The organism is Sphaerisporangium rhizosphaerae (assembly GCF_042665155.1).
In the GTDB taxonomy this organism is placed as follows: Bacteria; Actinomycetota; Actinomycetes; order Streptosporangiales; family Streptosporangiaceae; genus Sphaerisporangium; species Sphaerisporangium rhizosphaerae.
The window spans coordinates 282,560-340,230 of sequence record NZ_JBHTCG010000006.1 but is presented as its reverse complement, the minus strand read 5'-3'; the positions used below and the strand labels follow the sequence as shown (position 1 = coordinate 340,230).

General features: G+C 74.7%; 44 protein-coding genes and 1 riboswitch (1 of these 45 cut by a window edge). Of the genes, 20 read left to right on the top strand and 24 right to left on the bottom strand.

Features of this window, described 5'->3' with window-relative positions:
• Nucleotides 1–135 precede the first annotated feature (135 nt).
• On the top strand, nucleotides 136–1,203 hold the full coding sequence (locus ACFQSB_RS12235) for a polyprenyl synthetase family protein (protein ID WP_380826354.1): 1,068 nt from the start codon (nucleotides 136–138) through the stop codon (nucleotides 1,201–1,203).
• An 18-nt stretch (nucleotides 1,204–1,221) separates the two neighbouring features.
• Here ACFQSB_RS12235 and thiE read toward each other — a convergent pair whose 3' ends face one another.
• The 3 genes from thiE to ACFQSB_RS12220 form a co-directional block, all read right to left on the bottom strand.
• Nucleotides 1,222–1,860: a thiamine phosphate synthase gene (thiE, locus tag ACFQSB_RS12230; protein WP_354843269.1), complete on the bottom strand. Its 639-nt coding sequence runs from the start codon at nucleotides 1,858–1,860 to the stop codon at nucleotides 1,222–1,224.
• The gene (locus ACFQSB_RS12225; protein ID WP_354843272.1) at nucleotides 1,838–2,170 is read right to left on the bottom strand and encodes an Rv2175c family DNA-binding protein; all 333 of its coding nucleotides are present in this window, start codon (nucleotides 2,168–2,170) and stop codon (nucleotides 1,838–1,840) included. The genes thiE and ACFQSB_RS12225 overlap by 23 nt, the downstream gene beginning before the upstream one ends.
• Nucleotides 2,171–2,261: 91 nt before the next feature.
• Nucleotides 2,262–3,431, bottom strand: coding sequence for an NAD(P)/FAD-dependent oxidoreductase (locus ACFQSB_RS12220; RefSeq protein ID WP_380826352.1), 1,170 nt, complete (start codon nucleotides 3,429–3,431; stop codon nucleotides 2,262–2,264).
• A gap of 178 nt (nucleotides 3,432–3,609) precedes the next feature.
• A riboswitch (TPP riboswitch) is annotated at nucleotides 3,610–3,722 on the top strand.
• Between ACFQSB_RS12220 and thiO the strand changes: the two genes are divergently transcribed.
• The 6 genes from thiO (at nucleotide 3,716) to ACFQSB_RS12190 (ending at nucleotide 12,931) form a co-directional block, all read left to right on the top strand.
• Nucleotides 3,716–4,879: a glycine oxidase ThiO gene (gene thiO / locus ACFQSB_RS12215; RefSeq protein ID WP_380826351.1), complete on the top strand. Its 1,164-nt coding sequence runs from the start codon at nucleotides 3,716–3,718 to the stop codon at nucleotides 4,877–4,879. It overlaps the preceding riboswitch by 7 nt.
• Nucleotides 4,880–4,943: 64 nt before the next feature.
• On the top strand, nucleotides 4,944–5,144 hold the full coding sequence (thiS, locus tag ACFQSB_RS12210) for a sulfur carrier protein ThiS (protein ID WP_354843281.1): 201 nt from the start codon (nucleotides 4,944–4,946) through the stop codon (nucleotides 5,142–5,144).
• Nucleotides 5,145–5,313: 169 nt separating this feature from the next.
• Complete coding sequence (locus ACFQSB_RS12205) at nucleotides 5,314–6,033, top strand: thiazole synthase (RefSeq protein ID WP_380826379.1); 720 nt, start codon at nucleotides 5,314–5,316, stop codon at nucleotides 6,031–6,033.
• 93 nt (nucleotides 6,034–6,126) lie between these two features.
• Nucleotides 6,127–8,058, top strand: a complete 1,932-nt coding sequence (gene pknB, locus ACFQSB_RS12200) for a Stk1 family PASTA domain-containing Ser/Thr kinase (protein ID WP_380826350.1) — start codon at nucleotides 6,127–6,129, stop codon at nucleotides 8,056–8,058.
• 115 nt (nucleotides 8,059–8,173) lie between these two features.
• A complete protein-coding gene (locus ACFQSB_RS12195; RefSeq protein ID WP_380826348.1) occupies nucleotides 8,174–8,590 on the top strand; it encodes a hypothetical protein in 417 nt (138 codons plus the stop codon).
• Nucleotides 8,591–8,626: 36 nt separating this feature from the next.
• Nucleotides 8,627–12,931, top strand: a complete 4,305-nt coding sequence (locus ACFQSB_RS12190) for a WD40 repeat domain-containing protein (RefSeq protein ID WP_380826346.1) — start codon at nucleotides 8,627–8,629, stop codon at nucleotides 12,929–12,931.
• A 162-nt stretch (nucleotides 12,932–13,093) separates the two neighbouring features.
• On the opposite strand, the gene alc is transcribed toward ACFQSB_RS12190, so the two are convergent.
• The 9 genes from alc to uraD all read right to left on the bottom strand — a co-directional run bounded on the left by alc (nucleotide 13,094) and on the right by uraD (nucleotide 21,595).
• Nucleotides 13,094–14,161, bottom strand: coding sequence for an allantoicase (gene alc / locus ACFQSB_RS12185; protein WP_380826344.1), 1,068 nt, complete (start codon nucleotides 14,159–14,161; stop codon nucleotides 13,094–13,096).
• On the bottom strand, nucleotides 14,158–15,486 hold the full coding sequence (gene allB / locus ACFQSB_RS12180; protein WP_380826342.1) for an allantoinase AllB: 1,329 nt from the start codon (nucleotides 15,484–15,486) through the stop codon (nucleotides 14,158–14,160). Before allB ends, alc begins: the two co-directional genes overlap by 4 nt.
• Complete coding sequence (locus ACFQSB_RS12175; protein ID WP_380826340.1) at nucleotides 15,473–16,618, bottom strand: glycerate kinase; 1,146 nt, start codon at nucleotides 16,616–16,618, stop codon at nucleotides 15,473–15,475. Before ACFQSB_RS12175 ends, allB begins: the two co-directional genes overlap by 14 nt.
• A 208-nt stretch (nucleotides 16,619–16,826) precedes the next feature.
• Nucleotides 16,827–18,326, bottom strand: a complete 1,500-nt coding sequence (locus ACFQSB_RS12170) for an 8-oxoguanine deaminase (protein ID WP_380826338.1) — start codon at nucleotides 18,324–18,326, stop codon at nucleotides 16,827–16,829.
• A complete protein-coding gene (locus ACFQSB_RS12165; RefSeq protein WP_354843297.1) occupies nucleotides 18,323–18,796 on the bottom strand; it encodes a (2Fe-2S)-binding protein in 474 nt (157 codons plus the stop codon). Before ACFQSB_RS12165 ends, ACFQSB_RS12170 begins: the two co-directional genes overlap by 4 nt.
• A complete protein-coding gene (locus ACFQSB_RS12160) occupies nucleotides 18,787–19,662 on the bottom strand; it encodes an FAD binding domain-containing protein (RefSeq protein ID WP_380826336.1) in 876 nt (291 codons plus the stop codon). Before ACFQSB_RS12160 ends, ACFQSB_RS12165 begins: the two co-directional genes overlap by 10 nt.
• Before the next feature lie 12 nt (nucleotides 19,663–19,674).
• Nucleotides 19,675–20,547, bottom strand: coding sequence for a factor-independent urate hydroxylase (pucL, locus tag ACFQSB_RS12155; protein ID WP_380826335.1), 873 nt, complete (start codon nucleotides 20,545–20,547; stop codon nucleotides 19,675–19,677).
• 2 nt (nucleotides 20,548–20,549) lie between these two features.
• Complete coding sequence (uraH, locus tag ACFQSB_RS12150; RefSeq protein ID WP_354843304.1) at nucleotides 20,550–20,873, bottom strand: hydroxyisourate hydrolase; 324 nt, start codon at nucleotides 20,871–20,873, stop codon at nucleotides 20,550–20,552.
• Nucleotides 20,870–21,595 (bottom strand): 2-oxo-4-hydroxy-4-carboxy-5-ureidoimidazoline decarboxylase, encoded by a 726-nt coding sequence (uraD, locus tag ACFQSB_RS12145; RefSeq protein WP_380826333.1) that lies wholly within the window; start codon nucleotides 21,593–21,595, stop codon nucleotides 20,870–20,872. The genes uraH and uraD overlap by 4 nt, the downstream gene beginning before the upstream one ends.
• A gap of 172 nt (nucleotides 21,596–21,767) precedes the next feature.
• On the opposite strand from uraD, the gene ACFQSB_RS12140 reads away from it, so the two are divergent.
• Nucleotides 21,768–22,631 (top strand): deoxyribonuclease IV, encoded by an 864-nt coding sequence (locus tag ACFQSB_RS12140; protein WP_354843310.1) that lies wholly within the window; start codon nucleotides 21,768–21,770, stop codon nucleotides 22,629–22,631.
• A gap of 914 nt (nucleotides 22,632–23,545) precedes the next feature.
• Here the strand turns inward: ACFQSB_RS12140 and ACFQSB_RS12135 are convergent.
• From ACFQSB_RS12135 to ACFQSB_RS12125, 3 genes are all read right to left on the bottom strand, one after another.
• A complete protein-coding gene (locus ACFQSB_RS12135) occupies nucleotides 23,546–24,385 on the bottom strand; it encodes a LytR/AlgR family response regulator transcription factor (RefSeq protein WP_380826331.1) in 840 nt (279 codons plus the stop codon).
• A 73-nt stretch (nucleotides 24,386–24,458) separates the two neighbouring features.
• On the bottom strand, nucleotides 24,459–25,673 hold the full coding sequence (locus tag ACFQSB_RS12130; protein ID WP_380826330.1) for a histidine kinase: 1,215 nt from the start codon (nucleotides 25,671–25,673) through the stop codon (nucleotides 24,459–24,461).
• A 64-nt stretch (nucleotides 25,674–25,737) separates the two neighbouring features.
• Complete coding sequence (locus tag ACFQSB_RS12125; RefSeq protein WP_380826328.1) at nucleotides 25,738–26,586, bottom strand: LysR family transcriptional regulator; 849 nt, start codon at nucleotides 26,584–26,586, stop codon at nucleotides 25,738–25,740.
• Between the two features lie 137 nt (nucleotides 26,587–26,723).
• Between ACFQSB_RS12125 and ACFQSB_RS12120 the strand changes: the two genes are divergently transcribed.
• Nucleotides 26,724–27,449 (top strand): SDR family NAD(P)-dependent oxidoreductase, encoded by a 726-nt coding sequence (locus ACFQSB_RS12120; protein WP_380826327.1) that lies wholly within the window; start codon nucleotides 26,724–26,726, stop codon nucleotides 27,447–27,449.
• A 270-nt stretch (nucleotides 27,450–27,719) separates the two neighbouring features.
• Here ACFQSB_RS12120 and ACFQSB_RS12115 read toward each other — a convergent pair whose 3' ends face one another.
• Entirely contained in the window at nucleotides 27,720–28,328 is a 609-nt protein-coding gene (locus ACFQSB_RS12115) for a sulfite oxidase-like oxidoreductase (protein WP_354843318.1), read from the bottom strand.
• Nucleotides 28,329–28,780: 452 nt separating this feature from the next.
• On the opposite strand from ACFQSB_RS12115, the gene aroF reads away from it, so the two are divergent.
• Nucleotides 28,781–29,818: a 3-deoxy-7-phosphoheptulonate synthase gene (aroF, locus tag ACFQSB_RS12110; RefSeq protein ID WP_354843321.1), complete on the top strand. Its 1,038-nt coding sequence runs from the start codon at nucleotides 28,781–28,783 to the stop codon at nucleotides 29,816–29,818.
• A 19-nt stretch (nucleotides 29,819–29,837) separates the two neighbouring features.
• Here aroF and thiI read toward each other — a convergent pair whose 3' ends face one another.
• Complete coding sequence (gene thiI, locus ACFQSB_RS12105; protein WP_380826325.1) at nucleotides 29,838–31,169, bottom strand: tRNA uracil 4-sulfurtransferase ThiI; 1,332 nt, start codon at nucleotides 31,167–31,169, stop codon at nucleotides 29,838–29,840.
• Nucleotides 31,170–31,473: 304 nt separating this feature from the next.
• Between thiI and ACFQSB_RS12100 the strand changes: the two genes are divergently transcribed.
• The gene (locus ACFQSB_RS12100; protein ID WP_380826324.1) at nucleotides 31,474–32,352 is read left to right on the top strand and encodes an MHYT domain-containing protein; all 879 of its coding nucleotides are present in this window, start codon (nucleotides 31,474–31,476) and stop codon (nucleotides 32,350–32,352) included.
• Between the two features lie 134 nt (nucleotides 32,353–32,486).
• On the opposite strand, the gene ACFQSB_RS12095 is transcribed toward ACFQSB_RS12100, so the two are convergent.
• Both ACFQSB_RS12095 and ACFQSB_RS12090 read right to left on the bottom strand, forming a co-directional pair.
• Entirely contained in the window at nucleotides 32,487–33,512 is a 1,026-nt protein-coding gene (locus ACFQSB_RS12095; protein WP_354843330.1) for a 6-phosphofructokinase, read from the bottom strand.
• Nucleotides 33,513–33,678: 166 nt separating this feature from the next.
• Nucleotides 33,679–34,698, bottom strand: a complete 1,020-nt coding sequence (locus tag ACFQSB_RS12090) for a lactonase family protein (protein ID WP_380826322.1) — start codon at nucleotides 34,696–34,698, stop codon at nucleotides 33,679–33,681.
• A gap of 162 nt (nucleotides 34,699–34,860) precedes the next feature.
• On the opposite strand from ACFQSB_RS12090, the gene ACFQSB_RS12085 reads away from it, so the two are divergent.
• Both ACFQSB_RS12085 and ACFQSB_RS12080 read left to right on the top strand, forming a co-directional pair.
• Entirely contained in the window at nucleotides 34,861–35,772 is a 912-nt protein-coding gene (locus ACFQSB_RS12085) for a bifunctional helix-turn-helix transcriptional regulator/GNAT family N-acetyltransferase (protein ID WP_380826320.1), read from the top strand.
• Nucleotides 35,773–36,028: 256 nt separating this feature from the next.
• On the top strand, nucleotides 36,029–39,523 hold the full coding sequence (locus ACFQSB_RS12080; RefSeq protein WP_380826319.1) for a P-loop NTPase fold protein: 3,495 nt from the start codon (nucleotides 36,029–36,031) through the stop codon (nucleotides 39,521–39,523).
• 113 nt (nucleotides 39,524–39,636) lie between these two features.
• Here ACFQSB_RS12080 and ACFQSB_RS12075 read toward each other — a convergent pair whose 3' ends face one another.
• Nucleotides 39,637–40,104 (bottom strand): Dps family protein, encoded by a 468-nt coding sequence (locus tag ACFQSB_RS12075; RefSeq protein ID WP_380826318.1) that lies wholly within the window; start codon nucleotides 40,102–40,104, stop codon nucleotides 39,637–39,639.
• Between the two features lie 120 nt (nucleotides 40,105–40,224).
• On the opposite strand from ACFQSB_RS12075, the gene ACFQSB_RS12070 reads away from it, so the two are divergent.
• Both ACFQSB_RS12070 and ACFQSB_RS12065 read left to right on the top strand, forming a co-directional pair.
• On the top strand, nucleotides 40,225–41,247 hold the full coding sequence (locus ACFQSB_RS12070) for a MerR family transcriptional regulator (RefSeq protein WP_380826317.1): 1,023 nt from the start codon (nucleotides 40,225–40,227) through the stop codon (nucleotides 41,245–41,247).
• Entirely contained in the window at nucleotides 41,244–43,748 is a 2,505-nt protein-coding gene (locus ACFQSB_RS12065) for a VIT domain-containing protein (protein WP_380826315.1), read from the top strand. The genes ACFQSB_RS12070 and ACFQSB_RS12065 overlap by 4 nt, the downstream gene beginning before the upstream one ends.
• A 126-nt stretch (nucleotides 43,749–43,874) precedes the next feature.
• Here ACFQSB_RS12065 and ACFQSB_RS12060 read toward each other — a convergent pair whose 3' ends face one another.
• Both ACFQSB_RS12060 and ACFQSB_RS12055 read right to left on the bottom strand, forming a co-directional pair.
• The gene (locus ACFQSB_RS12060; protein ID WP_380826314.1) at nucleotides 43,875–44,708 is read right to left on the bottom strand and encodes an SWIM zinc finger family protein; all 834 of its coding nucleotides are present in this window, start codon (nucleotides 44,706–44,708) and stop codon (nucleotides 43,875–43,877) included.
• Nucleotides 44,709–44,752: 44 nt separating this feature from the next.
• Nucleotides 44,753–48,127, bottom strand: a complete 3,375-nt coding sequence (locus tag ACFQSB_RS12055) for a DEAD/DEAH box helicase (protein WP_380826313.1) — start codon at nucleotides 48,125–48,127, stop codon at nucleotides 44,753–44,755.
• 171 nt (nucleotides 48,128–48,298) lie between these two features.
• Between ACFQSB_RS12055 and mmuM the strand changes: the two genes are divergently transcribed.
• The 3 genes from mmuM to ACFQSB_RS12040 all read left to right on the top strand — a co-directional run bounded on the left by mmuM (nucleotide 48,299) and on the right by ACFQSB_RS12040 (nucleotide 51,493).
• Entirely contained in the window at nucleotides 48,299–49,183 is an 885-nt protein-coding gene (gene mmuM / locus ACFQSB_RS12050) for a homocysteine S-methyltransferase (RefSeq protein ID WP_380826311.1), read from the top strand.
• A gap of 190 nt (nucleotides 49,184–49,373) precedes the next feature.
• Nucleotides 49,374–50,117, top strand: a complete 744-nt coding sequence (locus tag ACFQSB_RS12045) for a hypothetical protein (protein ID WP_380826310.1) — start codon at nucleotides 49,374–49,376, stop codon at nucleotides 50,115–50,117.
• 62 nt (nucleotides 50,118–50,179) lie between these two features.
• Nucleotides 50,180–51,493, top strand: coding sequence for an FMN-binding glutamate synthase family protein (locus ACFQSB_RS12040; protein ID WP_380826309.1), 1,314 nt, complete (start codon nucleotides 50,180–50,182; stop codon nucleotides 51,491–51,493).
• Between the two features lie 34 nt (nucleotides 51,494–51,527).
• On the opposite strand, the gene ACFQSB_RS12035 is transcribed toward ACFQSB_RS12040, so the two are convergent.
• Both ACFQSB_RS12035 and ACFQSB_RS12030 read right to left on the bottom strand, forming a co-directional pair.
• Nucleotides 51,528–52,277, bottom strand: a complete 750-nt coding sequence (locus tag ACFQSB_RS12035) for a cellulose binding domain-containing protein (protein WP_380826308.1) — start codon at nucleotides 52,275–52,277, stop codon at nucleotides 51,528–51,530.
• A 235-nt stretch (nucleotides 52,278–52,512) separates the two neighbouring features.
• Nucleotides 52,513–54,009, bottom strand: coding sequence for an MFS transporter (locus ACFQSB_RS12030; RefSeq protein ID WP_380826307.1), 1,497 nt, complete (start codon nucleotides 54,007–54,009; stop codon nucleotides 52,513–52,515).
• A 383-nt stretch (nucleotides 54,010–54,392) separates the two neighbouring features.
• Here ACFQSB_RS12030 and ACFQSB_RS12025 point away from each other — a divergent pair, with 383 nt between their 5' ends.
• Nucleotides 54,393–55,391: a Gfo/Idh/MocA family protein gene (locus ACFQSB_RS12025; protein ID WP_380826306.1), complete on the top strand. Its 999-nt coding sequence runs from the start codon at nucleotides 54,393–54,395 to the stop codon at nucleotides 55,389–55,391.
• A 31-nt stretch (nucleotides 55,392–55,422) separates the two neighbouring features.
• Nucleotides 55,423–57,671, top strand: partial view of a carbamoyltransferase HypF gene (gene hypF / locus ACFQSB_RS12020; protein WP_380826304.1) — the 5' portion only. 136 nt of this gene lie beyond the right edge of the window; 2,249 of the gene's 2,385 nt are visible here — the first part of the coding sequence; the start codon lies at nucleotides 55,423–55,425; its stop codon lies beyond the right edge, outside the window.

The window sequence follows — 57,671 nt, the reverse complement described above, 5'->3', positions numbered from 1 at the left end:
GGTTCCCTTCCGGTGCCGCGGACCGGTGTCGGCAGCTCAGCGGAGTACCCCGGGCGTGCCACCGCCGGTCCATGGCGTGGGTCACACAAGGGGAGGCGAAGCGGCGGCCCGTTGTACGGCCGTTAATCTCAAAGCATGACCACTTCCTTCGCCCTGTCGGACGCGTTCCGTTCCGAGGTGGACCAGCGCCTGAGGGCGTTCGTCGACCGGCAGCGCCCCCTGGTCAGCGGCCCGGAGCTGAGCCCGCTTCTCGTGGCCGCCGAGGACTTCCTCGCCGGCGGCAAGCGGCTGCGCCCGGCCTTCTGCTACTGGGGCTGGCGCGGCGCAGGCGGAGGCGAGGACGCCGCCATCTTCACCGCCGCCGCCTCGCTGGAGCTCCTGCAGGCCAGCGCGCTCATCCACGACGACGTGATGGACGCCAGCGACATGCGCCGGGGCCGTCCGTCGGCGCACCGGCGGTTCCAGTCGCTGCACGAGGACTCGGAGTGGCAGGGGTCGGCGGAGCAGTTCGGCGAGGGCGCCGCGGTCCTGCTGGGAAGCCTGTTGCTGGTGTGGTCGGGCGAGATGTGGCGGACGAGCGGGCTGCCGGCCGAGGCGCTGGCCGCCGCCGAGCCGGTGCACGACCTGATGCGCACCGAGCTGATGTGCGGGCAGTACCTGGACCTGCTGGAGCAGGCGCACGGCCGCAGCACCTTCGACAGCGCGCTGCGGGTCGCGCTGCACAAGAGCGGCAAGTACTCGGTCGAGCAGCCGCTGCGCCTCGGGCTGCTGATGGCCGCGCGGGCGCCCGAGCCGTGGATCGACCGGCTGTGCGTCGACTACGGGCAGAAGGTCGGCATCGCCTTCCAGCTCCGCGACGACGTGCTCGGCGTGTTCGGCGACCCCGCCGAGACCGGCAAGCCCGCCGGCGACGACCTTCGGGAGGGCAAGCGCACGATGCTGATCGCGCGCACGCTGTCGGAGGCGACGCCCGAGCAGGCCGCCGACGTGCGCCTGCTGCTCGGCGACCCCAAGCTGGAGCAGGACGGCGTCGAGCGGCTGCGCGCGATCATCGAGGACACCGGCGCCCTGGCGGCGAGCGAAGAGATGATCAAGCGCTATCTGGACGACGCGCTGACGTCCCTGGGGCGCGCGCCGATCACCGGCGAGGCGCGCGAGGCCCTGCACGAGCTCGCCGTGGCCGCGACGGCCCGCCGCAGCTGACGACGGCCCCGCCAGGGGTCAGCCGGGCGTGAGGCGGCGGGCGAACTCGGCGGCGGCGGCTCCGGGGTCCTCCGCCTCGGTGATGGCGCGCACCACCACGACCCGGGTGACCCCGTACGACATGACCTCGTCCAGCGTGCCGAGGTCGATGCCGCCGATGCCGAACCACGGCCGATCGGCCGCCAGGGCCGCGGCGTGCTTCAGCAGCCCGGGGCCCGGAGCGAAACGTCCCGGTTTGGTGGGCGTCGGCCAGATCGGCCCGCAGCAGAAGTAGTCGACACCCTCCTCGACCGCCGCGGCGGAGGCCTCGGCGTCGCTGTGGGTCGAGCGGCCGATCAGGACGTCCGGGCCGAGGATGTCGCGCGCGACCGCCACGGGCAGGTCGTCCTGGCCGAGGTGCAGCACGTCGGGGCGCGCGGCGTAGGCGATGTCGGCCCGGTCGTTGACGGCCAGCAACGCCCCGTGCCTGTCGCAGGCCGCGCGGAACACCTCCAGCAGCGCGAGCTCCTCGCGGGCCTCCAGACCCTTCTCGCGCAGTTGGACGATGTCCACGCCCGAGGCGAGGACGGCGTCCAGGAACTGGTCGAGATCGCCTTGGCGGCGGCGCCCGTCGGTGCAGAGGTAGAGCCTGGCGTCAGAAAGCGAGCGCCTGGGCACGCCTTTTCACCTCGGTGTGCCGACCGGCGACGATCGCGTCGATGGGGGCTCCCGGCAGGGAGTCGTCGGCGGTGAACAGCCACCGCAGGGCCTCGACGTCGTCGTAGCCGGAGTCGGACAGCACGGTGAGGGTGCCCGGCAGGCCCTTCACCACGTCGTCGCCCGCGATGAACTTCGCGGGGACCTCGGGCTCTGGGCCGCCGCGGCGGACGCCGATGAGCTTCTTGTCCTTCAGAAGCTGCTTGGCGCGCCCGGTGCTGAGCCCGAGCCGCCTGCCCACTTCCGTGAGGGGGAGCCACTCCCCCACCATTTGATCAGTCTCGCGGTCGATCTGTGCAACAGAAAGCGTCACGGAACCACAACTACCACGTCGCGCCTCTTCTCAAACACCCCGCAGGGGGTCACAAGCAGTCGCGCAAGGGTATCGAGGGGTCGATCGCCCGATCAACGTCGACTCTTTGCCCGCCCTCGACGATGCGGCGGCCCTGGACCAGGTCACGGGGACGGTCGACGGTGAGGATGGCGGCCAGCCGGTCGTCCGCGGTGAACCAGCACGCCGCCCACTTGCGGTCGGTCTCGGGGTCGCCGCGCAGCACCAGCCGGCCCCCGTCATGGTGGCCGGCGTACTGCACCATGCGGCCGAACTGCTCGGACCAGAAATAGGGCACCGGGTCGTACACGGCGGACTGGCCGAGCAGGGTGGCCACCGCGGTCTCGGGGGCGTTCAGGGCGGTGTCCCAGTGCTCGACGCGCATGCGCCGCCCGAAGCGCCGCGACCACCAGTTGGCGCAGTCTCCGGCCGCGACGACGCCCTCCATGGAGGTGCGCAGGTGCTCGTCGACCAGGACGCCGTTGTCGATCTCGACGTCCGAGCCGGCCAGCCAGGCGACGTTCGGGCGCACGCCGACGCCGGTTACCACGACGTCGGCCGGGATCCACGAGCCGTCCATCATGGTCAGCCCGCCGGGGTCGATCGAGCCGACCATCGTGCCGAGTCGCAGGTCGATGCCCGCCTCGGCGTACCAGGAGGCGGTGCGGGCGCCGACCTCGGGCCCGAGGGCCACGGCCAGCGGCGACTCGGCGGCCTCGACGACGGTCACCTCGCAGCCGGCGCGGCGGGCCGCGGTGGCGACCTCGGCGCCGATCCACCCGGCGCCGACGATCGCGACGCGGCACTCGGGCACGAGCGCGGCGCGCAGGGCCAGGGAGTCGTCGATGGTGCGCAGCACGTGCTGGGCGCCCTCGCCGCGCAGCCGGACGGGGGTGGCGCCGGTGGCGATGACCAGGCCGTCGTACTCCAGTTCGCCCTCGGTGGTCTCCAGGGCGCCCTCGCGAAGCCCCTTGGCGGAGACGTTGGTGCGCAGATCGACGTCCAGCGCGCCGAGATCGGAGTCGACGACCGTCGAGTCCAGCTCGCCCAGCAGCACGGCCTTGGACAGCGGAGGCCGGTCGTACGGCCGATGGGCCTCCTCGCCGATCAGAGTGACGCGCCCTCGGTATCCGCGCGCCCGTAGCGCCTCGACACTGCGCACGCCGGCCAGTCCGGCCCCCACCACCACGACATGATTCACAACCTGACCCTAAGCGGCCAGGACGGTAACCCGCCAACGGCGATTTGGTAACAAATTGGCTCACTGTCCCCTACGGGCAGTGATGAGACCACTCAAGCGGGTGGCGATGCCGTACCAGGGCGGAAACAGACCGCCTCTCCCGCCGTCCCCGGCCGCGCCGGGACGGGAATAGGCTGGGTCCACCACGCGCGGGAGTCCGGCGAAACCGGGCTGAGAGGAGGGCTGAGGGCCCTCGACCGCCACGAACCTGATCCGGGTCATGCCGGCGAAGGGAGCGGACTCAGATGCAGGTGTCGAACGCGCCCCCAGCCGACGCCGCGCGGCACGCCGACATGGTCGTCGTGGGCGGCGGCATCATCGGGCTCTCGATCGCCTGGCGCGCCGCCCGGCACGGGCGTTCGGTCATCGTCGTCGATCCCGCGCCCGGCTCGGGCGCCTCGCACGCGGCGGCGGGGATGCTCGCCCCGGTCAGCGAGGTCGCCTACACCGAGGAGCCCCTGCTGCGGCTCGGCCTGGCCTCGCTGTCCCGCTGGCCGGCGTTCGCCGCCGAGCTGTCGGCGGAGTCGGGGGTGGACGTCGACCACCGCGGCGAGGGCACGCTCGACGTGGCCTTCGGCGCGGACGACCTGGCTGCGTTGTCCGAGGTGGCCGACTTCCTGGAGAAGTTGTCGCTGCCCGTCCAGCGGCTCACCGGGCGGGAGTGCCGCCGTGCCGAGCCGATGCTCGCCCCCTCCGTCCGGGGCGGCATCCTGGTAGCCGGGGACGCCTGGGTGGATCCCCGCCGCGTCACGGCGGCCCTGCTCGCCGCGCTGGCGCGCCGCGGCGTGCCGGTGTTCGCCGACCGCGTGACGGGGCTGCTCTCCGCGGACGGGCCTGTGCGGGGGGTGCGGTGCGCGAGCGGCGCGGCGATCGGCGCCGGGCTGGTCGTCCTGGCGGCGGGGGCGTGGTCGGGCTCCCTTCCTGGCCTGCCCCCCGAGGTGCTCCCTCCGGTGCGCCCGGTCAAGGGGCAGATCATGCGGCTGCGCGGCGCTCCGGGGTTCCTCGGCCGGTGCGTGCGCGGCGTCGTGCACGGTTCGCGTGCCTACCTCGTGCCGCGCGGCGACGGCGAGATCGTGCTCGGCGCCACGCAGGAGGAGATGGGGTTCGACACCCGGGTGACCGCCGGGGCGCTGTGGGAGCTGCTGCGCGACGCCCGCGAGCTGGTGCCCGGGATCACCGAGCTGGAGGTGGTCGACCTGGCGGCGGGGCTGCGCCCGGGAACGCCGGACAACCTGCCGGTGATCGGCCCGAGCGGCGTGGACGGGCTGGTGCTGGCCACCGGCCACCACCGGGGCGGCGTCCTGCTGTGCCCGCTCACCGCCGAGCTGGTGGCCGGCGACCCCGACCCGGGGCTCGTCCCTCTCGCGGCGCTCTGCTCCCCTCTGCGCTTCACCGAGGCCCACCGATGAACGAAGGAGGAACGGGGCGCGCGCCCTGGCGGCGGCCAGGGCCCTCCCGCGCCCCGGAACGGCGATGAATGTGATGATCAACGGTGTGTCCTGCGACCTGCCCGCCGGGGCGACCGTCGCCCGGGCGGTCCAGGAGCTGACCTCGTCGGGCGCGGGCGTCGCGGTGGCGGTGAACGACGAGGTGGTGCGGCGCGGCGCGTGGCAGTCCACCACGCTCAGCGAGCACGACCGCGTCGAGGTGCTGACGGCGGTGCAAGGTGGCTGACCACGGCGCCGGCCCCGCGGCGGGACACGACATCGGCCGCAGCGGCGCCACCAGCGCGCCCGGGGACGACCTCGACCCCATCGGGGCGCACCCGGCGCCGGGGCACGACCTCGACGAGGCGGGCGACGCGCTGGTCATCGCCGGGGAGAAGTTCACCTCCCGGCTGATCATGGGGACGGGGGGCGCGCCCTCGCTGGACGTCCTGGACCAGGCGCTGGCCGCCTCCGCCACCGAGATCACCACGGTCGCCATGCGGCGCCTGGACCCGGCGGCCCGGGGGTCGGTACTGGACGTGCTGCGCGGCCGGGGCGTCAAGGTGCTGCCCAACACGGCGGGCTGCTTCACCGCGGGCGAGGCCGTGCTGACCGCGCGCCTGGCGCGCGAGGCGCTCGGCACCGACTGGGTGAAGCTGGAGGTCATCAACGACGAGCGCACGCTGCTCCCCGATCCCATCGAGACCTTCGACGCCGCCGAGCGGCTGGTCGCCGACGGGTTCGTCGTCCTGCCCTACATCGGGGACGACCCGGCGCTCGCGCGGCGGCTGGAGCAGGCGGGGTGCGCGGCGGTGATGCCCCTGGGCTCCCCGATCGGCTCGGGTCTCGGCATCCGCAACCCGCACAACATCGAGCTGATCGTCGAGGCGGCGGCCGTCCCGGTGATCCTGGACGCCGGCATCGGCACGGCGAGCGACGCGGCCCTGGCGATGGAGCTAGGATGCGACGCGGTCCTGCTCGCCAGCGCCGTCACCCGCGCCCAGCGGCCCGGCCTGATGGCGTCGGCGATGCGCGAGGCCGTTCTGGCAGGTCGCATGGCGCGCCTCGCCGGCCGGATCCCCCGGCGGCGGTACGCTGAGGCCTCCTCGCCGGCGATCGAGCCGCGTGCCAGGTGACAACGATGACCCCTTGGGGACGGGAGAACATGTCGGCATCGGCTTGGGATGTGCTTGCCCTCCCCCCGGCAAACCGCCCGTAAACTCACTCCCGTGGACACGACGGTTGCGGACCCCCTTCTAGGGCGGCTGCTGGACGGGCGGTACCGGGTCGAATCCCGCATCGCCCGGGGCGGCATGGCCGCTGTCTACCTGGCCCTGGACGTCCGGCTCGACCGCACGGTCGCCCTGAAGGTCATGCACCCCTCGCTCGCCGAGGACCCCGACTTCGTCCGCCGCTTCATCGGCGAGGCCAAGTCCGTCGCCAGCCTGTCGCACCCGAACGTCGTGCACGTCTTCGACCAGGGCACCGACGCGGGCAACGTCTACCTGTCGATGGAGTACGTCCCCGGGCGCACCCTGCGCGACGTGCTCCGCCGGCGGGGGCGCCTTCCCGCCCGCGAGGCCCTGGAGATCCTCATCCCGGTGCTGGCCGCCCTCGGCGCGGCCCACCAGGCCGGCATGGTGCACCGGGACGTCAAGCCCGAGAACGTCCTGCTGACCGACGACGGCCGGGTCAAGGTCGTCGACTTCGGGCTGGCCCGCGCGATCGAGGCGGGCAACCAGACCAAGACCGGCGTGATGATCGGCACCATCGCGTACATGTCGCCCGAGCAGGTGACCGCCGGGGTGGCCGACGCGCGCAGCGACGTGTACGCCGCGGGGGTGCTGCTGTTCGAACTGCTGACCGGGCAGCAGCCCTATCAGGGCGAGAGCCCCATGTCGGTGGCCTACCGCCACGTCCACGACCGGGTCCCCGCGCCCTCGGCGGTCGTCCCGGGCACGCCGCAGGCGCTGGACGCGCTGGTGCTCTCGGCGACCGACCGCGACCCCGCGCGCCGTCCGGCCGACGCCACGGCCATGCTGGTCGCCGCCGTCGAGGCCCACCGCACGCTGCCGCGCGACCCGGGGCCGCACGTCCCGCCCGCCGGCGCGACGTCCCCCTCGATGCTCCGCGAGACCGGCGTGATGCCGCGCGAGGCCGTCCCGCCGGCCCATCCCACTCTCGTCCACTCCCAGACCGAGATGCTGGCCGCCCCGCCGGTGGCGCCGGGCCCGCCCGGCGGACGCCGCGGCGTCCGGCCGGTCTGGCTCATCGTGGCGCTGGCCGTCGTCATGATCGGCGCGGTCGCCGGCACCGGCTGGTGGTTCTCCGAGGGCCGCTACACCAAGGTCCCCGACCTGCTCGGCCTCAACGTCACCCTCGCCAAGGAGAAGGCCGAGAGGCAGGGCTTCGCGGTCAAGATCGGCCCGGCCGAGCACGACGACAAGCTCGCCGAGGACAAGGTGCTGCGCACCGATCCCGAGCCGGGCAAGGACGTCCTCAACGACGCGGTCATCACGCTCATCCCCTCCTCCGGTCCGGTCAAGATCGCCGTGCCGAACGTGCTGAACCTCTCCCAGGGCGACGCGCAGGCGAAGATCTCCGAGGCGGGGCTGACCCCCGGCCCGGTCAGCCGGGTGCCCAGTGACACCGTCCAGCGCGGCCTGGTGATGCGCACCAGCCCGCAGGTCGGCACGAAGGTCCGCGAGGGCAGCCGCGTGCAGCTCGTCCTGAGCGCCGGGCTGCTGATGCCGGACGTCAGCGACATGCAGTGCGACCAGGCCGACGCGTTCCTGCGGCAGAAGGGCTTCGTCCCGACGGTCGTGCAGCAGACCGACAACGCCCAGCCCAACACCATCATCGCGCAGGTCCCGACCGCGCGGTCGGAGGTCACCGCCGGGCAGAACGTGCAGCTCACCTGCTCCAAGGGGCCCGACACCGGCTTCCACTGGCCGTGGGAGAGGCCCGACAACCCCCAGCCCGGCCAGGCGCTCGTCGCCATCCCCGACGTCCGGTTCAAGAAGGTCGCCGACGCCACGAACGAGCTGCGCGCGGCCGGGTTCAAGGTCCGGGTGCGCCGCATCGCCGGCACCGGCGCCGTCGTGGCCGAGAACCCCCTCGGCCAGGCCCCGGCGGGCACCCGCATCACCATCTGGCACTGACCGGCCGCCCCGCGCCGTTCTCCCGCTCAGGTGACGACCGTGATGATTTCCGCAACACGGTCGGACATGGCGCTTTACCGTGATGGTGGGAGAACGATGCGTAAGGGGATGAGTCGTGGATCCGATCGTGCTGGCCGCGGGGACGGCCCTGGTGACCGCGATGGCCACCGACGCCTGGGAGCAGGCACGAAAGGCGGCGGTCGCCCTGTGGCGGCGGACGCGTCCCGACGAGGCCGACTCCGTCGCCGGTGAGCTCGCCGAGGTACGCGCCCAGGTGATCGCGGCCCGCCGCGAGGGTGACGCCGAGACCGAGCGGGCGCTGGCCGGTTCCTGGCAGATACGGCTCCAGCGGTTGCTGCGCGCCGACCCCGACCTCGCGGCCGAGCTGCGCCGGGTCCTGGCCGAGGAGCTCTCCCCCGCCGCGACCGGAGACGGGGCGTCGCGGGCCGCCACGGTCACGATGGACGCCACCGCCAACGATCACGGCCGGGTCTATCAGGCCGCCCGCGACCAGCACATCACGGAGTCCTGACCGCCCAACGCGCGGCCCACCCCACCGGACGGTGCCATGACCTCCGACGACCCGCCCGCCTCGGACACGACTCCCGACGCCCCGCACACCTCCGGCACAACCCCGGACGACCCGCCCGCCTCCGGTACGCCTCCCGACGGCTCGCCGGCCCCCGGGGCGGCCTCGGGCCGGCCGGACTCCGGGACGGGCTCCGGCCGTGGAGGCTCGGGTGTCCATCTGGAGGCGCACGCCTCGGGACAGGCCCAGGTGCACCAGGCCGGGCGCGACCAGCATTTCCACTACGGCGACGGCGCGCGCGAGCGGGTGCGCACCACGCCCGGCGCCGTCACCGGCGAATGCCCCTATCCAGGACTGGCCGCCTTCGACCGGGCACAGGCGAGGTGGTTCTTCGGACGGGACGAGCTGGTCGCCGAACTGGTCGCGCGCCTCGACCGGCGTCTGGACTCGGGCGGCGTCCAGATGGTCCTGGCGCCGTCCGGCGCGGGGAAGTCGTCGCTGCTGCGGGCGGGGCTGCTGCCCAGGCTGGCGCAGGGCGCCCTGCCCGGGTCGCACCGATGGCCGCTGCTGGTGTTCACTCCCACCGCGGACCCGATGCGGGCCCTCGCCGCGTGCGTGGCCGCCCTGGCCGGCGAGCCGGACGGCCTCGCGGCCGGCGGCCATGGTGTCGAGACCGCCGACGGTCCGGGCGGCCGCACTCGCGCTGACACGGCGGACACGGCGGACACGGCGGACGCAGCAGACGCAGCAGACGCAGCAGACGCAGCAGACGCAGGGGACGCGGTGGACACGGTGGACACGGTGGACACGGTGGACGAACTGGTGGCCGACCCGGACCGGTGCGTCGCCGCGCTGCGCGAACGTCCCCTCCGGCAGGGGGCCGAGGCGCGGGTCGTGGTGGTCGTCGACCAGTTCGAGGAGCTGTTCACCCTGTGCGCCGACGAGGCGCGGCGGCGCGTCTTCGTCGACCTGCTCGTGCGCCTGGCGGCCCCGCACGACCCGGCGGCGGACCGGCACGAGACCGTGACGGGCGCGCATGGCCCCGGAACGGCCGCAGGCAAGGCCGCGGCGGCTTCGAGGGACGTGGAGCGGACGGCGCCCCCGTCGCCGGCGCTGGTCGTGGTGGGGCTGCGGGCGGACTTCTACGCGGCCTGCGCCGCCCACCCGGCGTTGCGGCCGGCGCTGGAGGACCGGCCGCTGGTGGTCGGCGCCATGTCCGGGTCGCAGGTGCGCGAGGCGATCGTCCACCCCGCCCGCGACGTTGGGCTCGACATCGAGCCCGGCCTGGTGGAGGTGCTGCTACGCGACCTCGGCGTCGCCACGAACCAGGGCCGGGAGGAGGCGGTCCCCCACGACGCGGGCCGGCTGCCGCTGCTCGCGCACGCGCTGCGGGCCTGTTGGCAGCAGCGGCATGGCTCCACCATGACCGTGGCGGGATACCGGGCCACCGGCGGCATCGAACACGCCGTCGCCACCACCGCCGACGACGCCCTGACCGCCTTGGACCCCGCCGAGCGCGCGATGGCCCGGTCGGTGTTCCTGCGCCTGGTCAAGATCGGGGACGGGACGGAGGACACCCGGCGACGGGTGTCCCGAGCCGACCTGCTGGACGCCTGCGGGGATCCGGCGAGGGCGGCCGCGGTCGTGGACCGGTTCACCCGGTCCCGGCTGCTCACGCAGTCGCGGGACACCGTGGAGATCACCCATGAGGCGCTGCTGCGGAGCTGGCCCCAGCTGCGCCGCTGGATCGACGACGACCGCACCGGCCGGCTCACCCACCAGGACCTGGAGGACGCCGCGGCGGCCTGGCAGCGCGCCGGCCGCGACCCGGCCCTGCTGTACCGGGGAAGCCGCCTGGAGGTCGCGCGCGACTGGGCCGTCGCCGCCTCGCCGGAGGAGATCGGCCGGACGGCCCTCGCCTTCCTCGTCGCCGGCCTGCGGCTGCGGCGCCGTACCGCACGCCTGCGCACCGCCCGGAACGCGGTGATGGCGACGGTGACCGCACTCGCCGTCGTCGCCGCGCTGGTCGCCGTCCAGCAGAGCAGGGATCTCGGCGAGCAGAGGCGCCTGGCCCTCGCCGGTGAGCTGGACGCCCGCGCCGAGGCGATGCGCGACAAGGACATCCGCAGGGCGCTGCAGCTCAACCTGGCGGCCGAGGCGATCGCTTCGACGCCGGACACCCGCGCCGGGCTCGCCGCGACGCTGACCGGTTCCGTACCGTCCGCGACCCTCCCGGACCACAACGTCACCGGGGCGGCGTTCACCCCGGACGGCCGCACCCTCGTCACCTCCACCAGCGGATACAGGGACGGCTCGGTGCGACTGTGGGACGCCGCCGACCGGCACGCCCCCGTCCCCTCCGCCGCCTGGCGGGGCGAGCCGATCAGCGACATGGCACTCAGCTCCGACGGGAGCGCGCTCGCCGCCATCTCGGCGACCGACTTGGGCACGACGGTGCGACTGTGGCGGGTGGCCGCACCCCGGTCGCTGACCCTTGTCGCGAGCGACCGCCTCGACCGGCAGGTGATGCGGGCGCTCGCGTTCAGCCCTGACGGGCGCACCCTCGTGACCGGCGGGGGCGGCACCGAAGGCGGGACGCTCCGGCTGTGGGACGTCTCCGACCGCTCCCTCGCCCGCCCGGTGAGCACGCCCGTCGAGCATGACGTGACCGCGGTCACCTTCAGCCCGGACGGAGGAACCCTGGCGGCCTCCACCGGCGCCGGACGCGACGGCGTGCTCCGGCTGTGGCGGGTCCATGGGCGCGCCCTGGTCCCCGCCGCGCGCGCCGACGTCGAGGAGAATCCCGGTCACCTGGCGTTCAGCCCGGACGGGCGCACCCTCGCCATCGCCGCCGCCTCCGACGCCCGCGGCACGGTCCCACTCTGGGACCTGTCCGACCGGCACGCGCCCACCCGGCGCGGCTCGGTGGGACGCAGGGGCCAGGGCACCGCGGTGGCGTTCGGCCCCGACGGGCGGACGCTCGCGGTGGCCTCCGCCACGCTCACGACCACCGACAAGGGCGGAGCCTTGTCGGTGTGGGACCTGCGAGACCTCGGCGGGCCGACCTGGACGGCACACCTGCCCGAGTACCAGTGGGTGACCGGCCTGGCCTTCAGTCTCGACGGCCGCACGCTCACCTCCTCGGCGACCTCACAGTTCGAGGACGTGGGCGCGGTGCAGCTGTGGGACGTGCGGGGGCGGCACCTCCCCACCCCCACGGCGACCTTCTCCCGCGGCGACGTGACGGGCCTCGCGTCCACCGCAGACGATCACCTTCTCGCCACCACCACTCTCATGCCGGACGCCGGCGGCACCCTCGCCGACCCTGGTGGCATCGTCCGGCTGTGGGAACGCCGTGGAGGCCGTCCCCCTGCCCTCAGCCGCACCCTGCGGGACGACCAGACCGTGACCGGCCTGGCGTTCTCGCCCGACGGGCGGATGATGGCCATGTCCACCGCGCGGGACGCGAGCGGGACGGTCCAGCTATGGGACGTCGCCGATCCCCGATCCCCCACCCGCCCCGACGTCACCTTCCTGGACGAAGGCGGCACCGCGGTCGCGTTCAGCCCGGACGGGCGCACCCTCGCGACGACGACCGGGCACAAGATGGGCGGGACGATCCGGCTGTGGGACGTCTCCGGCGGGCGGCTGACCCCGTCCGGGAGCGCCCGTGTCGAGCAGCGTGCAACGGCGGTGGCGTTCGGTCCCGACGGGCGCACGCTCGCGGTCACCACGCGCGGTGAGGGTCTGCTCACCGGCGGCCCGGAGAGCGGGACCGTGCAGCTTTGGGACGTCTCCGACCGGCGCGCGCCCGTCCGCGCCGCCGACGTGCCCGTCGTGTACTACCCGAAAGCGGTGATGTTCCGCCCCGGCGGGGGCGTCCTGGCCATCACCGGCAGCCTCAACTCGGGCGGGACGGTGGAGCTGTGGGACGTGCACAACCTGGACGACCCCGGCCCTGTCTTCACCGCGCCCGTCGAGTACTACGGCACCGCCGTGGCGTTCGCCCCGGATGGGCGCACCCTCGCGACGACCGGTGCCATCACCAACGCGATGGTCCAGCTCTGGGACGTCTCCGACCCCACCGCGGCCACCTCCCTCGCGGTGGTGACCACCGAGCGGGCAGCGACCGGGGTGTCGTTCACCTCGGACGGCCACACCCTTGTCACGACGCAAACCGACTCCGGCGGCGAGGGAGGGGCGCGACTGTGGGACGTCGCGTGGGCCACATCCCTGAGCGGCCGGCTGCACGAGCGCGCGTGCGCCGCCGCTGGCGGCGGGCTCACCCCCGCGCTGTGGCGGCACTACGCTCCCGGCATGGAGTACCAGGCCACCTGCCCCTGACCGCACGTGCCGATCGGCGCGGCACTCCCAGCGCCGGGACGGACGGGCCGGATGTCCCACCCACCAGACCGCGTCCGATGGCGGGGCCGAGGACCGGCCCCATCAGGTGGCGTGGGCCGAGGACCGGACGCGTCAGGTGGCGTGGGCCGAGGACCGGACGCGTCAGGTGGCGGGGGTGCCGTAGAGGCGCAGGCGGCCGAGGCCGCCGTCGGGGTGGATGTCGAGGCGGACGTGCGTCGCCGGCCGCTCGCCGGCCAGGCGGAAGCGGTGGCGGGTGTCCGGCTGGAGCCGGGTGCGGGGCAGCAGCTCGAACCATCCGGCGTCCGGCCCGGGCTCCGCGCCGCCGGGCACGTGGGCGGCGGTGAGCGACGCCGAGCCGGGGGCGTTGTAGACCAGGTTCGCGGTGTCCAGCTCGGCGACCCGGACGACGCCGGGGACGGCCAGCCGCACGACGAGCCAGTCGTTGCCGCCGTCGCGACGGCGGGCGGTCTCCCACCCTTCGGCCTGGTGGCGGGGCGACCCGGGGGCGATGACGTTCAGCGGGGAGGAGTAGAACGCGTCGGAGCAGGCGGTGACGAGCGCGCCGTTCTCCAGGGCGGCCAGGTCCAGGGGCATCGCGTCGTGCATGGCGAGGTCGGCGGCCACCTCGCCGTGGACGCGGAGCCGGGCGACGCCGCCGTCGGGGAAGATGTTCAGCCGCACGTGGGTGAACCGGTTCCCGGCGGTCACGGGGAAGGTGTGCTCGCTGTCGCCGGTCAGCGGGCTCCGCGGCACGATCTCGGTCCAGGACGCCTCGCGCAGCTCGTCCGCCGAGGGATACCCGGCGGCCTCGCACGCCTCGACGGAGGCGAAAGGCGGGTAGTTGCCGGTGAACCAGGCGGTGTCGACGACCACGGCCCGCACGACGCCGGGCATGCCGAGGCGGACGACGGCCCAGTCGTGCCCCGGCTCGCGCCGGCGGCGGGTCTCCCAGCCGTCGTACACCTGACCGCGAGGGCCGAACGTTCCGGCCTGGAAGGCGGGCCGGCCGGGCCTGACCAGCGCCTGGCGCTCGGCGAAGGACTCGTCGCTGGCCGCCACCACCGATCCGCCGTAGGAGCGCAGGGCGAGGTCGGGCAGCCGGCGCGGGTCCGGGGCGGTCGCCGGGACGGTCGCGGGGACCCGTTCTGGGGCGGGGGGACGGCCCGCCGCGGCGGCGGGCGCCGAAGCCGGGTGGTGCGGAGTGGTCACAGCAGGGCTCCGAAGGGAGGTTCGGCGTCGGTGACGGGACGGCCGCGCAGCCAGGTGGCCTGGACGACGCCGGTCAGCGTGCGGCCGTGGTAGGGCGTGAGGGGATTTCGGTGGCGCAGCGCGCCCGCCTGGACGGTGAACTCGGCGGTGTCGTCGAAGGCGACCAGGTCGGCGTCCGCCCCCACGGCCAGCCGGCCCTTGGCGGGCAGCCCCGCGAGCGCGGCCGGTCCGCGCGACATCCACCCGGTCACCCGGTCCAGGCCGTGCCCGCGCGCCCGGGCCTCGGTCCACACGGCGGGCAGTCCGACCTGGAGGGAGGAGACCCCGCCCCAGGCGGCGGCGAAGTCGGGGACCTTCAGGTCGGCGGTGGAGGGCGAGTGGTCGGACACCACGCAGCTCAGCACGCCCGCGGCCAGCCCCTCCCACAGCCGGTCGCGGTTGCCGGCGTCCCTGATCGGCGGGCAGCACTTGAACTCCGGGCCGCGCACCTGCTCGGCGGTGATGGTGAGGTAGTGGGGGCAGGTCTCGGCGCTGACCGCCACCCCTTCGCGCCGCGCGGCCTCCAGCGGTTCCAGGCAGGAGGCCGAGGACACGTGCAGGATGTGCGCCCGCGCGCCGGTCTCGCGGGCGGCGGCGATGACCCGCTCGACGGCCCGCCGCTCGGCCTCTCCCGGACGCGAGTCCAGGAACTGGGCGTACGTCGGCCCGGCCGGGTCGGTGAGCAGCGCCGGATCCTCGGCGTGCACCACGACGAGCCCGCCGAACGCGGCCACCGCGCGCATGGCCGCGCGCAGCCCGTCCGCGTCGAGCGGCGGGAACTCCTCCACGCCCGAGGGCGACAGGAAGCACTTGAAGCCGCGCACGCCGGCCTCGTGCAGGGGACGCAACTCGCCCGCGTTGCCGGGGATCGCGCCGCCCCAGAAGGCCACGTCGACGGCGCACTGGCCGGCCGCCGCCGCCCGCTTGGCCGCCAGGGCGGGGACGTCGACGGTCGGCGGCAGGGAGTTGAGCGGCATGTCGACGATCGTGGTGACGCCGCCGGCCGCCGCCGCCCTGGTGGCCGTGGCGAAGCCCTCCCAGTGGGTGCGTCCCGGCTCGTTGACGTGCACGTGGCTGTCCACCAGCCCCGGCAGCAGGCACACCTCGCCCAGGTCCACCGTCTCGGCGGCCGCCGCCTCGGCCTCGTACGGGAGCAGGGCGGCGATCACTCCGTCCCGGACGGCCACGGCCAGCGGGCGCTCGCCGTCGGGGAGCACCGCCCGCCGCGACCGCACGATCAGGTCGAACCTGTGCGGGCCGGGGCCCCGCGGGTCAGTCGGTGGCATGGGCGGGGGCCTGGGAGAGCCGGTCCACGGCGAGCCCGGCGGCGAGCCGTTCCAGCAGCGGGCCGGCCTCGGTCATGCAGCGGCGCACGTCGGCCTCGATGTCGGTGAGGGCGTACGCCGCCTGGATGCCGGCGGCGCGCAGTTCGTCGTCGGTGAGCGTCCGGCGGCCGCACACGGCGACGACCGGCACCCCGGCGCGTCCCGCCGCCTCGGCGACCCCGGCGGGCGCCTTGCCGCGCAGCGTCTGGCCGTCCAGCGACCCCTCGCCGGTGATGACCAGGCGCGCGCCGTCGAGCCGGCCGGCGAAGCCGAGCAGGTCGAGCAGCAGGCGGATGCCGGGCCGGATCTCCGCGCCGAGGAAGGCCATGGCGGCGAACCCCACCCCGCCGGCCGCTCCGGCGCCCGGGTCGTCGCGCACCCGCACGCCCAGCTCGCGCTCGGCCACGTCGGCCCAGTGGGCCAGGCCCTCCTCCAGCCGGGGCAGCTCGCCGGGGCCCGCGCCCTTCTGCGGCCCGTACACGGCGGCGGCGCCGTCCGGGCCGAGCAGCGGGTTGTCCACGTCGCTGGCCACCACGAACGCGGTGCCGGGCGGACAGGCGAAGCCGTCCAGGTCGAGGGCGCGCAGGTCGGCCAGCGCGCCGCCTCCCGGGGGCAGCTCCCGGCCGCGCGCGTCGAGCAGGCGCACCCCGAGGGCGCGCATCATGCCGGAGCCGCCGTCGGTGCAGGCACTCCCGCCGAGGCCGAGCACGATCTGGCGAGGGTTGTGGCGCAGCGCGGCGGCCACCAGGTCACCGGTGCCGTAGCTGGTCGCGGTGAGCGGGGCGAGCCGCCCGCCGGTGAGCCGGTGCAGCCCGGACGCCTCGGCCAGCTCGACCACCGCGACGTCGTCCTTCACGCCGTAGGCGGCGGTCACCGGCTCGCCGGTCGGCCCGGACGCGACGGTCTCCACGCGCCGGAACCCGCAGGCGACGGCGGCCTCGACCGTGCCGTCCCCGCCGTCGGCGACCGGCATGGTCACCACCTCGACCTCCGGGCGCGCGGCGCGCAGCCCCGCGGCCACGCGCGCGGCGACCTCGACGGCGCCGAGCGACCCTTTGAACTTGTCCGGCGCGACCAGCACGTGTCCCGGCATCACCCGACGACCTCCCGCTCCCTTTAGTCCCGGCCTCACCCGGCGCGCTCGCGCCCGGGCGGAGCCTCCGCCGCGCGGAGACGCCCGGCGCACGCCCGGCCTCACCACAGAATCTTCCACGCCCCCCGCCGTCGCCTCGCCGCCGGGCCCCCGCGACGCGCCGGGGGCATGCGACAGGTCGATCACCGGCGAACGCGGGCGGAGGCGGTCACCGGTGCACCTCCCCTGCCACGGTGACGCCGCGGTCGGCGGCCAGGCGCAGGAGGCGGCGGTGGGCGTCGGCGCCGGCACGGCCGGCGGCGTCGTGCGGAACGGTGCGCAGCTCGCCGTCCGCGACCACGGTGCGCCCGCCGACCAGCACGCGCGCCACCGGCGGCGGCGGCCCGAACACCAGCGCGCACACCGGGTCGTCGATGGCGGCGGCGAACCCGCCGACCCGCCACAGCACGATGTCGGCCAGCTTGCCGACTTCCAGGGTGCCGATCTCGTCCTCGCGGCCCAGGCAGCGGGCGCCGCCGAGCGTGCCGAGTTCCAGGGCCTGCCGGGCGGTGAGCGCGGCCGGACCGTAGCGGGCGCGCTGGAACAGCAGGGCCTGCCGCACCTCCCCGGCGAGCGTGGTCAGCTCGCTGGAGGCGGCGCCGTCCACGCCGAGCCCGACGACCGCCCCGGCGCGCAGCATCTCCGACACCCGGGCGATGCCCGCGCCGAGGCGCCCGTTGGAGCTCGGGCAGTGGGCGGTGCCGGTGCCGGTGGCGGCGAAGCGCTCGATGTCGCGGTCGTGCAGGTGGACGGCGTGGGCCACCCAGACGTCGGGACCGAGCCAGCCGAGCTTGTCCATGTAGTCGACGGGCGTGCAGCCCATCTGGGCCAGGCAGTGCTCCTCCTCGTCGAGGGTCTCGCACAGGTGGGTGTGCAGCCGCACGCCCTTGTCGCGGGCGAGCGCCGCGGCCTCGGTCATCAGCTCCGCGCTCACCGAGAACGGCGAGCAGGGGGCGACGGCGACGCGCAGCATCGACCCCGGCGACGGGTCGTGGTAGGCGTCGACGGCCTCCGCCGTGGCGGCGAGGATCTCCGGGAGGGTCTCCACCACCTCGTCCGGGGGGAGGCCGCCCTGGGAGACGCCGCGGTCCATCGACCCGCGGCAGGGGTGGAAGCGCAGGCCGAGGTCCCGGGCGGCCTCGATCTCGGCGGCGAGCAGGTCGCCGCGGCCCTTGGGGAAGATGTAGTGGTGGTCGGTCGTGGTCGTGCAGCCGGACAGGGCGAGCCAGCCGAGCCCGGCGGTGGCCGCGCCCCTGACCACCTCGGCGTCCATGGCGGCCCACAGCCGGTAGAGCGCGGTCAGCCACTCGAACAGCGTGGCGTCCTGGGCCACGCCCTGGGAGGCCCACTGGTACAGGTGGTGGTGGGTGTTGACCAGCCCGGGGGTGGCCAGGCATCCGGAGCCGTCGACGCGGGCGGCGCCCGGGACGTCGGGGCCCGGGCCGGCGCCGATGGCGGCGATGCGGCCGTCCCGGACGAGGATGTGCCCGTGCGCGATCTCGGGTCCGGCGACGGGGGCGATCGCGACGTTCTCGATCAGCGTGTCCCCTCCGCCTCCGGGCCTGCCGCCGGTCGCGGCCGTCTCGTGGCGGCCGGTCGCGTCCGCTCCGCGTCCGCCGGCCATCGGGCCGCCGGTCATCGGGCCGCCGGTCATCGGGCCGCCGGTCATCGGGCCGCCGCCTTGCGGGCGGCGGCCAGGCGTACCGCGTCGAGGATCTTCTCGTATCCGGTGCACCGGCACAGGTTGCCGGCCAGCGCCTCACGGATCTCGGCGTCGGTGGGCTCGCCGACGCGCTCGATGAGGTCGTGCGCCTGGACCAGCAGGCCCGGCGTGCAGAAGCCGCACTGCACGGCGCCGCACTCGACGAAGGCCTCCTGCACCGGGTCCAGGCGCTCCCCGCCGGCCAGCCCTTCGACGGTGCGCACCTCGCGCCCCTCGGCCTGCCCGGCGGCCACCAGGCACGCGCACACGGGCAGCCCGTCCAGGTACACCGTGCACGAGCCGCACTCGCCCTGCTCGCAGGCGTTCTTGGCGCCCGGCAGGCCGACCCGCTCCCGCAGCACGTACAGCAGGCTCTCGCCCTCCCACACGCCGTCCACGGCCTCGGGCCTGCCGTTGACGGTGAGGTTCACGCGCATGCCGCCACCTTCCCTCGGTAGTCGTTCCAGGCCCAGGTGAGGGTGCGGCGGGCCATCACCGCGATCGCGTGGCGCCGGTAGGCCGCGGTGCCGCGCACGTCGTCGATGGGCGAGGCCGCCTCGGCCGCCAGCTCGCCGAACCGCGCGAGCAGCGCGCCGTCCAGGGGCGCGGCCCCGGTCCAGTCGAGCTCCCGGCCGGCGAACTCCTCGGCCGCGCGGGCCCGCCGGGGCGTCGGGGCGGCCGAGCCGACGCCGGTGCCGACGCGGCGCTCGTCCGGGTGCAGGGCCAGCGCGAACGAGCACACCGCGATCACCATGGCGTTGCGCGGGCCGACCTTGGAGAAGTACTGCGGCCCGGTGGCCGGGCGGGCGCGGAAGGCGCGGATCAGCTCGTCGGGTTCCAGCGCGCTCCGCTTGACGCCGAGGTAGAACTCCTCGGCCGGGATCAGGCGGGTGCCGCGGGCGGCGGACTCCACCTCGATGACGGCGTCCCCGGCGAGCAGCGGCGGGTGGCTGTCCCCGGCGGGGGACGCGGCGCCCAGATTGCCGCCGACCGAGCCGCGGTTGCGGATCTGCGGCGAGCCGACCGTGCGTGACGCCTGGGCCAGCCCGGGGAGCCGGTCGCCCAGCTCGGCGATGATCCGGGCGTAGGACACCCCGGCGCCGACTCTCAGGAGGCCGTCGGCGGTGACCTCCCACTCGCCGAGCTCGCCGACCGTGGTGAGGTCGAGCAGCGCCACCGGGCGCCGCATGTCGAAGTTGATCTCCACCATCACGTCGGTGCCGCCCTGGATGGGCACGGCGTCCGGGACGGCCGCCTTCGCGGCCAGGGCCTCGGCCCAGGTGGCGGGTCGCAGGAAGTCCAACGGTCGGCTCTCCTAGTCCCAGGCCGCGCCGGCGGGCGTGGCGTCGTCGTGCAGCACGGTTCCCTCGATGAGCCCGTAGGGCCGGTCGGCGGCGAAGTAGACCTCGTTGTCGTTGTCCAGGCCGAACGGCGCGAGATCGACCAGGAAGTGGTGCTTGTTGGGCAGTTCCAGCCGCACCTCGCAGATCTCCGGGCGCTCGCGCAGCACGCGCTCGCCCATGGCGAACAGGGTCTGCTGCAGGGAGAGGCTGTAGGTGCCGGCGAAGGCGTCCAGCAGGCAGCGCCGCGCCTGCCGGTAGGACTCGGCGTAGTCGCGGGACTCCTCCCCGGCCGGGAGCAGGTGCCGCCAGCGGGCGGTCACGGCGGTGGCCAGGACCCGGTCGGTGGCCGGGGGCAGCGTCGTGTACTCGTCCTTCGCGAACCCGTGGAACTCCGAGCCGGTGGAGTTGAGCAGCACCAGGTCACGCAGGCCGGACACCACCGTGGTGGCGCCGTCCCGGTCGTGGTGGACGACGCACGTGCGCACCTCGCCGCCCGAACGCGCGAACGAGTGCGGCCCGCGCCGCTCCCAGCCGTACTCCTCCACCGCCACCCGGGCGTGGTGGATCGTGGGCTGCGAGCCGACGAAGTGGCGGGCCAGCAGCAGGGCGAACTCCTCGATCTCCCCGATGCCGTGCTTCTTGGCGAAGGCGTACACGGTGTTCTTCTGGGAGTCGGTCGGCAGCACGGCGGCGTTGTCGCCGCGCCGGTGCACCTCCTCCATCGCCCCCGACAGCGAGACGCCGACGTTGCAGTCCTTGAGGTGGTGCACCTCGCCGTCGCGGGTGACGCGCACGACGCGCGTCTCCGCCTTGCCGTAGCGGTTGGGTCCGAGCACGACGGCCATCGCTAGCTCCCCCGATAGGTCGAGTAGGCGAACGGGCTCAGCAGCAGCGGCACGTGGTAGTGCGCGTCGGGGTCGCCGATGGCGAAGGTCACCACGACCTCGGGGTAGAAGGCCGCGACGCCGCTCACGGCGAAGTAGGACCCGGTGTCGAAGACCAGGCGGTGCACGCCCCGGCCGGGCTCGCCCTCGGGCAGCCAGTCGGCCAGGCGCCCGTCGCCGTCGGTCACGCCGGTGCCGACGACCCGGTCGCCCTGGAACAGCGTGACCCGCACGCCCTCCGCGGGCCGGCCCCTGCTGGAGTCGAGCACATGCGTGGACAGGCTCACCTCCCCTCCTCCCCATCGTGCCCGTCGCGGCCGGCGGCTGCGCCGCGGCCCTCCCCGGAAGCCCACCGGCCGCCGTCACGGCCACCGCTGTCGCCGGTGCCGCCGGGATCGGGGCCGCCGTGGTCGGGGTCGGCGGGAGCGGGACCGCTGGGATCGGGGTCGGCGGGGTCACTCGAACTACCGGGATCGTCACCGTCGCCGGGGCCGGTCGCGAGCTTGACGGCCCGCAGCACGGCGATCTCGGCCAGCTCCTCGCGCACGACGGCCCGCTCGGTCTCCTCGTCATTGCGCACCCTGGCCATGAGCCGGTCGGCCATCTCCTCCGCCGTGAGCCCGGTCGCGCAGACCAGGTACACGTGCCCGAACCGCTGCTCGTAGAGAACGTTGCCCGCGGCGAGCTGGGCGAGCACCCTGCGGTCGGCGCCGGCCGTGCCGGACTGCTCGGCCCGCGACCAGGACGCCTCCCTCCCACCGCCCCCGGCGCGGTCGCCGATGCGGGGATGGGCCGACAACGCCTCCAGCACCTGCGGCCAGCTCAGCCCGCGGACGGCCTCCCGCGCGGCGGCGGCCAGCGCGGCGGCGTCGGCGTAGGGCAGGCCGGCGGCGACGCGGCGCGCGAACGCGGGCGCGGCGCAGCAGCTCAGCAGTTCCCGTTCGGCCTCCGGCGGGCTGAGCGCGTTGAGGGCCGCCAGGCCGTCAGAGCCGGGTGTCACGTTCGGCATGGCAGCCAGTGAACAGCCGCGGGCGGGCGCGGTCCAGCGGCGGGATCTCCCAACTGGGGCAACGCATCGCCATGGTTTTTCGTGTCATGCTCCAACGCCGCCCGCGCGGGCCGTCACGGCCGCCCGGCGCCTCCCCCGAGCATCCGGGCCGCTCCCATAAGCTGGAGGCATCATGACGGCAACCTCTCTCATCGGCGGCCACGCGCTGGTCGCGGGCGGTCTGGCCACGGGCGGCCTGCGCTACGCGGCCGAGATCGAAGCCGAGATCATCCAGGTGTTCGTGACCAACCCGCGCGGCTGGGCCCTCAACGCCGGCAAGCCCGCCGAGGACGCCGCGCTGCGCGAGTCGGGCGTCCCGGTGTTCCTCCACACGCCCTATCTGGTCAACATGGGGTCCCCGAGCGCCGACACGCTGGAGAAGTCCACCGCCAGCATCCGTCACGCGCTGGGGCGCGCGGTCGAGATCGGCGCGCTCGGCGTGGTCGTGCACACCGGGTCGGCGGTCAGCCAGTCGCGCGACGCCGCGATGCGCCAGCTCCACGAGCACCTGCTGCCGCTGCTGGACGAGATCCCCGAGCACGGGCCCGATCTGCTGCTGGAGCCGATGGCCGGCCAGGGGCAGATGCTCTGCGCCACCGTGCAGGACCTCGCCCCCTACCTGGACGCCCTGGAACACCACCCACGGGCCAACGTGTGCCTGGACACCTGCCACGCCTTCTCCGCCGGGCACGACCTCGCCGCGCCCGGCGGCGTCGCCGAGATGCTCGACGCGCTGCACGCCGTGGCGCCGGGCCGGCTGAAGCTGGTGCACGCCAACGACTCCAAGGACGCCTGCGGCTCCAAGCGCGACCGCCACGAGAACATCGGCGCCGGTCACATCGGCGCGGGCGCCTTCGCCGAACTGCTGCGCCACCCGGTCGCCGCCGGGGTCCCGTTCTGCATCGAGACGCCGGGCAAGGCCGACAAACACCGCGAGGACATCCAGCTCTTGAAGAAGCTCCGCGAGCCGGCGACGGCAGCGGCGGCCTCACACTGAACACAGGCCGGCCGACGGCGACCCCGCACTGAACACAGGCCAGCCGACGACGACCCCGCACTGAACAGGCGAACCGACGACGGCTCCGCGCTGGACACAGGCGAACCAACGGCGATTTTCCGCAGAGCAAGAGGCGAGCCCGCGACGATCTCCCGACGAGCAGCGAGTGATCCTGCGACGATCTCCCCCCTGAGCAGCGGGCGAGCCTGGGGCGATCTCGCGCTGAGCAACGGGTGGCCTGCCCGGCGTCCGGGGCACGGCGCCGGGCAGGGTGTTCGCCAACGAGATCCGGCCGCCCCCCTTTGGGCCAGATCACGTGCGTAGGCCTCGCGGCCGATCGGCGAACACCCCGCCCCGCCCGGGCCGACGGGCCCTACCCCCCGGTGAGGGCCCGGCGACCCCGGCGTCCGCCGGCCGGGCGCGCGGGCGCGCAGGCACGGCGTTCGCCGGTGGGTTCGCGTGACCAGGGTCCGTCCGGCCCTTCGGGGCAGGTGTCCCCCCTGGTCACGCACTGTGGCTCTTCGACGGGCACGACATTACGTCGTGTCATCCGGGTCGCGCGGGCCCTTCGGGCGCCGCTCGCTGAGCGGTCAGTAGCCATCGATGTACGGAGCGTGTCCGCGCGACGAGCGGCGTCCCTGGTCCGACGAGCGGCGGGACGGGGGCTCGCGCCCGGGCCCGCTCGCCGCCCGCAGCCGCCGGACGCGCGGTCGGCGGCGCTCACGCCACACCCAGCGCGCACCCAGCGGACCCCCGGGCCCTCCATGAGGGCCGCCCGCGCAGCCCGCTCCCCGTACGGGACGCCGTTCTACGGCGCGCCGTGTGGCGTCGTCCCAAGGGTCACATGTGGCATCGCCTAGCGCCTTCCGGGCACCACCTTGTGGTGCCTCCCAGAGGCCGCCGTGTGGCCCGTTCTACAGGGCGGCGTCCTTCGGGGCGCCGTCCTGTGGGGCGGTGGCGGGCTGCGGGCGGGGCAGGCCGCCGGCAGGCGACGGGAGGTCGGCCGGGCGCGGCAGCGGGGCGCGGAACTGCCGCACGAGTTGCTCGCGGACGCGGCGACTGTGGCGGCGGCTCACCGGGAGCGTCGTCTCGCCGACGCGCAGCACGATGCGGCCCTCGTCGAAGCGCATCTCGGTGACGTGCCGCGCCGACACCAGCGTGCTGCGGTGCACGCGGATGAACCCCGAGGACGCCCAGCGGCGCTCCAGGGCCGCCAGGGACATGCGCACCAGATGGGTGCCCTCGGCGGTGTGCAGGCGCACGTAGTCGCCGCTGGCCTCGGCGTAGGCGACGGCGTGCTGCGGCACGAAGCTCGTGCGCCCGCTCAGCTCGACCGGGATGACGTCGCCCTCCGCGGCCTCGGCGGCGCAGGGCCCGTAGGCGGCCTGCTCCAGGCGGCGCACCGCCTCGGCGACCCGGTCGGGCCGCAGCGGCTTGAGCAGGTAGTCCACCGCCTCCAGCTCGAACGCCTGTACCGCGCGGTCGTCGTGCGCGGTGACGAAGACCAGCTTGGGCGGGCTGGGGAAGGCGCCGACCAGGCGGGCGAGGTCGAGGCCGTCGAGGCCGGGCATGCGGATGTCGAGGAAGACGCCGTCGAGCCGCTCGCCGGCACCGATCATCGCGACCATGTCCTGCAGCGCGGCGACCCCGTCCGAGGCCGTCAGCACTTGCTCGACGCGATTGTCCTGCCGGAGGAGATAGGCCAGCTCCGACAGCGCGTGCACCTCGTCGTCGACCGCCAAGACACGGAGCATGGAGACCAAACTGCCGTCAGGACCGCCTCGCGGGCAAGCCCTCTATCGACATTGAGTGGCGACCCGAATGCTTTCAGTTATAGTTTGGCCGGATTTTCGGCACCCGCATGCGCACCGTGGTGCCCTCGTCGGGCGCGGTGTCGATCACCAGCCCGTACTCCTGGCCGTAGATCTGGCGCAGCCGCACGTCCACGTTGGCCAGCCCGATGCCGCCCCCGCCGTCCCCGCTCGGCGGCTCGCCCGCCAGCAGGCGCCGCACCCGGCCCGGCTCCATGCCCGCGCCGTCGTCCTCGACGGTGATGTGGACCTCCTCGCCCGCGTCGCGCACCACGATGCTCACCTCGCCCGACCCGCCGCCGCGGCGGATGCCGTGGGTGATGGCGTTCTCCACCAGGGGTTGCAGGCACAGGAAGGGCACCGGCACCGGCATGACCTCCGGGACGACGTCCACGACGAAGCGCAGCTTGTCGCCGAAGCGGGCCCGCTCCAGCAGCAGGTAGCGGTCGACGCAGGTCAGCTCGTCGGAGAGCGTGGTGAAGTCTCCGGCGCGGCGCAGGGCGTGCCGGGCGAAGTCGGCGAAGTCCAGCAGCAGCTCGCGCGCCCGGTCGGGCTCGGTGCGGGTGAAGGAGGCGATGGTGGCCAGGGAGTTGCACACGAAGTGCGGGGAGATCTGCGCGCGCAGGGCTCGGGTCTCGGCCTGCATCGCCCGCCGCCGGGTGGCGTCCAGTTCGGCCAGTTCGAGCTGCCCGGAGGCCCACCGGCCGACCTCGGTCACCGCCCGCACCAGGGGTGCGCCGACGTGCGGGTCGTAGGCGGCCAGCGCGCCGATGACCCGCCCGTCCACGGTCAGCGGCACCACGACGGCGCTGCGGATGGCGCAGTCGTCGGCCTCGCAGAACAGCTCGTCCCCTGCGACCAAGTGGGGCCGCCCACCGGCGAGGATGCCGTGGACGTGCCCGATGAGGTCGCGCACGTGCGCCTCGCCGGGCGCCTCCCACGCGCCGTCCCAGGCGAGCACCTGGTCGGTGGAGGTGACGGCGAGGGCGGCCGTGCCGGTCAGGGCGCGCAGGTGGCGCACGGCCCTGCGCGCAGAGTCGCGCGACAGCCCGGCCCGCAGGTAGGGCGCGGCCATCGCGGCGAGGTGCAGCGCGGCGAAGGTGGCGTCGCCGGCCGGGCCGCCCTCCCCCGCCCGGCCGCCCGCGCCCGCCTCGCCGCGGCGGCGCCGGCCCAGGCGGTACCCGGCCAGGCCGCTGAGGACGCACAGCAGCGCCCACCCGGTGTGCAGCATGCGGGCAACCGTAATCGGTCACCCGATGTGATCGTGTGGGAACCGGACGGCGCGCCCGCGGGGCTCACAGGCGGGTGGCGGCCCGGACCAGCCCGGCCAGAGCGCGGGACCGGCTGTGCGGCGGCCAGGCGATCACCGTCGTGACCGCCGGCGCGTCCAGCACCGGCACGGCGGTGAGCCCCTGGTGCAGCTGGGCCCGGCACGACTCCGGCAGGATCGCCGAGGCCCGGCCGAGCGCCATCAACTGGTGCAGCTGCGCGGTGTCGCGGACCTTCGGACCGGGGCCGTCGGGGTAGGCGCCATCGGGGCCGGGCCAGCGCGGCATCGGCAGGCCGGGCAGCGCGGCCACCTCGGCCATCCGCACGTGGACCCGGCCGGCGAGGGGGTGCGTCGCCGGCAGGACCACGACCTGCCCCTCCGTGCACAGCTCCTCGGCGTCGAATCCGGCCGTCGAGTCGAACGGCCGGTGCAGCAGCGCCACGTCGGCCCGCCCGTCGCGCAGCAGCCGCTCCTGCTCGGCGACGGCGCACAGGAGCACCTCGACGGTGACCGCGCCGGGCTCGGCGGCGTAGGCGTCGAGCAGCTTGGACAGCAGTTCGCTGGACGCCCCGGCCTTGGCGACCAGGACCAGGCCGGGGTCGCTGGTGTCGGCGGCGCCGGCGCGGCGGGTGCGGCGGGCGGCGGCGTCGACCGCTTCGAGGGCCGCCCGGCCCTCGGCCAGCAGCACCGCCCCGGCCTCGGTCAGCGTGACGGCGCGGCTGGTGCGTTCGAGCAGCGCCACCCCGAGCCGCCGCTCGAGCTGCCGGATCGCTCGCGACAGCGGCGGCTGGGCGATGCCGAGCCGCTGCGCGGCCCGCCCGAAGTGCAGCTCCTCGGCGACGGTGATGAAGTACCGCAGCTCCCGCGTCTCCATGCCGCCACAGTACCGGCGGGGACGGTCCGCGCCCCGCCGCCGCGGGCCACCCGCGTCCCGCATCGATACCCCCGAGGTATCGCCGCCCACCCAAACGGTGTTGGAGGCCCCGCCGGGGCGCCGACAGGATGGAACGCATGAGCGAAACGACGATCGCGCTGGTCACCGGCGCGAACAAGGGGATCGGATACGAGATCGCGGCGGGCCTGGGCGCCCTCGGCTGGAGCGTCGGCGTCGGCGCCCGGGACCAGGGGCGGCGGGAGGCCGCCGTGGAGAAGCTGCGTGCGGCCGGCGTCGAGGCGTTCGGCGTGCCGCTCGACGTGACCGATGACGACGCCGTGGCCGCCGCCGCCTGGCTGATCGAGGAGCGCGCCGGCCGCCTCGACGTGCTCGTCAACAACGCCGGCGTGACCGGCGGCGGGCCACAGGAGCCCACGACGGCCGACCTCGCGGCCGTGCGGAGGGCCGTGGAGACCAACGTGATCGGCGTCATCCGTCTCACCAACGCGATGCTGCCGCTGCTGCGCCGCTCGGCGTCGCCGCGGATCGTCAACATGTCGAGCACCGTCGGCTCCCTCACCCGGCAGAGCGGTTACGGGGACGATACGGGCCCGCTGTCGGTCGCGTACGCGCCGTCCAAGACCTTCCTCAACGCCGTCACCGTCCAGTACGCCAAGGAGCTGCGCGACACCGGCATCCTGGTCAACGCCGCCTGCCCCGGCTACTGCGCGACCGACCTCAACGGCTTCCGCGGCGTCCGCACCCCCGAGCAGGGCGCGGCGATCGCCATCAAGCTCGCGACCCTGCCCGGCGACGGCCCGACCGGCGGGTTCTTCGACGACGCCGGGGTGGTGCCCTGGTGACCGGCGGACGGCGAGCCGCCCCCATCTCCCGCGCGCCCGAGATACCGCGGGTCACCTGGAAGGCGCGCATGCCGACGGACCGTTCGCCGGCCCTGCCGGTCCTGTCGCCGGCTCGGCGGGCGAGCTTCTGACACGGCACACCGGCGCGGCGGCCACCCACCATCGCCGGGCGCGGCCCTCCGCCCGGTCGTGCGCTCGATGTGATCGGCGCCGGGCCAACGGAGCGTGGTGCGCCGGGGCCGGCGCCGCCATACGGCGCCCGGCCGGGCGCTAGGCGGGGCCGTCGCCGGGTTCCTCCTGGTAGGCGTAGCGCTGTTCGCGCCAGGGGTCGCCCAGGTTGTGGTAGCCGCGTTCCTCCCAGAACCCGCGGCGGTCGGCGACCAGGTACTCCACGGCGCGCACCCACTTGACGCTCTTCCACGCGTACAGGTGGGGCACGACGACGCGCACCGGGAAGCCCCGCTCGGCCGACAGCGGCTTCTCGTCCAGTTCGAGGGCGAACAGGGTGGAGTCGCGCGCGAAGTCCGACAGGCGCAGGTTGGCGCTGTAGCCGTACTCACCCCAGATCATGACATGGGTGACCCCGGGGTCCGGGGGAACGGCCTCCAGCAGGGCGCCGGCCGGCACGCCTCCCCACTCGTTGCCCATGATCGAGAACTTGGTGACACAGTGGAAGTCGGCGATGAGGGTCACGCGCGGCAGGGCGGAGAACTCCGGCCAGGTGAAGCGGATCTCCTCCCCCGACGCCGTGGCTCCGAAGACCGACAGGTTCCAGCTCTCCGGCCGGAACCCGGGAACCCGGCCGTAGTGGAGGACCGGTCGGCCACGGGGGACGTACTGCCCGGGGGGCAGTCGAGTTTCCTCGGTTGGATCCGGCACGCAGCAATCCTGCCATCGCGCTGTCGGCCTCGCGGCATTGGCACCCCGTTAACCCGTCCGGGGTGGCGGCCCTCCCCCGGACGGCGGGACGATCCCATCCATCCACGGACGATCCACCGGCGGCCGTGCCGGCGCGGCGCCCGGCGGTCCCATCCCCCGCGGACGGTTCCCTCCACGGACGGCCTTGCCCTCGGTCGGACAGGACGGCCCTGGCGGCCGTACCTGCGCCGTCGCCGCCCACCGCTGGGGATGGGTTATGCTTGCGGCGATGCGTACCGCGTTGGAGTTTTGGTATGGCGACGGACCCGTGGAATCGGCCGATCGCCGTCAGACGCTGCGCTGACCGCCAGACGTCGACGAAGGCCCCGGGTCCTGATCAGGACCCGGGGCCTTCGTCGTTTTCCGGTGTCGAACACCTCGACCGCGACCGCGGTCCGGAGAAAGGGCATCACATGGTCATCGTCATGGCCCCCGGGGCCACTCAGCAGGACGTCGACGCCATCGTCGACCTCGTCGCCACGGCCGGCGGTGATGCGTTCGTCAGCCGTGGCGTCAATCGGACGATCATCGGCCTGGTCGGCGACATCGCCCAGTTCATGAACCTGAACCTGGGCGGGATGAACGGCGTGGCCGACGTCATGCGCGTCTCGACCCCCTACAAGCTCGTGAGCAGGGACAACCATCCCGACCGGTCGACGGTGCGGGTCGGCGGGGTGCCGATCGGGCCGGACACGGTCACGCTGATCGCCGGGCCGTGCGCCGTGGAGACCCCCGACCAGACGCTCGCCGCCGCCCGCATGGCCGAGGCCGCCGGCGCGACCCTGCTGCGCGGCGGCGCGTACAAGCCCCGCACCTCCCCCTACGCCTTCCAGGGGCTCGGCGAGGCCGGGCTGCGCATCCTGGCCGACGTGCGCGCCGAGACCGGACTGCCCATCGTGACCGAGGTGGTGGACGCCCACGACGTCGAACTCGTCGCCTCCTACGCCGACATGCTGCAGGTCGGCACGCGCAACGCGCAGAACTTCGCGCTGCTGCAGGCCGTCGGGTCGGTGGGCCGTCCGGTCATGCTGAAGCGCGGCATGAACGCCACGATCGAGGAATGGCTCATGGCGGCCGAGTACATCGCCCAGCGCGGCAACCTGGACATCGTCCTGTGCGAGCGCGGCATCCGCACGTTCGAGACCGCAACGCGCAACACCCTGGACATCTCGGCCGTGCCGGTGGCCCAGCGGCTGTCGCACCTGCCGGTCATCGTCGACCCCTCGCACTCGGGCGGCCGCCGCGACCTGGTGCTCCCGCTGACCCGCTCGGCGATCGCCGTGGGGGCCGACGGTGTGATCATCGACGTGCACCCGACCCCCGAGCAGGCGCTCTGCGACGGCCCCCAGGCGCTCGTGGACGGCGACCTGGCCGAACTGGCCGCCATCGCGCGCGACTTCCCCCCGCTGATGAACCGCACCCTGGCCACCAAGCTCGCCCCGGTGGTCTAGAACGGCCGGCGCCGGCCGGTCAGACCGCGGCGGGCGCGGCCGGCGCGGCGTCCACCGCGGGCGCGTCATCTGCGGCCGGCGCGGCGTCCGCGGCGTTCGGGGCATCCGCGGCCTTCGGGCTCCGCCGGACGGCCGCGGGCGTGCCGTCCAGCTTGTACTCCTGGATGGAGTCGGCGAGCTGGACGGCGAGCTCCTCGGCGTCCAGGCGCTTCTCGATCTGCCGCAGGTCGGCGATCTTGGCGGCGGTCTCGGCGCGGCGCGGGGTCAGCAACGTGCAGCAGTCCTCGTCGGGCAGTTCGGAGATCTGCAGGGTGCCGATGCGCCGCGCCTCCGCCATGATCTCGGTCTTGTCCATGCCGATGAGCGGGCGCAGGATCGGAAGCTCCACGGCGTCGTCCAGCGCGGTGATGTTCTGCAGGGTCTGCGAGGAGACCTGGCCGAGGGAGTCGCCGGTGACCAGCACGTTGCGGCGCAGGCGGTGGGCGACCTCCTCCGCGGTCTTGAGCATCAGGCGGCGCTGCGCCACGACCTGCAGGCGGTCGGCGCCGGATGCCTTGAGCGACTGCTGCGCCTTGCCGAACGGCACCACGAACAGCCGCGCGTTCCCCTGGAACTTGCTCAGCGCCCGCACGAGGGCGTACGCCTTGTAGATCGACTCCGAGGTGGTGAACGGGATGCCGGAGAAGTGCAGGAAGTCGACCTGCAGGCCGCGCCGCAGCATGCGGTAGGCGGCCACCGGGGAGTCGATGCCGCCGGACATCAGCACCAGGCCGCGCCCGCTGGTGCCCACCGGCAGGCCGCCCTGGCCGGGCAGGCCGTCGGTGAAGACGAACACCTCGTCCCTGTCGACCTCGATGTTCACGGTGAGCTCGGGGTTCTTCAGGCGCACGGGCAGGCCGTACTTGTCGTTGATCTCGCCGCCGACCATGCGGTCGAGCTCGTTGGAGCGCAGCGGGAAGCGCTTGTCGCGGCGGCGGGAGCGCACGGCGAAGGTGGCGCGGCGCTCGACCTCGGGGCGGCCGGCGACCAGTTCGAGCGCGGCGGCGGTGACCGCCTCGGGGTTCTTGGCGACCCGCCAGGCCCGGTGCACCCAGACCAGCCCGATCACGTCGGTGAGACGCTCGGCGATGGCGTCGGCGGTCTCCACGCCGGTTCCCTCGGGCAGCAGGATGGCGATGACGCCGTGGCGCTGCCGCACGTCGACCTTGACGCCGAAGCCCTTCAGCGCCGCCTTGATGTTGGCCTGCAACTGCCGCTCGAACAGCTCGCGGTTCCTGCCCTTGAGGACGACCTCGCCCAGTTTGAGCAGCACACAGGGCTCACCCAGAGCTGACGGGGGCACGACGGACATGGGGCTGCCTCCGGCGGGGATGGTGGAGTCGGGTGGGGACACGTGCCGGCGGAAGGTCCTCCCGCGCTGCGCACCCCTCAATTTATCCCTTATCGAGGGCCGTCGGTCCCGCCCGCCGCCGGCGGTGGCCGCCATCGGACCCGGCGAGGGGGCCGTCCGGCGGAAACGACCACCGGGATCTCGCCTTTCCGGCCTCCAGAAATTCCATGAAACGGCTGGACCGATTACTGTTCCGAGCAGTGCTCATCATCCGGAAACATCCGGATTACCCGCCGTAGATCATCTTTATCCTCAAGGACGCCCAGTGTCGCATATTGACCACTTCGCGCAAGGAATATTCACTCCGCTGGCCGCGTACGTGATGTCGGTCATCGGATCATTTCTGAGTCTGCTGCTGGCGAGCCGGGCACGCGGGACGCACGGCGGCGCCCGCCTGCGGTGGCTGGCCGGCGCCGCGCTCGCGCTCGGCGGCACCGGCATCTGGGTGATGCACTTCGTCGCCATGATGGGATTCCGCGTCCCGGGCACGGCGATCACCTACGACGTCCCGCTCACCATCGTGTCCGCCCTGGTGGCCGTCGTCATCGTCGGCGTCGGCCTGGCCGTGGTCTCGTGGTCGGGCGAGCGCCTGCCCGCGCTGCTCGGCGCGGGGCTGCTCACCGGGCTCGGGGTCGCCGCCATGCACTACCTCGGCATGGCCGCCATGAACATGGCCGCCGTCAAGCACTACGCCGCGCTGCCGGTCGTGGCGTCGGTGCTGATCGCGGTGGTGGCCTCGACCGTGGCGCTGTGGTTCAGCCTGCGGGTGGAGGGACTGCTCGCGACCACGGGCGCCGCGCTCATCATGGGCGTCGCGGTCACCGGCATGCACTACACCGGCATGTTCTCGCTCAGCGTCACAGTGGATCGCTCCAACACCGGCCAAATGCTCGCCGGCGCGACCGCCATGAGCTTCCTGCTGCCGCTCCTCATCGGGATCAGCCTGGTCACCCTGGTCCTGCTGCTGGTGGTGACGCTGGCGCCGTCCCGGGAGGAACTGGAGAGCGAGACCAGGCTGCTCGCCCAGATCGAGGAGCAGCGTGCGCGGGCCGGCGCCGCCGCCCCGGTGGCGGCGCCCCCGTCCCGGCCGCAGCCGCCGGGCGCCGGGTCCCTGTTCCAGCGGCGTGACGGGCGGGAGCCCTGAGACGCGACCCACGCGAACGGCGGACAAGGAAAACCGCCCCTGGCCGTGACGGCCGGGGCGGTGGACGCACGCGGGCGTGCCGTGCGGCGGGCCGGCGCCGCCGGCGCGGGCCCGCCGGCGCGGCCCGGGGCGGATCAGCCGAAGAAGACCTCGGCCTCCTCGTAGCGGGACACCGGCACGGTCTTCAGCTCGGAGGTGGCGGCGTCCAGGCCGACCCGGACGATGTCGGTGCCGCGCAGCGCGACCATCTTGCCGAAGTCGCCCTCGTGGGCGGCGTCGATCGCCTGCAGGCCGAAGCGGGTGGCGAGCACGCGGTCGAAGGCGCTCGGGGTGCCGCCGCGCTGGACGTGGCCGAGCACGGTGGTGCGGGCCTCCTTGCCCGTGCGCTTCTCGATCTCGCGGGCGAGCTGCTCGCCGATGCCGCCGAGGCGGACGTGGCCGAAGGCGTCCAGCTCGCCGGCCTGCAGCGCCATCTGGCCCTCGACCGGGTGCGCGCCCTCGGCGACCACGATGATGGGCGAGTAGCGGATCTTGAAGCGGCTCTCGACGTACTCGCAGACCTTGTCGATGTCGAAGGGCTTCTCGGGGATCAGGATGACGTTGGCGCCGCCCGCCATGCCGGCGTGCAGGGCGATCCACCCGGCGTGCCGGCCCATGACCTCGCAGATCAGCGCGCGGTGGTGGGACTCGGCCGTGGTGTGCAGGCGGTCGATCGCCTCGGTGGCGATGTTGACGGCCGTGTCGAAGCCGAAGGTGTAGTCGGTGGCGTTGAGGTCGTTGTCGATCGTCTTGGGCACGCCGACGACGTTGACCCCGCGGTCGAACAGCTGCTTGGCGACGCCCAGGGTGTCCTCGCCGCCGATGGCGATCAGCGCGTCGACGCCGGTGTCGGCCAGGTTCTGCTTGATGCGGTCGACCCCACCGTCGATCTTGATGGGGTTGGTGCGCGACGAGCCGAGGATCGTGCCGCCGCGCGGGAGGATGCCGCGCACGGTCGAGATCTCCAGCGGCATCGTCTCGCCCTCGAGCGGGCCGCGCCAGCCGTCACGGAAGCCCACGAACTCGTGGCCGTGGACGCCGATGCCCTTACGGACGACGGCGCGGATGACCGCGTTCAGTCCGGGGCAGTCTCCGCCTCCTGTGAGCACGCCGATACGCATGACGGGTTCCTCCCGATGGGGTACGCATTGAGGTTACGGGTGAGATGCATGGCCGCCGTGGACGCTTCGCGGGCTCCTGTGGCCGCCGACGTACAGATTTTGCCCCAGCCCGCCTAATTGGTCTAGACCAAGCGGTGGGAGGCCAATCTCACCCTACCGGTGCGACTCAGATCGACAGGGCGAGTACGCAGGAAGGGCTGCCGATCTTGTAGACCTCGCCGGTGGGCACGGGGATGCCGTCGCGCAGCTCGAAGGTCGCGACCGCGTCCGACCGCTGGTTGGCGACGTACATGCGCTCGCCCGCCACGGCGAAGTGGCGCGGCCACAGGCCGCCCGACCCGACCTCGGCCACCTGGGTCAGCGCGGCCGGCTCGCCGCCCTCGGGCCCGACCTCGAAGACGCCGATGGTGTCGGGCCCGCGGTTGGCGACGTACAGGTGCCGGCCGTCGGCGGACAGCTCGACGTGGGAGACGTAGTTCGGCCCGGTCACGTGGCTGGCCGGGGTGCGCGCGAGCTCGCGCCAGGAGGCGTCGTAGACCGCGACCGTCCCGTCCAGTTCGCAGCCCACGTACCAGCGGCCCTCGCGGTGGACCATGTGGCGCGGCCCGCTGCCCGGCTTCAGCCGCACCGGGCCCTCCGGGTGCTCGGCGGGCCCGCCGCCGAGCAGGTGGCGCCGCACCTCGTCGGTGCCGAGGTCGGTGACGTGCAGCACGGCTCCGGGACCGAACACCGCCTGGTGGGCGTGCGGCTCGGCTTGGCGGGCCGGGTCGGGGCCGTGGCCCTCGTGGGGGAACAGCTTGGGCGGGCCCTGGAACAGGCCGGAGCTGCCGAGCCGGTAGACCGCCACCGTGCCGTCGCCGTAGTTGGCGACCGCGAGCCAGGTGCCGGTCGGGTCCACGGCCAGATGGCAGGGGTAGGACCCGCCGCTCGTGCCGTCGGCGAGCGGCGCGGGACCCTGCGGGTCGGCGGAGTAGGCGGCCACTCCGCCCTCCTCGCACTCCAGCGCCGCGTACAGCACGGGCAGCCGGGGGTGCAGGGCCAGGAACGACGGTCCGGGGGCCTCGGTCTCGGCCAGGGCCCGCAGGGCGCCGTCGGCCTCCCTGCGGACGACGCTCAGGCCGGGGCCCGTCCCCCCGGTGCCCGGTGTGTATCCGCCGATGTAGAGCAGCTCGCGCCCGGATGTCATGTGATCGACGATACCGTCACGCACCCGCTCCGACCTTGATCGGGGTCCCCGTGCCGCCCCGCGTCACCGGGCGCGGAGAGCGGCCGGGAGTGATCGGGTCTGGACGCACGGCCCGTCCTTATGTTTGACTCTGTCAACGAATTACTTGATTGGAGCAACGGTATGGAGGAGCTCGTCGGCCGGGTGCGCGGGTTCAACCGCTTCTACACCCGCCTCATCGGCGTCCTGGGCGCCGGAATGCACGACACGCCGTACTCCCTCACCGAGGCGAGGGTGCTCTACGAGCTGGGCAAGAAGGACGCGACAGAGACCGGCGAGCTGCGCAGGATGCTCGACCTGGACGCCGGCTACCTCAGCCGCATGCTCGCCCGGTTCGAGGCCGACGGCCTGGTCACGCGCGAGCGCTCCGCCGCGGACGCCCGGCGGCAGGTCGTCCGGCTCGGTGAGCGGGGCCAGGCGGTCTGGCGGACGCTCGACGACGCATCGGCCACCGGGGTGCGCGCCCTGCTCGAACCTCTCTCGGAGGAGGACCGGCGGCGCCTCATCGCCGCCATGACCACCGTGCGCCAGGTCCTCGCCGACCGGCCCGCCCCGGACCGCTACGTCATCCGCCCGCCCCGGCCAGGGGACCTCGGCTGGATCGTCCACCGCCACGGCGTGCTGTACGCCGAGGAGCACGGCTGGGACGAGACGTTCGAGGCGCTGACCGCCCGCATCGTCGCCGAGTACGTCGAGGACCACGACCCGCGGCGTGAGGCCGTCTGGATCGCCGAGGTGGACGGCGAGCCCGCCGGCTCGGTGTTCTGCGTCAGGAAGGACGACCGCACGGCCCAGCTCCGCCTGCTGCTGGTCGAGCCGTCCGCGCGCGGCATGGGCATCGGCGGCCGGCTGGTCGAGGAATGCCTGGCCTTCGCCAAGCGGACCGGCTACGAGCGCATCGTGCTCATGACCGTCGACGAACTGGCCGCCGCCCGCCGCGTCTACCAGCGGGCCGGCTTCACCCTCGACGAGCAGTGCGCCAAGCACGCCTACGGCACCAAGGTCACCGAACAATACTGGTCCCGCTCCCTCTGACCCCGCCCCTCCCGGGCGCCGTACGCCCCGGGTGGGACGGGTGCCGTCTCCGGGGCCGGGGCCCGTCCGTCACTGGGCCGCAGGGCGGACGGGCGCCGGGCCCGGAGAGGGCAAACATCGCGCAAAGGGCCGGCCGTGGCGGCTCGTGCCCCGCCTAGGGTCGGCCGGGCCTTCGGGACCATCATGGCCGCGCCGCGTCACGCGGCCCGCCGGTCCAGGGGTGTTGGACCCCGCCGCCCGGCCATGGGAGCAGCCGATGACCACGACGACCGTTCTAGCGCCGCCCGCCCCGAAGATCAGGAACCGCAAGGCGCTGGTCTTCCTCGACCGCGACGGCCGGGGCGCGGCGAGGGCGGGCGGCGCGGCCGACCGCCGGCTCGTCCACGCCCTCACCGGCGAGGGGTACGCCGTCCAGACCGCCGAGTGCGACGCGGACGACCACACCAGGGTGGGCGCGTTCCTGGACGCCGTCGAGCCGGGGGACCTGCTCCTGGTCCGCTGGTCCACCGAGTCGGGGTGGGGTCCGGGCGAGTTCGGCGCGCTGATGGGGGAGTTCGCGCGCCGCGTCGAGCGTTCCGACGGGGCGGCGCTGCTCCTGATCGTGGACTTCGGCTGGCTGGTCACGGCCGGGCCCGGCCACCCGCACGAGACGGTGACCCGCCTGCACGTCCGTGGCGAGCCGGTCGCCGCGGCCGCCGCGCTCACCACCAGTGCCACCATGCCCGGCGAGCGTCCCGGCGGCGCGGTGTCGCTCACGGCGATCCTGGCCGACGGCATCCTGTCCGGCGAGGCCGACCTGGACCGGGACGGCGCCGTGTCCGTCGGCGACCTGTACCGGTACGCCGACGAGCGCTGCGCCGACCTCGGCGCCGACCGGCGGCCGTACCTGCTCACCTACGGCGAGGGCGAGCTGATCGAGGTCGCCCGCGCCCGGCGGCCCGCCGGGGACCTCGGCCCCGCCTTCGCCGCGACGCTCGCCCGCCTGGCGGCCACCGGCGACACGGTCGCCCCCGCCTCCGCCCGCGAGCTGGTCGGCCGCGTCTACGACGTGCACCTGAGCGAGCCGGCGAGGCTGCTGCTGCGCCGGGCGACCCTCCTCACCGAGGACGAGCCGCTCACGCCCGAGACGGCGGCCCTGCTCATGGATGACGCTCCCGCCGGCACGCGCGAAGCGCACGCGCTCGGGGAGCTGGCCGCGTGGGGACTGCTGGGCGAGAACACGCCGTTCGCCGATCCGGCGGTGCGTCCCGCCCTCGCCGGCCGGCCCGACGCGCGGGAGCTGGCACGGGTCTCGGCGGGGCTGCGCCGGTGGCGGGCCGCACGGCGCGCCGTCCAGCCTCGTGCCCGGCTGACCGGCGACCGGTGGACCCTGCGGGACCGCCTCGGCCACAGGGTGCACGCCGAAGCGATCGCGGCGTTCGTCCGCCACCCGGAGACGCGGCCGCCGCTGACCGTCGGCGTCAAGGGGCCGTGGGGCGCGGGCAAGACGTCGCTGATGCGCATGGTGCAGGACCTGCTCGACCCGGGCGCGGCCGAGGACCGCCCCGCCGCGATCCACCTCGCCACTCCGGCGGAGGACCTCGCCTTCGGGCCGGACGGTCGTGCCCGCGCCCGACACGATCCCGGCCCGGAGCGCGCCGCACGGGACGGTGGGTCTCGCCGGGGGTTCGCCTGGTGGAGTGGAGGGCTCTTCCGGAGGCGTGCCGGGTGGGGTGAGGGGTCCGGTCCTGGAGGAGGGGGTGGCTCACGGGGTGGCTCGGCGGGGCGGGTGACCAATGCGGAGGTGCTCTCGCGTGCCAGGCGGGCCGAGCCCGGGGGCCGGGAGTACGCGGTCCCCGGCGAGCTTCCCCTGCGGCACGCCGACTGGCGGCCGACCGTCTGGTTCAACCCCTGGATGTACCAGAGCGGCGAGCAGGTGTGGGCCGGTCTGGCCCACGAGATCATCAGCCAGATCACCTGCCGGCTCCCGCGCGGCGAGCGTGAGCGCTTCTGGCTGGCGCTCAACCTCGCCCGGGTCGACAGGGAGGAGGTGCGCCGCCGGGCCTACCGGCTGGCCGCGACCCGCCTGCTCCCGGTCGCCCTCGCGTTCCTGGCGACGCTGCTGGTCACCGGCGCCTCGCTCGCCGCGTCGGCCCTGGTGCCCGCGGCCGGCTCACTGCTGCGCGGCACGGCCGCGGCCGTCGGGTCGGGCGGCTCGTTCCTCGTCCTGATCGCGGCCGGGGTGCGGCTCGCGCGTTTCATGGGCGAGTCGGCCGACACCGCGTTCACCCGGCTCGTCCGCCAGCCCGACCTGCTCGGCGGCGGGCCCGGCGCGGGCTCGGAGCTGTCGCCCGACCCGGGGTACCGGGCCAGGACCGGGTTCCTGCACCTGGTGCAGACCGACATGCGGCGGGTGCTCGGCATGGTCGCCACCGAGGAGCGCCCGCTGCTGGTGTTCGTGGACGACCTGGACCGCTGCTCGCCGGGGACGGTGGCGCAGGTGATCGAGGCGGTCAACCTGTTCCTCGCCGGGGAGTTCCCCAACTGCGTGTTCGTCCTGGCCATGGAGCCGGAGGTCGTGGCCGCGCATGTCGAGGTGGCCTACCGGGACCTCGCCCGATCGCTCCCCGCCTCCGCCGAGGAGCGTTCCGGTCTCGGGTGGCGCTTCCTGGAGAAGATCGTGCAGCTTCCGCTGAGCGTCCCCATGCTCGACGACGGCGAACGGCTGCCCGCCTACCTGCGCGCCCTGCTGGAAGTGCCCGCCCCGCCCGCGAGCCCCCCGGACGACCGGCGCTCCGGCCCTCCGCCCGGCCAGGAACACCCGCCCGCGCCCGAACCGGCCGCGAGCCCACCGCTCACCACGCACCCGGCCCCCTGGGACGGCGGAACCGCCCCAAGCCCACGGCACACCACGCGCCCGTACCCGAGCCCCGGGGACGGCGCGCCGGTCCCGGGCCCACCGCGCCCCACGCGCTCCGCCCGCGGCCCCCGGGGCGGCGGAAGGGGGGTGCGCCTGTCCGGGAGGGCCGAGCCGGAGGTCAGAGCCGACCCAGGGCTGGTGGACCGCGTCGAGGCGGCGATCAGGGCGATGGGCCCGACGGCCGGCGACCTGGACATCGTCGCGCGTGACGCGCAGGACCAGGTGGGCGCGGCGGACGGCGACGCCATCGGCGGGCTGTCGGCCGCGACGCGCCTGGCGGCGGACCGGGTCTACGACGACCTCTACAGCGACGAGAACGCCTACGCCGCGATCGCGCGGGTGCTGCCCGTCCTCACGCTGAGCAACCCCCGGGAGCTCAAGCGGTATGTGAACGTCTTCCGGTTCTACTCCTTCGTGACCTACCGGCGCGCCCTGGCCGGGGCGGCGAAGGCGACCGACGAGGAGGTCGCGAAGCTCGCGGTGCTCGCCATCCGCTGGCCGCATCTGCTGTCCTTGCTCGCCCGCGAACTGGACGGCCCGCCACTCCCCCGCGACCGCCCCGCCACGCCGGACATGCCCGGCCAAGAAGCGCCATTCACTCCGGCATTTCCGGTGATCTCGGAATCATCGCCGCCGCCGGACGCCCCGGGGCGTCCCGGATCCGCGGCAGGACGGACGGCGCTCGACGTTCTTGAGCGGGCGGCCGGCGCGGACGAGGACGCCTGGGCCCGCGCCCTCGTCGAGGTGGGCCTGGTGCGCGGCGCCAGAGCCGGCGCCGCGCGCTGGGACGCCCTCCGCGCCCTCCTGGGCGCCGGCCCGCCCGTCGCCCACCTCGCCTGGCGGCTGCTGTGAGCCGGGCCCAGTGGTCCCTGCGGCCGCCGCGGTGAGCGGGGCCAGGGTCCCTGCGGCCGCCGCCGTGAGCGGGGCCGGGGTGCTCACGGCCGCCGCCGCGAGCCCGGCCGGGGTCAGCGCTGGGCCTGGATCATCCAGTGCTGCTTCTCGAGGCCCTCGGTGATCTGGATGAGGAGGTCCTGGGTGACCGGGTCCGGCTCCTCGGTGGCGGCGATGCGCTCGCGCATCCGGGCGATCATCTCGCCGAGGATGTCGGTGAACGCGGCGACCACCTTGCCGTCCTCGATGTATCCGGTGTCGAACTGTCTGATCTGGGTGTCGCGGGCGACGGTCGCCGCGCGGCCGTCCGGGTTGACGCCCAGGGCGACCGCCCGCTCGGCCGCGCTGTCGGCGCCGGTCCGCGCCAGGGCCACGATCTCGTCCAGCTGCAGGTGCAGCGAACGGAAGTTGCGGCCTATCAGGTTCCAGTGCGCCTGCTTGCCCAGGAGCGAGAGGTCGAGCAGGTCGATGAGAGCTCCCTGCAGCGCATCGCCCGCGATCTTCTGCTTGTCGCTCGGGAGCGGGCTGGTGATCTGGGCCATGAAGCATCTTCCCCTCAAGAATGATCGACGGCCTTCTACCTGGCTACCTAGAACGCCCTAACCGGTCTCCCGAAGCGCTAAACATTGACAGTGTCATAGTTGCAGTGTCAGCATGGAAGCATGAGTGACACCTGGACGATCGGCGAGCTGGCGGAGCACGCGGCGCACCTGCTGCCGTCCTCGCCGCGGCGGCCCAACGGCCGGGTCAGAGACGTGCCCAACGAGCGGCTCATCCGCTGGTACACCACGATCGGCCTGCTCGACCCGCCGCTCACCCGCCGCGGCCGGGTCGCGCTGTACGGCAGGCGTCACCTGCTCCAGCTGGTCGCCGTCAAGCGCCTGCAGGCCGAGGGCCGGTCCATCGCCGACATCCAGGCCGAGCTGGCCGGCGCGACCGACACGGCGCTGGAGCAGATCGTCGACGCGGCCGGGCGGCCGGTTCCCGCCGCGCCCCGGCCCAGCGCGACCGGCGACCCGGCCGTTGAGCCGACCGGCGATCGGGCCGAGGACTCGACCGGGGACCCCACCGGTGACCCGGCCGGAGACCCGCCGTCCGGCTCCCCCCGCGCCCGGCCGCGCTTCTGGGCGGCCCGCCCGGCCGCCGCGGGAACCCGCACGCCCGCGACGGACCCGGCCGCGGCTCCGGCCCACGGGCGCGTCGCCGCCGTCCTCGCGACGGGAAGCGAGAGAAGCACGCCGGCCACGGAAGGCGGGACCGGCACGCCGGCGACCGCGGGCGGGACGGGGTCCGGGAGTCCGGCGGCGGTGAACGGGGGGCCGCCGGTGGCGCCCGGGGGGCCGGCGCCGGGCCTGCCAGGAGGGCAGGCCACGCCGCCGGACTTCCTCGCGGCGCCCTTCGCTCCCGAGCAGGCCCTGCCCCGCCCGGCGGGCCGGTGGCCGGGCGTCGTTCCCGCCGCCGCGCCCGCCGATGACCTGGTGCACGGCGTGCGGCTGGCGCCCGAGGTCACGCTCCTGCTCGAAGGGCGGCCTCCCGCCCCCGGCGACATCGCCGCGCTGCGGGAGGCCGCCGCACCGCTGCTCGCCCTGCTGCACGACCGCGGCCTCCTGCCTTCCGGCGTCCCCGGGCATGCCGCCCCGGCCGCCGGCCTCGACCAGTCTCCGCCCGAAAGGTCGTCATCATGACTGTGCAGATCACATCCTTGAAGCCCGGCGAGTACGCCCCGGCGCCCGACGCGGGGCTCGGGACCCTGAGCACCGGCAAGGGGAACCTGCCCCTGGAAAGCGTCGAGGTCGAGGCGAACATCACCGCGCTGACCTGCGGCGTCGAGGTCACGCAGGGTTTTCGCAACCCGCATGACGTGCCCCTGGAGGCGACCTACATCTTCCCGCTGCCCGACCGCGCCGCGGTGACGGCCTTCCGCATGGAGGCCGACGACCGGGTGGTGGAGGGAGTGCTCAAGGAGCGCGGCCAGGCCCGCCAGGACTACGACCGCGCCATCGCGCGAGGGCAGCGCGCCGCCATCGCCGAGGAGGAGCGCCCGGACGTCTTCACCATGCGCGTCGGCAACATCGTCCCCGGCGAGCGGGTGACGGTGCGGCTGACGCTCAGCCAGCCGCTCCCCTACGAGGACGGCGCGGCGACCTTCCGCTTCCCGCTGGTCGTGGCGCCCCGCTACATCCCGGGCACGCCGCTGGACGACCTCGCCGCCGGGGACGGCGTGTCCGCCGACACCGACGCCGTCCCGGACGCCTCGCGGATCACCCCGCCGGTGCTGCTGCCGGGCTTCCCGAACCCGGTGCGGCTGGCCCTGACGGCCCGCGTCGACCCCGCCGGGCTCGACCTGACCGAGATGCGCTCCAGCCTGCACGTCGTCTCCCAGGAGGACGGCGTCGTGCGACTGCTGCCCGGCGAGCGCCTCGACCGTGACTTCGTCCTGCGCCTGGCGTTCGACGCCTCCAGCGCCCTGACCCTCGTCCCCGACGGCGAGACCCGCCGACCGGCGCCCACCGCCGAGACCGGAGCCGACACCGGAGCCGACGGCGTCGACGCCGAGATCGACGGGGAGGCCGACGGGGACGGCACGTTCGTGCTGACCGTGCTCCCGCCCGCGCGGACCGACGCCCGGCGCGGGCCGAGGGACGTGGCGCTGCTGCTGGACCGCTCGGGCAGCATGACCGGGTGGAAGATGGTCGCCGCCCGGCGGGCCGCGGCGCGCATCGTCGACACCCTGTCCTCCGCCGACCGGTTCGCCGTCCTGTCCTTCGACAGCGTCGTCGAGCGTCCCCTCGGCGTGGACGCGGGCCTGGTCCCGGCGACCGACCGCAACCGCTACCGGGCCGTCGAGCACCTGGCCCGGCTGGAGGCGCGGGGCGGCACCGAGATGCTGCAGCCGATGGAGGAGGCGCTCGGCCTGCTGGAGGATCCCGGCAGGGAACGGGTGCTCGTCCTGGTCACCGACGGGCAGGTCGGCAACGAGGACCAGATCCTGGAACGCCTCGGCTCGCGGCTGGCGGCCGTGCGCGTGCACACCGTCGGCATCGACCGGGCGGTGAACGCCGGGTTCCTCGGCCGGCTGGCCGGGCTCGGCGCGGGCCGCTGCGAGCTGGTGGAGTCGGAGGACCGTCTCGACGAGGCGATGGAGCACATCCACCGCCGCATCGGGTCGCCGCTGGTCACCGGCCTGTCGCTGAAGGCCGAGGGGCTGGAGGTGGTGGCGGGCAGCGTGACCCACCTGGGTTCGCTGTACTCGGGCGTCCCGCTCACCGTCTACGGGCGGTACCGGGGCGCCTCCCGCGGGGCGCTGACCGTCCACGGCCTGCGCGAGGACGGCGGCCCGTGGGAGCAGCGGCTGGAGGGCCGGCCCGCCGAGGGGGACGCGCCGCGGGCCATCTGGGCGCGGGCCCACCTGCGCCGGCTGGAGGACCGCTACGCGGTCGGCGAGCACGCCCTGGAGCACGACATCGTCGCCGCCTCGCTGCGGCACGGCGTGCTGTGCCGGTTCACCGCGTTCGTGGCCGTGGACACCCGGGTCGTGGCCGAAGGCGGGCCGCGGCACCGGGTGGTGCAGCCGGTGGAGCTGCCCAGCGGCTGGGAGGCGCCCGGCTTCGCCGCGCCCATCGCCGCCGCGCCGATGGCCGCCTCCGCGCCCGCCGTCTTCAGCGTCATGGGCGGGGAGGGCACGCTCATGGCGGGCGGCGGCCCGGCTCCGGGCGCGGCCGGCGCGCCGGTGGGCGACGCGGCGTTCGGAGGGGGGCCGTTCGCCGTCCCGTCGGGCGCGCCGCGCGGCCCGATGTTCGCGCGGCCGTCGAGCCCGAGGATGGCGCCCCCCGCGCCGCCGGTCCCGCACTCGCTGGACATCGTCCGGCCGCAACTGGCCGCCGAGCTGGCACGGCTGCGCGAGCAGGAGGCGCTCGCCGCGCCCGAGCGCAGGCGCTACCTGGCCGACCTGGGCAGCCGCCTGGCCGCGCTGGCGGCCTACGTGGGCGGGGAGAACGAGCTGTCGGCGCTGGCCCGCGACCTGTCGGCCTGCGAGGGCGACCCGGCCGCCGACGTCGACGCCCTGTGGCGCCGCGCCGTCGAACGGCTGACCGCCCTGAGCGGCGACGGCACCTCGGCCGGCACCACCGGGTCCGCCGCGGGCCGGCCCCGCGCCCAGCGCGCGTCCTTCTGGAAGCGCTCCTGACGAAGCGGCCGGCGGCCCGGCGCCGGCCCGGCGGTGACTCGCCGTGGCCGGCGCCGGTCCCGCGCTCACGCGGAGATCGCCGGTGGTCAGGCTTGGGGGCGGGCCCCCTCCGCGCGGAAGGCGGCCTCAGCCGGGGTCGCCGAGCCGGCGGTAGGCGGGGCGGAGGATGTCCAGCAGAGGGATGTGGCGCACCTTCACGGCGGGCGGCTCCAGGGCGCGCAGCAGCAGCTCCGGCGGCGCGGCGGCCCCGCCGGGACGGGGGCGCAGGCGGCCGAGCGGCACCGAGGACGCGTAGAAGTCGCCGGTGCGCTCGGCGAACGGGACGTCGTCCACGTGCAGCGGGTCCTGCGGCTCCTCCTCCTCGTCCGGCGTCCCCCGCAGGGCCTCCAGCAGCGGTTCCTTGGCCCGTCCCCGCCAGGCGAGCACCAGGAACGGGTCCTGGTCGAACGCCTCGCCGAGCAGGTAGAGCACGGCGGACAGGTGCTTGCACGGCGACCCCCAGTCGGGGCACGAGCAGTCCATGTCCAGCTCGGCGGCGCCGGAGGGGAACAGCGGCAGCCCGAGGTCGTCGAACACCTTGACGATCTCGGGAGGCATCTCGCCCGCCAGGAGCTTCGCGCGGTACAGCGCCTGCCCGGCCAGGGCGTCCTGGACGGCGGCCCAGGCGTCCGCGCCGTAGGCGGGGATGCGGATCGACACGTGGTAGGGGGCCGGCCGCGACCCCTGGACCGCCGCCTCGACCCGCCCGGCCGCCAGGTCGATGGACAGCACCTGGCCCTTCCTCGCGTAGGCGCGTCCTCGGCTGAGCCGTCCGGCGTCGCAGACGCGCTCGAGGATGTCGATGAACCTGCGCGACCACCACTGCTCGCCGATCGAGCCGCGCCTGCTGCGCGCCTGGATGCCGCCCTCCACCTTGATCGGCGCGGCGGCCTCGAACCAGCCGTCCTTGCCCAGGGGCATCTCAGCTCACCGCCTTCGGGCCGGACCTCGGGGACACCGTCATCTCAGCTCACCGCCTCCGGGCTCAGGCGGAACAGCTCGCGCAGTTGCTCGGTGGACAGGTCGGTGATCCAGTCTTCGCCGGCGCCGACGACGGTCTCGGCGAGGGCCTTCTTGCGCTCGATCATCTCGTCGATGCGCTCTTCGAGGGTGCCCACGCAGATGAACTTCCTGACCTGGACGTTCCTGGTCTGGCCGATGCGGAACGCCCGGTCGGTGGCCTGGTCCTCGACGGCGGGGTTCCACCAGCGGTCCACGTGGATCACGTGGTTGGCCGCGGTGAGGTTCAGCCCGGTGCCCGCCGCCTTGAGCGACAGCAGGAAGACCATGGGCTCCTCGTCGTTCTGGAAGCGCTCGACCAGCTCGTCGCGTCTCTTCTTGGGCAGCCCGCCGTGCAACCACAGCACGGGCCGGTCGAGATGGGAGGCGAGGTAGGGCTGGAGCAGCGACCCGAACTCGGCGTACTGGGTGAAGACCAGCGCCTTGTCCCCCTCCTCGACGATCTCCTCGGCCAGCTCCTCCAGCCGCGCGAGCTTGCCCGAGCGCCCGGCGAGCCGGGAGCCGTCCTTGAGCAGGTGGGCGGGGTGGTTGCACACCTGCTTGAGGCGGGTCATGGTCGCCAGGACGTTGCCGCGCCGCTCGATGCCCTCGCTGTCGTCGATGCGGGCGAGCATGTCGTTGACGACGGCCTGGTAGAGGCTGGCCTGCTCGGGCGTGAGCGTGCACCACACCTTCATCTCCAGCTTCTCCGGCAGGTCGGAGATGATCGTCTTGTCGGTCTTGAGGCGCCGCAGCACGAACGGGCCGGTGGCGCGCTTGAGCGCGCGCGCGGCGTCCTGGTCTCCGCGGGCCTCGATGGGCTCCTGGTAGCGGTCGCGGAACCGCTTGGCCGGGCCGAGCAGGCCGGGGTTGCAGAACTCCATGATCGACCACAGCTCGGCCAGGTGGTTCTCCACCGGGGTGCCGGTCAGCGCGAGCCGGGTGCGCGCCGGGATGGAGCGCACGGCCTGGGCCTGCCGGGCGGCGCTGTTCTTGATCGCCTGGGCCTCGTCGCAGACCACCCTGCCCCAGGTGAACCCGGCCAGGACCGGCGCGTCGCGCAGCGCCGTGCCGTAGGTGGTGAGGACCAGGTCGGCCTCGCGCACCGTCTCGGCCAGCTCCTCGTCGCGCTTGCGGGTGCCGCCGTGGTGGACGTACACGCGCAGCGAGGGCGCGAACCGCTCGGCCTCCTTGTGCCAGTTGCTCACCAGCGACATCGGGCACACCAGCAACGTCGGCGCCACCGCCCCGCCGGAGGTGCGCTCCTCCAGCAACAACGACAGGGTTTGGGCGGTTTTGCCCAATCCCATGTCGTCGGCCAGGATGCCGCCGAGGCCCAGGCCGGACAGGAAGCTCAGCCATGACAGGCCGCGTTCCTGGTAGGGGCGCAGGCTGCCGTTGAAGGTCTGAGGGGTGGCCAGGGCCGACAGCCGCCGCTCGGCCTCGCCGGACAGCAGGTCCCCGAGCGGACCGTCGGCGTCCACGCCGATCAGGGGCAGCTCCTCCTCGCCGCCGCCGACGACCTCCTGGATCACCTCGGCGACGGTCATCTGCCCCGACCTGCGCCGTTCCAGCACCGACAGGGCGGCCTTGAGCTGGCGGTCGTCCAGCTCGACCCACTGGCCGCGCACGCGGACGAGCGGGACCTTCAGCCGGGCCAGCTCCTCCAGCTCCTCCTCGCTGATCGTGTGATCGCCGACGGCGAGATCGACCTTGAAGTCGACCAGCTCGCCGAGGCCGAACCCCTGGCCGGCCGCCGCCCGCGACGGCGTCGCCGTGCGGGAACGGGTGGTCAGCCGCAGGCCCAGCCCCTTGCGCCCGGCCCACGCGGGGAGGCTGACGCCGTACCCGGCGGCCTGGAGCAGCGGCGCGGACCGGCGCAGGAAGCCGAACGCCCACGCGGTGTCCACCACCATGCCGGACGGCCGGGGGTCGCGCAGGGCCGTGTGCAGTTCGGGGCACAGCCGCACGGCCCGGCCGAGCCCGGCGAGCAGGACCTCGTCGGGGCGTCTGGGCAGCCCGGGGACGCGCTCGCCCCGCCACAGCATGCCCGCCGGCACGTACAGGCTCGGGTCGTCGACCGACTGGAGCGCGAACTCCAGCTCCCAGGCGTCGTGGTCCCCCTCACCCTGCTCATCCCCGCCCCCCTGCCCGGGGCCCTCATCCCGCTTGAGGCCGTTCTCCTGCTCGGAGCCGTTCCTCTGCTCGATGCCGGGCCGGCCGCCCTCCTCCACCGCCGGGTCGCGGCGCGGCTCGATGAGGCGGAAGCAGACACGGATCGGCCCGTCCAGTTGCCGGGCCGAGGCGTGCCAGTCGGCGAGCGCGCCGGCGAGCGCCTCGGCCTCGCGGCCGCCGGCGCCGGGGACGGCGGCATCGGGGGTGGTGAGGGCCGACAGCCACCGCTCGGGCAGCGCGCCCGCGGGACCTGGGCGGTTGCCGCGCAGCAGCCTGTCCGGCAGCGACAGCCGGACGGCGCCGTCGGCCAGGGCCGCGAGGGCGTCGCGCAGGACCTCGGCCGCGGGGTGTTCGCCGCCGGCCGCGCGGACCACCGGCGGCATGGCGGCGGCCAGCTCGCGGAAGGCGGCGGCGTCCGCGCCGGTCAGGACGGGCAGCCAGCGGGCGGCGTAGCCGCCGCCCTCGGCGAGCAGCTGGGGCAGCACCCTGCCGCGCCGCACGAGCGCCCGGGCGTGCTCGGCCACGACGGCGAGGTAGCGCAGTGATCCTCCCGCCCCCCACTCGGGGCCGCCGGAGGCGGGCGCGCCGGCGTCGTGCGCGCCCGAAGCGGGCGGGGCGGCGTCGTGCCCGCCGGACAGCGTGCCGAGCAGGCGGAGCGCCGCGGCCGGCGGCAGGAACAGGGCGGGAACCTGCCAGGACGAAATCTTGGGGGCGCGCGCGGTGGTCGGCAGGCCGGACTCGGGAGAGGGCAGCGGCGCCCGGGCCGTCCCGGGGAGCCACAGGGTCATCGCCCCGCCGGTGGCGGCGTTCGCGGCCGCGCGCCCGTCGGTCTCGCTCGCCCACCGGCCCGGCGCGGCCCCGGTCACCCGGGGGACGCCGTCGCCGGCGGCCGTGGCGGGCAGGGGGGTGGTGACGACCAGGCCGAGCGCGGCGGCGAGGGTCGCGGAGGGCGTGGCGCAGGGGTGCGGCCGCCCGGCGCCGGGCCGTCCGCGCCCGGATGCGGGCCGCTCGCCGGCCAGGGAGGAGCCGGCCGGAGAAGAGGCCGCCGGGGACGGGGAGGAGGGGGGCCGTTCCCCCGCGGTGACGGCCTGCCCGGCGGGCGGGGAGGTGTCCTCCGCCCATAGCGCCAGGCCACGACCGGTCCATGCCCCGTGGACCACGAGCACGCGTCCACCCCCCGTCCGCCTGCGCCGCCCGGCTCCCCTGCCATCGGCCGCCGCCGGAGCGCCGTTACGCGCCGGCGGGCCGTTCCCGCGCTCCGCACGGTACCGGCCCCGGCCCCCACTCGGCGCCCGGGCGCGACCGACATCCGGTCTGATGGGTCATAGGGTATATGCGTGAGTTTTAAGCCTGATGAGAGCGATGTTGTGATCCTGGACGGCGGTCTCGCCACACACCTGGAGGCCCTCGGCTGCGACCTGCGCGACGAGCTGTGGTCGGCCAGGCTCCTGCTGGAGGACCCCTCGGTCATCCGCCGGGCGCACCTCGACTACTTCGCCGCCGGCGCCGACGTGGCGACGACGGCGAGCTATCAGGCGAGCTTCCCCGCGTTCGTCCGGCGCGGCAGGGTCTGGGACGAGGCCCGAGCGCTCATCCAGCTCTCCGTCGAGCTCGCGATCGAGGCCAGGGACGAGGCGGGCGGCGGCATGATCGCGGCCAGCGTCGGCCCGTACGGCGCCTACCTGGCCAACGGCGCCGAGTACACCGGCGACTACGACCTGGACGAGGACGCCCTGGTCGAATGGCACCGTCCCCGCTGGGAGGTGCTGGCCGAGAGCGGCGCCGACCTGCTGGCCTGCGAGACCATCCCCTCCTACGCCGAGGCGCGCGCCATCGCCCGCCTGCTCCGCGAGACCCCGAACGTCAACGCCTGGGTGAGCTTCTCGTGCCCGGACGGCGACCACGTCGGCGACGGCACGAAGCTGGCCGACTGCGCCGCGCTGTTCGCCGGCAACCCCCAGGTGGTGGCCGTCGGGGTCAACTGCACCTCGCCGGGCGACGTCAAGAGCCTGATGGGCCACATCAGCGGCTCGCCGATCGTGGTGTACCCCAACTCCGGCGAGGGATGGGACGCGGAGAACCGCCGCTGGACGGGGATCGCCGACCCCCTGGAGTTCGGGGCCGCCGCCCGCGAGTGGCGCGCCGCGGGCGCGGCCTTCATCGGCGGCTGCTGCCGCACGACCCCCGAGCACATCCGCCGAATCAAGGCCGAACTCGGCTGACCGGCCCGCGGGACGGGCATCCGGAGGGCGGGAAAGGGCTGGTCATCGCGTTCTCCGCCGGACCCGGGCGGCGCGGAAGAAGATAGTGGCCCGCCGGTAACACTGTGGTCATCCGCGAGCATCACGGCGGCAACATTGTCACGGTTCACTCCTGACAGGCACCGATGCACGGCTGTCAACAGGAGGCGCGATGACGTCCCCGCCACATCCGCCCGACCAGCGGGCCGGAGGGCAAGGGGCTCCGCCGGGGGCCGGGCTGAGCCTTGACGCCGCCGCGATGACCACCCGTGAGATCAACCGGTCGCTCCAGGCCCTCCCCGGCGGACGGGCCGTCGTGGCCAACCCTGGCGGGCGGCACAACCTGGCGGTGGGGCTGGACGCCCCGGTCCACGTCGAGATCGACGGGCCCGCGGGCTTCTACGCCGGCGGGCTCGGCAAGCAGGCGCGCGTCACCGTCAACGGCTCCGCCGGCGGCGGCGCCGGCGAGAACCTCATGTCGGGCGACGTCCACGTGCGCGGCTCGGCCGGGCGCAGCACGGCGGCCTCCGCGCGCGGCGGGGTCGTGGTGGTGGACGGCTCCTGCGCCTCGCACGCGGGCATCTCCCTCAAGGGCGGCACGCTGGCGATCGGCGGCGACGCGGGCGCCTACTGCGGGCACCTCGCCCAGTCCGGGGTGATCCTGGTCGGCGGGAACGCCGGCCCGTGCCTCGGGGACTCGCTGTTCGAGGCGGTCGTCTACGTCAACGGGAAGATCGCCGGGCTCGGCGACGGAGCGGTCATCGAAGAGCTCGACGAGCACGACGCGACGTTCGTGAAGGTCCTCGCGGACGGATGCGGGTTCGACCATGTCGCGCCCTCCCAGGTGACCAAGGTCGTCTCGGCCCGCCGCATGTACCAGATGCACCACCGCCACGACGACCACGGGGCCTACTAGCCGCCCGTCCCCCGCTGATGAACGCGGGGGATCTCCACCCATCGACCTACGCCGAGGACAGGATGAGCCACACCTTCTCCCCCGAGGTGATCGCGCAGATCCAGGAGCGCGCCAGGCTCGGCGGCGGCGCGGTGCGCGGCTGGGGCGCCAGGCGCGCCGTGCCGAGCTTCGACGACCTGCTGCTGCTGCCGGCCGGCCTGTCCTCCGGCCTGCCCGAGGGGCACCGGGAACGCTGCGACACCCGCACCATCCTCGGCACCCGGCATGCCGAGGAACCCGTCGTCCTGGACATCCCCATCACGATCGCCGGGATGTCGTTCGGCGCCCTGTCGTCCGCGGCCAAGGAGGCGCTCGGGCGGGCGGCCGGCATGACCGGGACCTCGGCGACGACCGGCGAGGGCGGCATGGCCCCGGTCGAGCGCGGCGCCGCCAAGACGCTGGTCTACCAGTGCCTCCCCTCGCGGTACGGCTTCGACCCCGACCACCTGCGCTCGGCCGACGCCGTCGAGATCGTCCTCGGCCAGGGCGCCGTGCCGGGCGGCGGCGGGATGCTCCTCGGCCAGAAGGTCACCACCCCCGTGGCGTTCATGCGCGACCTGCCCGAGGGCGTGGACCAGCGCTCGGCGAGCCGCCACCCCGACTGGTACGGGCCCGAGGGCCTGCGCGTGAAGATCGAGGAGCTGCGCGAGGTCACCTCCTGGCGCATCCCGGTGTACGTCAAGATCGGCGCGGCGCGGGTGGCCTCGGACGTCCGGCTCGCGGTCGAGGCGGGCGCGGACGTGATCGTGGTGGACGGCATGCAGGGCGGCACGGGGGCCGCCGCGGACGTGTTCATCGAGCACACCGGCGTCCCGACGCTGGCGGCGACGCGCATGGCGGCCGACACGCTGCGCGCGATGGAGATGGACGGCCGGGTCCAGCTCGTCGTCTCCGGCGGCGTGCGCAGCGGCGCCGACGTGGCCAAGGCGCTGGCCCTGGGCGCGGACGCCGTGTCGATCGGGGTGGCCGCGCTCATCGCGCTCGGCTGCAACTCCCCCTCCGACGACACCGGAGCCGACGTCAGCCTCGGCTACCGGGCGCTCGGCACCGTGCCCGGCTCGTGCACGGCCTGCCACACCGGCGGCTGCCCGGTGGGCATCGCCACCCAGGACGACATGCTCGCCGACCGGCTCGACCCCGACTTCGGGGCCGAGCGGGTGGCCAACTTCCTGCGCGCGCTGGCCACCGAGACCACGATGCTCGCCCGCGCCTGCGGCAAGTCGTCGGTCCACCAGCTCGGCACCGACGACCTGGTCGCCCTCACGGTGGAGGCCGCGGCCATGGCCCGCGTCCCCCTGGCCGGCACCTCCTGGATCCCCGGCGCCCCGGCGACCTGACCGCGCCGCCCGGCTATCGGCGCGCGCCGCCCGGCTATCGGCGCGGGCCGTAGGTGGAGGAGCAGTAGACGCCGTTCACGCCGTAGTACAGGGGGACGGGGGTGGCGCCGGTATGCGCGGCGGTGAAGCCGACCTGCACCGATGCGCCGGGCGCGATGACCTTGTTCCAGGCCAGGTTGCGGGCGGTGAAGAAGGAGTCGGTCCGGCTCCACACCGCCGAGTGGCCCGAAGTGAGGCGCGGAGCGGGCTCCTGCCACCTGATGGACAGCGTCCAGCCGACGATCGGGGCCGTGCCGGTGTTCTTGAGCGTGATCCACGCGTTCTGGCCCGTTCGCCACGCCACGAACTCGTAGGTCACGTCGCACGCGAGGCTCTGCGGCGTCGGAGGGGGGCTCGGGGTGGCCGTCGGCGAGGGGAGCCCGCCGCGGGCGAGTGCCACGAACGGGTCGGAGGGCACACTCTGGTTGCCCGCCGCGTCCCTGGCGATCACGATGTAGGTGTAGGTCCTCCCGATGACCACGTCGTCATCTCCGAAGGCCGGAAACGAGGACGTCCCGACCTGGACGTACCCGGTGTCCCCCTGCCGGTAGACGTCGTAGGCGACGACCCCGACGTCGTCGGTGGACGCCGTCCAGCAGAAGAGCACGTACAAGGTGTCGGAGGCGCAGGGCTCGTGAAGACCGGTCGGCTTCGACGGCGGCGTGGTGTCGGCGGCGGACACGGCGCCCGAGCCGGACGCCGGGCTCGCCGGGACGGCGGCGTACGCCCCGGAGACGGCGGTCAAAGCGAGGGCGAGCGACGCGACGGCCGAAGCCGCCCACCTACCCCATGAACATGGTGCGCGGAGTCCCATCCGATCCCTCCAGCGATGCACGACGGCGACGACCTCTCCCTGCGAGCATCGAACGCCTGGCGCGCCCCGAGAAGGGACCCTCGCTCCCCGCGCCCGGATGCGCTGGTCGTGCGTGAAGCTTTCATCCGGGACGCCGGTCACCGCGACGCGGCACGAGCCTGGGGGCTCAGCCGGTGGAGCGGGCGAGGGAGCCGGTCACCGGGTCGCCGCCGGGGCGGCCGGGGCGTGGCCGTCCGGGGATGAAGTAGGTGATCGCGGCGCCCAGGAGGGACACCCCGCAGGCGATCAGCAGGGCGACCTGGAGGCCGCGCAGGGAGGGCAGCGTGTACGGGCCGGCCGCCGCCAGGGTCATGTGGGCCAGCACGACGCTGGTCACCGCGCTGGAGGCCGAGGTGCCGATCGAGCGCATCAGCGCGTTCAGCCCGTTGGCGGCGGCGGTCTCCGACGCCGGCACCGAGCTCATGATCAGCGCCGGCATCGCGGCGTAGGCCAGGCCGACCCCGGCCGCGATCACCGACCCGCCGATCACGACCTCCCACGCCGAGCGCATCAGGCCCAGCGTGGCCGCGTACCCGGCGGCGATCACCAGTGTGCCGGCCATCAGGGCGACCTTCGGCCCCCACCGCCGCGACACCCGCGCGGACACCGGCGAGAGGAGCATCATCACCAGGCCGCCGGGCGCCAGGCACAGCCCCGCCTCGACCAGCGACAGCCCGAGCCCGTACCCGGTCGCCGGCGGGCTCTGCAGCAGCGTGGGCAGCACCAGCGACATCGCGAACAGTGCGAAGCCGACGACCACCGAGGCCAGGTTGGTCAGCAGGACGGGGCGGCGCGCGGTGGTGCGCAGGTCGACCAGCGGCGCACGCAGGCGCAGCTCCATCAGGCCCCAGGCGAGCAGGACGGCCACGGCGGCGGCGAACAGGCCGAGGGTCGGGCCGCTCGTCCACCCCCAGTCGCCGCCCTTGGTGATGGCCAGCAGCAGGCAGACCAGGCCCACCGTCAGGCCGATGGCGCCCGGGACGTCGAACGTGCCGGCGGCACGTAGCGGCGACTCCGGGACGATCAGCGCGACCAGCAGCAGGTTGACCGCCCCGGCCGCGGCGGCCATCCAGAACAGCGCGTGCCAGTCGGCGTGCTGGGCGATGAAGGCGGCGAGCGGCAGGCCGATGGCGCCGCCCACGCCGAGGGTGGCGCTCATCAGCGCCATCGCCGAGGGGAGCCGCTCGGGCGGCAGCTCGTCCCGCATGATGCTGATGCCGAGCGGGATCACCCCGATGGCGCACCCCTGGAGCACCCGCCCGGCGACCACCGGGATGAGCCCCTCCGACAGCGCGCAGACGACGGATCCGATGATCATCAGCAGCAGGCTGGCGAGCATGACGCGCCGCTTGCCGTACAGGTCGCCGAGCCTGCCGCTGACCGGGTTGCAGACCGCGGCGGCGAGCAGCGTGGCGGTGATGATCCAGGAGGCGTTGGCCGCTGAGGTGTGCACGAGGCGCGGCAGGTCGGGGATGAGCGGCACGACGATGGTCTGCATCAGCGACACGACGATGCCGCAGAACGCCAGCACCGCCACCACCACGCCCGGCGCCCGCACCCGGGAGCCGGGCTCCGCTCCGTCCTCCTTCTTTGGAGGGCCGCTCTCCGAAGCCGAACCGCTCATGAACCGTCCCCGATCATTGATCACTAAAAGTGTGCACAAGCACGATACATACCCGTTGATCACGATCTTTTCCCGCCTCGTCCCCCGCCCGCGCACCCCCCGCGATCAGCGGAGGATGCGGCGCGAACCCGCCGTTTCCCCAGCGCCGCCGCACCCCCGCGTCCCCCGGGCGGCGGGCCGCCGGAGCTCGCGCGTGTGATAGACGTACGACACCTGGCGCACGCCGTGCCGGCACGTTCCGCTGAACGCCGGCCATTGGAGGAGTGCGGATCGTCCACGGGAGCGCCGGGGGCCGCCCGCCCGCCGCAGGACCACCGACCACCGCACCAGACCGCCGGCACGCCGTGAGGCGTGCGGCGCGGATCACACCAAGGAGGAACATCGTGCTGTCATGGGGTATCGCCGCCACCGGCGGAATCGCGCGCACCGTCGGGAAGGTGATCGCCGCCGAACCCGGCATGCGCGTCGCCGCCGTCGGGTCGCGCGACCTCGGCCGGGCGTCCGCGCTCGCCGCCGAACTGGGCGCGCCGCGCGCGTACGGCTCGCACGCCGAGCTGGTGCTCGACCCGGACGTCGACGTCGTGTACGTGGCGACGCCGCACTCGCACCACCTGCCGGTGGCCGAGCTGGCCATCGCCGCGGGCAAGGCCGTGCTGTGCGAGAAGCCGCTGGCGCTGAACGCCGCCGAGGCCGAGCGCATGGTCAAGCTCGCCCGCGACGCCGGGGTCTTCCTGATGGAGGCCATGTGGATGCGGTTCAACCCGCTGGTCCAGCGGCTGCACCGCATGATCGGCGAGGGCGCGCTGGGCACGCCGCGCTCGGTGGCCGCGTCGTTCGGGTTCCCGCTGCCCTACGACCCGGCGCACCGGCTGTGGGATCCGGCGCTCGGCGGCGGGGCCCTGCTCGACCTCGGCATCTACCCGATGGGGCTGGCGCAGCTGCTGCTGGGCGAGCCCGATGCCATGGACGTCACCGGTTCGCTGTCGGCCGGCGGGGTCGACGCGGAGGCGGGGCTGCTGCTGTCGTGGAACGGCGGGGCGCGGGCGCTGCTGGACACCTCGCTGCTCAGCCCGCTGTCCAACGCGGCCACGGTGACCGGCACATTGATGCGCGCCGAGCTGGAGGCGCCGTTCTACGCCACCCGGCGCATGCTGCTGCACGGCCCGTCCCGCGAGCCCGAGGAGCACCTCATCGCCGAGTCCGACAACGGCTACGCCGGCGAGATCAGGGAGGTCCGCGACGCGCTCGCCGAGGGCCGCACCGAAAGCGCGATCATGCCGCTGGATGACTCCCTCGCCATGGCCCGCCTGCTGGACCGGGCACGCCAGCACGTCGCCCGGTCCGCCGCGCCGCCCTCCGACATGGCCGCCGAGGTTCGTTGATCAGCCGGGTGACGAGGCCGAGACTGATCATGTGAGGTCCTGTGTCCGCGCCGAGGTCCGTGTCGACGGTGTCGTCCAGGGGGTGGGATTCCGCCCCTTCGTCCACCGGCTCGCCACCGATCTCGGCCTGCGCGGAATGGTCGGCAACGACGAGTGCGGCGTGTTCATCGAGGTGGAGGGCGCCTCGGGCGCCGTCGCCGCGTTTGTGCGCGCGGTGCGCGAGCGGCCGCCGCCGCTCGCGGTGGTCGAGCGGGTCACCTCGCGCGAGATCCCGGTCACCGGCGAGCCGGGGTTCGGCATCGTCGCCAGCACCGGCGCCGGACGGGGCCGCGCCCTGATCTCGCCCGATGTCGCCACCTGCGACGACTGTCTGCGCGAGCTGGCGGACCCGGCCGACCGCCGGTTCGGCTACCCGTTCGTCAACTGCACCGCCTGCGGCCCGCGGTTCACGATCGTGCTGTCCTCGCCCTACGACCGCGCGGGCACCACGATGGCGTCCTTCCCGATGTGCGAGGCGTGCGCCGCGGAGTACCACGACCCGGCGAGCCGGCGCTTCCACGCCCAGCCGGTGTGCTGCCCGGCGTGCGGCCCCCGCCTGCGGCTGGTGGACGCCGCGTCCCGCGAGATCCCGGGCGACCCCTTCGCCCGGGCCGCGACCCTGCTGCGGCGCGGGCTGGTGCTGGCCGTCAAGGGCATCGGCGGGTACCACCTGGCGGTGCGGGCCGGCGACGGGCCGGCGGTGGCCGGGCTGCGCGCCCGCAAGCGTCGCGAGGACCGGCCGTTCGCGCTCATGGCGGCCGACCTGGACGCGGCGCGGCGGCTGTGCGACGTCGGCCCGGAGGAGGAACGGCTGCTGACCGGCCGGCAGCGGCCCATCGTGCTGCTCGGCCGCCGCCCGGACGCGGCGATCGCCCCCGCCGTCGCCCCGGGCGCCCGCTCGCTCGGCGTGATGCTCCCCTACTCCCCGCTGCACCACCTGCTGCTGCGCCGCTTCCCCGAGCCGATCGTGCTGACCAGCGGCAACCTGTCCGACGAGCCGATCGCCTACACCGACGAGGCGGCGTTCGAGCGCCTGCGCGGCATCGCCGACGCCTTCCTGACCCACGACCGGCCCATCCACACGCGCACGGACGACTCGGTCGTGCGGGTGTTCCGCGGCCGGGAACTGCCGCTCCGCCGGTCGCGCGGCCACGTCCCCTCCCCGCTGCCGCTCGCCCGGGGGCCGCGCCGGCCGGTGCTCGGGTGCGGCGCCGAACTGAAGCACACCTTCTGCCTGGCCGAGGGCGGCCGGGCGTTCGTGTCGCACCACATCGGCGACCTGGAGAACTACGAGACCCTGCGGTCGTTCGTCGAGGGCGTGCGCCATTTCGAGCGGCTGTTCGGCATCCGTCCCGCGGTGGTGGCGCACGACCTGCACCCGGAGTACCTGTCCACCAAGTACGCGCTGGACCGCGAGGACGCCGAGCGGGTGGGCGTGCAGCACCATCACGCGCACATCGCCTCGTGCCTGGCCGACAACGGCGCGCGGGGGCCGGTGATCGGGGTGGCCTTCGACGGCCTGGGGTACGGCGCGGACGGCACGCTGTGGGGCGGGGAGTTCCTGGTCGCCGGCCTGGCCGGGTTCCGGCGGGCCGGCCATCTTGCGGCGGTGCCGCTGCCCGGGGGCGCCGCGGCGGTCCGGCAGCCCTGGCGGATGGCCGCGGCCTACCTCGGCGGCGGCGCGCCGCGGTCGCTCGGCGTCCGGGCGCGCAACGCGGCCCTGTGGGACGCCGTGGTGACCATGGCGGGGCACGGGGTGAACGCGCCACTGACCTCGAGCGCGGGGCGGCTGTTCGACGCGGTGTCGGCGATCGTCACCGGCCGCGATGCGGTGACCTACGAGGGGCAGGCCGCCGTCGAGCTGGAACAGCTCGCCGACCCGCGCGAACGCGGCGCCTACCCCTGCCGCCTGCTCACCGCCCCCGCCCCCGCCCCCGCACCGGCGCGGGCTCCGGCATCACCGCGCGCCCCCACGCCGGCGCACGCCCCCACGCCGACGAGCGACCTCGGCCTGGCGGAGGTACCGGAACCGTCAGGCGGCTTCGCGGCGGAGGGCCGCGACCTGGTCGAGGCGGCGCTGGAGGACGTGCTGGCCGGGGTGGCGGCCCCGGTGGTCTCCGCGCGGTTCCACAACGGCGTCGCCCGGCTGATCCTCTCCGGCTGCCTGCGGGTGCGCGAGGACACCGGGCTGACGGCGGTGGCGCTGTCCGGCGGCGTGTTCCAGAACGTGCTGCTGCTGGA

Coding starts and splice junctions, on each gene's coding strand:
- ACFQSB_RS12235 (WP_380826354.1), top strand. CDS start 136: ATGACCACTTCCTTCGCCCTGTCGGACGCGTTCCGTTCCGAGGTGGAC.
- ACFQSB_RS12225 (WP_354843272.1), bottom strand. CDS start 2,170: ATGGTGGGGGAGTGGCTCCCCCTCACGGAAGTGGGCAGGCGGCTCGGG.
- thiO (WP_380826351.1), top strand. CDS start 3,716: ATGCAGGTGTCGAACGCGCCCCCAGCCGACGCCGCGCGGCACGCCGAC.
- thiS (WP_354843281.1), top strand. CDS start 4,944: ATGAATGTGATGATCAACGGTGTGTCCTGCGACCTGCCCGCCGGGGCG.
- ACFQSB_RS12205 (WP_380826379.1), top strand. CDS start 5,314: ATGGGGACGGGGGGCGCGCCCTCGCTGGACGTCCTGGACCAGGCGCTG.
- ACFQSB_RS12190 (WP_380826346.1), top strand. CDS start 8,627: ATGACCTCCGACGACCCGCCCGCCTCGGACACGACTCCCGACGCCCCG.
- allB (WP_380826342.1), bottom strand. CDS start 15,486: ATGCCACCGACTGACCCGCGGGGCCCCGGCCCGCACAGGTTCGACCTG.
- ACFQSB_RS12175 (WP_380826340.1), bottom strand. CDS start 16,618: ATGCCGGGACACGTGCTGGTCGCGCCGGACAAGTTCAAAGGGTCGCTC.
- ACFQSB_RS12170 (WP_380826338.1), bottom strand. CDS start 18,326: ATGACCGGCGGCCCGATGACCGGCGGCCCGATGACCGGCGGCCCGATG.
- ACFQSB_RS12165 (WP_354843297.1), bottom strand. CDS start 18,796: ATGCGCGTGAACCTCACCGTCAACGGCAGGCCCGAGGCCGTGGACGGC.
- pucL (WP_380826335.1), bottom strand. CDS start 20,547: ATGGCCGTCGTGCTCGGACCCAACCGCTACGGCAAGGCGGAGACGCGC.
- uraD (WP_380826333.1), bottom strand. CDS start 21,595: ATGCCGAACGTGACACCCGGCTCTGACGGCCTGGCGGCCCTCAACGCG.
- ACFQSB_RS12140 (WP_354843310.1), top strand. CDS start 21,768: ATGACGGCAACCTCTCTCATCGGCGGCCACGCGCTGGTCGCGGGCGGT.
- ACFQSB_RS12135 (WP_380826331.1), bottom strand. CDS start 24,385: ATGCTCCGTGTCTTGGCGGTCGACGACGAGGTGCACGCGCTGTCGGAG.
- ACFQSB_RS12130 (WP_380826330.1), bottom strand. CDS start 25,673: ATGCTGCACACCGGGTGGGCGCTGCTGTGCGTCCTCAGCGGCCTGGCC.
- ACFQSB_RS12125 (WP_380826328.1), bottom strand. CDS start 26,586: ATGGAGACGCGGGAGCTGCGGTACTTCATCACCGTCGCCGAGGAGCTG.
- ACFQSB_RS12120 (WP_380826327.1), top strand. CDS start 26,724: ATGAGCGAAACGACGATCGCGCTGGTCACCGGCGCGAACAAGGGGATC.
- aroF (WP_354843321.1), top strand. CDS start 28,781: ATGGTCATCGTCATGGCCCCCGGGGCCACTCAGCAGGACGTCGACGCC.
- thiI (WP_380826325.1), bottom strand. CDS start 31,169: ATGTCCGTCGTGCCCCCGTCAGCTCTGGGTGAGCCCTGTGTGCTGCTC.
- ACFQSB_RS12095 (WP_354843330.1), bottom strand. CDS start 33,512: ATGCGTATCGGCGTGCTCACAGGAGGCGGAGACTGCCCCGGACTGAAC.
- ACFQSB_RS12090 (WP_380826322.1), bottom strand. CDS start 34,698: ATGACATCCGGGCGCGAGCTGCTCTACATCGGCGGATACACACCGGGC.
- ACFQSB_RS12085 (WP_380826320.1), top strand. CDS start 34,861: ATGGAGGAGCTCGTCGGCCGGGTGCGCGGGTTCAACCGCTTCTACACC.
- ACFQSB_RS12080 (WP_380826319.1), top strand. CDS start 36,029: ATGACCACGACGACCGTTCTAGCGCCGCCCGCCCCGAAGATCAGGAAC.
- ACFQSB_RS12075 (WP_380826318.1), bottom strand. CDS start 40,104: ATGGCCCAGATCACCAGCCCGCTCCCGAGCGACAAGCAGAAGATCGCG.
- ACFQSB_RS12070 (WP_380826317.1), top strand. CDS start 40,225: ATGAGTGACACCTGGACGATCGGCGAGCTGGCGGAGCACGCGGCGCAC.
- ACFQSB_RS12065 (WP_380826315.1), top strand. CDS start 41,244: ATGACTGTGCAGATCACATCCTTGAAGCCCGGCGAGTACGCCCCGGCG.
- ACFQSB_RS12060 (WP_380826314.1), bottom strand. CDS start 44,708: ATGCCCCTGGGCAAGGACGGCTGGTTCGAGGCCGCCGCGCCGATCAAG.
- ACFQSB_RS12045 (WP_380826310.1), top strand. CDS start 49,374: ATGACGTCCCCGCCACATCCGCCCGACCAGCGGGCCGGAGGGCAAGGG.
- ACFQSB_RS12040 (WP_380826309.1), top strand. CDS start 50,180: ATGAGCCACACCTTCTCCCCCGAGGTGATCGCGCAGATCCAGGAGCGC.
- ACFQSB_RS12030 (WP_380826307.1), bottom strand. CDS start 54,009: ATGAGCGGTTCGGCTTCGGAGAGCGGCCCTCCAAAGAAGGAGGACGGA.